General features: G+C 37.9%; 44 protein-coding genes. 24 read left to right on the top strand and 20 right to left on the bottom strand.

Going from position 1 to position 47,088, the window contains the following annotated elements:
* Positions 1-163: 163 nt before the first annotated feature.
* Both BTO22_RS18360 and BTO22_RS18355 read right to left on the bottom strand, forming a co-directional pair.
* Positions 164-526 (bottom strand): four helix bundle protein, encoded by a 363-nt coding sequence (locus BTO22_RS18360; RefSeq protein ID WP_308727222.1) that lies wholly within the window; start codon positions 524-526, stop codon positions 164-166.
* Between the two features lie 86 nt (positions 527-612).
* Positions 613-1,764 carry a polysaccharide export protein gene (locus BTO22_RS18355; RefSeq protein ID WP_105056741.1) on the bottom strand — a complete coding sequence of 384 codons (1,152 nt, stop codon included), beginning with the start codon at positions 1,762-1,764 and terminating at the stop codon, positions 613-615.
* A gap of 342 nt (positions 1,765-2,106) precedes the next feature.
* Here BTO22_RS18355 and BTO22_RS18350 point away from each other — a divergent pair, with 342 nt between their 5' ends.
* The 4 genes from BTO22_RS18350 (at position 2,107) to BTO22_RS18335 (ending at position 6,221) form a co-directional block, all read left to right on the top strand.
* Positions 2,107-2,352: a hypothetical protein gene (locus tag BTO22_RS18350; RefSeq protein WP_105056740.1), complete on the top strand. Its 246-nt coding sequence runs from the start codon at positions 2,107-2,109 to the stop codon at positions 2,350-2,352.
* A gap of 162 nt (positions 2,353-2,514) precedes the next feature.
* Positions 2,515-3,216, top strand: a complete 702-nt coding sequence (locus BTO22_RS18345; RefSeq protein ID WP_105056739.1) for a YjbF family lipoprotein — start codon at positions 2,515-2,517, stop codon at positions 3,214-3,216.
* Between the two features lie 39 nt (positions 3,217-3,255).
* On the top strand, positions 3,256-4,038 hold the full coding sequence (locus BTO22_RS18340) for a capsule biosynthesis GfcC D2 domain-containing protein (protein ID WP_105056738.1): 783 nt from the start codon (positions 3,256-3,258) through the stop codon (positions 4,036-4,038).
* Between the two features lie 2 nt (positions 4,039-4,040).
* Positions 4,041-6,221, top strand: coding sequence for a YjbH domain-containing protein (locus tag BTO22_RS18335; protein ID WP_105056737.1), 2,181 nt, complete (start codon positions 4,041-4,043; stop codon positions 6,219-6,221).
* A 172-nt stretch (positions 6,222-6,393) separates the two neighbouring features.
* Here the strand turns inward: BTO22_RS18335 and BTO22_RS18330 are convergent, their stop codons facing one another.
* The 4 genes from BTO22_RS18330 to BTO22_RS18315 all read right to left on the bottom strand — a co-directional run bounded on the left by BTO22_RS18330 (position 6,394) and on the right by BTO22_RS18315 (position 10,202).
* On the bottom strand, positions 6,394-7,509 hold the full coding sequence (locus tag BTO22_RS18330) for an LPS O-antigen chain length determinant protein WzzB (protein WP_105056736.1): 1,116 nt from the start codon (positions 7,507-7,509) through the stop codon (positions 6,394-6,396).
* 73 nt (positions 7,510-7,582) lie between these two features.
* Positions 7,583-8,230 (bottom strand): TetR/AcrR family transcriptional regulator, encoded by a 648-nt coding sequence (locus BTO22_RS18325; RefSeq protein ID WP_105056735.1) that lies wholly within the window; start codon positions 8,228-8,230, stop codon positions 7,583-7,585.
* 117 nt (positions 8,231-8,347) lie between these two features.
* A complete protein-coding gene (locus BTO22_RS18320) occupies positions 8,348-8,695 on the bottom strand; it encodes a four helix bundle protein (RefSeq protein WP_105056734.1) in 348 nt (115 codons plus the stop codon).
* A gap of 70 nt (positions 8,696-8,765) precedes the next feature.
* Positions 8,766-10,202, bottom strand: a complete 1,437-nt coding sequence (locus tag BTO22_RS18315; protein WP_105056733.1) for an MBL fold metallo-hydrolase RNA specificity domain-containing protein — start codon at positions 10,200-10,202, stop codon at positions 8,766-8,768.
* Positions 10,203-10,576: 374 nt separating this feature from the next.
* Here BTO22_RS18315 and rfaD point away from each other — a divergent pair, with 374 nt between their 5' ends.
* Genes rfaD through BTO22_RS18280 form a run of 7 tightly spaced genes read left to right on the top strand, consistent with a single transcriptional unit; the run spans position 10,577 to position 18,178 of the window.
* A complete protein-coding gene (gene rfaD / locus BTO22_RS18310) occupies positions 10,577-11,515 on the top strand; it encodes an ADP-glyceromanno-heptose 6-epimerase (protein ID WP_105056732.1) in 939 nt (312 codons plus the stop codon).
* 29 nt (positions 11,516-11,544) lie between these two features.
* The gene (locus BTO22_RS18305; protein ID WP_105056731.1) at positions 11,545-12,474 is read left to right on the top strand and encodes a Stealth CR1 domain-containing protein; all 930 of its coding nucleotides are present in this window, start codon (positions 11,545-11,547) and stop codon (positions 12,472-12,474) included.
* A complete protein-coding gene (locus BTO22_RS18300; RefSeq protein WP_105056730.1) occupies positions 12,464-13,726 on the top strand; it encodes an O-antigen ligase family protein in 1,263 nt (420 codons plus the stop codon). Before BTO22_RS18305 ends, BTO22_RS18300 begins: the two co-directional genes overlap by 11 nt.
* Entirely contained in the window at positions 13,723-14,748 is a 1,026-nt protein-coding gene (waaF, locus tag BTO22_RS18295) for a lipopolysaccharide heptosyltransferase II (protein ID WP_105056729.1), read from the top strand. The genes BTO22_RS18300 and waaF overlap by 4 nt, the downstream gene beginning before the upstream one ends.
* A 9-nt stretch (positions 14,749-14,757) precedes the next feature.
* Positions 14,758-15,924, top strand: a complete 1,167-nt coding sequence (locus tag BTO22_RS18290; protein WP_105056728.1) for a glycosyltransferase — start codon at positions 14,758-14,760, stop codon at positions 15,922-15,924.
* A 3-nt stretch (positions 15,925-15,927) separates the two neighbouring features.
* Positions 15,928-17,190: a lipid IV(A) 3-deoxy-D-manno-octulosonic acid transferase gene (waaA, locus tag BTO22_RS18285; protein WP_105056727.1), complete on the top strand. Its 1,263-nt coding sequence runs from the start codon at positions 15,928-15,930 to the stop codon at positions 17,188-17,190.
* Positions 17,191-17,194: 4 nt separating this feature from the next.
* Positions 17,195-18,178: a glycosyltransferase 52 family protein gene (locus BTO22_RS18280; protein WP_105056726.1), complete on the top strand. Its 984-nt coding sequence runs from the start codon at positions 17,195-17,197 to the stop codon at positions 18,176-18,178.
* Here the strand turns inward: BTO22_RS18280 and neuC are convergent.
* The 5 genes from neuC to BTO22_RS18255 form a co-directional block, all read right to left on the bottom strand.
* Positions 18,162-19,325 (bottom strand): UDP-N-acetylglucosamine 2-epimerase, encoded by a 1,164-nt coding sequence (gene neuC / locus BTO22_RS18275; protein ID WP_105056725.1) that lies wholly within the window; start codon positions 19,323-19,325, stop codon positions 18,162-18,164. The genes BTO22_RS18280 and neuC overlap by 17 nt on opposite strands.
* The gene (locus tag BTO22_RS18270; protein ID WP_105056724.1) at positions 19,322-20,587 is read right to left on the bottom strand and encodes a cytidylyltransferase domain-containing protein; all 1,266 of its coding nucleotides are present in this window, start codon (positions 20,585-20,587) and stop codon (positions 19,322-19,324) included. The genes neuC and BTO22_RS18270 overlap by 4 nt, the downstream gene beginning before the upstream one ends.
* Before the next feature lie 5 nt (positions 20,588-20,592).
* The gene (neuB, locus tag BTO22_RS18265) at positions 20,593-21,633 is read right to left on the bottom strand and encodes an N-acetylneuraminate synthase (protein WP_105056723.1); all 1,041 of its coding nucleotides are present in this window, start codon (positions 21,631-21,633) and stop codon (positions 20,593-20,595) included.
* Positions 21,633-22,256: a NeuD/PglB/VioB family sugar acetyltransferase gene (locus tag BTO22_RS18260; RefSeq protein ID WP_105056722.1), complete on the bottom strand. Its 624-nt coding sequence runs from the start codon at positions 22,254-22,256 to the stop codon at positions 21,633-21,635. Before BTO22_RS18260 ends, neuB begins: the two co-directional genes overlap by 1 nt.
* A 261-nt stretch (positions 22,257-22,517) precedes the next feature.
* Positions 22,518-24,368 (bottom strand): DUF3413 domain-containing protein, encoded by a 1,851-nt coding sequence (locus BTO22_RS18255; protein ID WP_105056721.1) that lies wholly within the window; start codon positions 24,366-24,368, stop codon positions 22,518-22,520.
* A 95-nt stretch (positions 24,369-24,463) separates the two neighbouring features.
* Here BTO22_RS18255 and BTO22_RS18250 point away from each other — a divergent pair, with 95 nt between their 5' ends.
* Positions 24,464-25,423 (top strand): glycosyltransferase family 9 protein, encoded by a 960-nt coding sequence (locus tag BTO22_RS18250; RefSeq protein ID WP_105056720.1) that lies wholly within the window; start codon positions 24,464-24,466, stop codon positions 25,421-25,423.
* 28 nt (positions 25,424-25,451) lie between these two features.
* Here BTO22_RS18250 and BTO22_RS18245 read toward each other — a convergent pair whose 3' ends face one another.
* Positions 25,452-26,138: a 3-deoxy-D-manno-octulosonic acid kinase gene (locus tag BTO22_RS18245; protein WP_105056719.1), complete on the bottom strand. Its 687-nt coding sequence runs from the start codon at positions 26,136-26,138 to the stop codon at positions 25,452-25,454.
* 334 nt (positions 26,139-26,472) lie between these two features.
* Here BTO22_RS18245 and BTO22_RS18240 point away from each other — a divergent pair, with 334 nt between their 5' ends.
* The 5 genes from BTO22_RS18240 to coaD all read left to right on the top strand — a co-directional run bounded on the left by BTO22_RS18240 (position 26,473) and on the right by coaD (position 30,773).
* The gene (locus BTO22_RS18240) at positions 26,473-27,543 is read left to right on the top strand and encodes a glycosyltransferase family 9 protein (protein ID WP_105056718.1); all 1,071 of its coding nucleotides are present in this window, start codon (positions 26,473-26,475) and stop codon (positions 27,541-27,543) included.
* Entirely contained in the window at positions 27,543-28,334 is a 792-nt protein-coding gene (locus BTO22_RS18235) for a glycosyltransferase family 2 protein (RefSeq protein WP_105056717.1), read from the top strand. Before BTO22_RS18240 ends, BTO22_RS18235 begins: the two co-directional genes overlap by 1 nt.
* A 116-nt stretch (positions 28,335-28,450) precedes the next feature.
* Positions 28,451-29,233, top strand: a complete 783-nt coding sequence (locus BTO22_RS18230; RefSeq protein WP_105056716.1) for a glycosyltransferase family 2 protein — start codon at positions 28,451-28,453, stop codon at positions 29,231-29,233.
* A gap of 5 nt (positions 29,234-29,238) precedes the next feature.
* Positions 29,239-30,291 carry a glycosyltransferase family 4 protein gene (locus BTO22_RS18225; RefSeq protein ID WP_105056715.1) on the top strand — a complete coding sequence of 351 codons (1,053 nt, stop codon included), beginning with the start codon at positions 29,239-29,241 and terminating at the stop codon, positions 30,289-30,291.
* Positions 30,288-30,773, top strand: a complete 486-nt coding sequence (gene coaD / locus BTO22_RS18220) for a pantetheine-phosphate adenylyltransferase (RefSeq protein WP_105056714.1) — start codon at positions 30,288-30,290, stop codon at positions 30,771-30,773. The genes BTO22_RS18225 and coaD overlap by 4 nt, the downstream gene beginning before the upstream one ends.
* Before the next feature lie 82 nt (positions 30,774-30,855).
* On the opposite strand, the gene BTO22_RS18215 is transcribed toward coaD, so the two are convergent.
* From BTO22_RS18215 to radC, 6 genes are all read right to left on the bottom strand, one after another.
* Positions 30,856-32,835 carry an LTA synthase family protein gene (locus BTO22_RS18215; RefSeq protein ID WP_105056713.1) on the bottom strand — a complete coding sequence of 660 codons (1,980 nt, stop codon included), beginning with the start codon at positions 32,833-32,835 and terminating at the stop codon, positions 30,856-30,858.
* 35 nt (positions 32,836-32,870) lie between these two features.
* Complete coding sequence (gene mutM, locus BTO22_RS18210; protein WP_105056712.1) at positions 32,871-33,689, bottom strand: bifunctional DNA-formamidopyrimidine glycosylase/DNA-(apurinic or apyrimidinic site) lyase; 819 nt, start codon at positions 33,687-33,689, stop codon at positions 32,871-32,873.
* 409 nt (positions 33,690-34,098) lie between these two features.
* Entirely contained in the window at positions 34,099-34,554 is a 456-nt protein-coding gene (locus tag BTO22_RS18205; RefSeq protein ID WP_105056711.1) for a hypothetical protein, read from the bottom strand.
* A 433-nt stretch (positions 34,555-34,987) separates the two neighbouring features.
* Positions 34,988-35,155: a 50S ribosomal protein L33 gene (gene rpmG, locus BTO22_RS18200; protein ID WP_012549068.1), complete on the bottom strand. Its 168-nt coding sequence runs from the start codon at positions 35,153-35,155 to the stop codon at positions 34,988-34,990.
* A gap of 14 nt (positions 35,156-35,169) precedes the next feature.
* Positions 35,170-35,406 carry a 50S ribosomal protein L28 gene (gene rpmB / locus BTO22_RS18195; RefSeq protein ID WP_045100943.1) on the bottom strand — a complete coding sequence of 79 codons (237 nt, stop codon included), beginning with the start codon at positions 35,404-35,406 and terminating at the stop codon, positions 35,170-35,172.
* 196 nt (positions 35,407-35,602) lie between these two features.
* Positions 35,603-36,277 carry a RadC family protein gene (gene radC, locus BTO22_RS18190; RefSeq protein WP_105056710.1) on the bottom strand — a complete coding sequence of 225 codons (675 nt, stop codon included), beginning with the start codon at positions 36,275-36,277 and terminating at the stop codon, positions 35,603-35,605.
* 225 nt (positions 36,278-36,502) lie between these two features.
* Between radC and coaBC the strand changes: the two genes are divergently transcribed.
* From coaBC to BTO22_RS18165, 5 genes are all read left to right on the top strand, one after another.
* Positions 36,503-37,732 (top strand): bifunctional phosphopantothenoylcysteine decarboxylase/phosphopantothenate--cysteine ligase CoaBC, encoded by a 1,230-nt coding sequence (coaBC, locus tag BTO22_RS18185; protein WP_105056709.1) that lies wholly within the window; start codon positions 36,503-36,505, stop codon positions 37,730-37,732.
* A 180-nt stretch (positions 37,733-37,912) separates the two neighbouring features.
* Positions 37,913-38,503 carry a nucleoid occlusion factor SlmA gene (gene slmA, locus BTO22_RS18180; protein WP_105056708.1) on the top strand — a complete coding sequence of 197 codons (591 nt, stop codon included), beginning with the start codon at positions 37,913-37,915 and terminating at the stop codon, positions 38,501-38,503.
* A 25-nt stretch (positions 38,504-38,528) separates the two neighbouring features.
* On the top strand, positions 38,529-39,467 hold the full coding sequence (gene lpxL, locus BTO22_RS18175) for an LpxL/LpxP family Kdo(2)-lipid IV(A) lauroyl/palmitoleoyl acyltransferase (protein WP_105056707.1): 939 nt from the start codon (positions 38,529-38,531) through the stop codon (positions 39,465-39,467).
* Positions 39,468-39,502: 35 nt separating this feature from the next.
* Positions 39,503-39,970 (top strand): transcription elongation factor GreB, encoded by a 468-nt coding sequence (greB, locus tag BTO22_RS18170; protein WP_105056706.1) that lies wholly within the window; start codon positions 39,503-39,505, stop codon positions 39,968-39,970.
* Between the two features lie 300 nt (positions 39,971-40,270).
* Entirely contained in the window at positions 40,271-42,556 is a 2,286-nt protein-coding gene (locus tag BTO22_RS18165; protein WP_105056705.1) for a Tex family protein, read from the top strand.
* Positions 42,557-42,637: 81 nt separating this feature from the next.
* Here BTO22_RS18165 and BTO22_RS18160 read toward each other — a convergent pair whose 3' ends face one another.
* Both BTO22_RS18160 and bioH read right to left on the bottom strand, forming a co-directional pair.
* Positions 42,638-43,117 carry an ATP-dependent Lon protease gene (locus BTO22_RS18160; protein WP_105056704.1) on the bottom strand — a complete coding sequence of 160 codons (480 nt, stop codon included), beginning with the start codon at positions 43,115-43,117 and terminating at the stop codon, positions 42,638-42,640.
* A gap of 49 nt (positions 43,118-43,166) precedes the next feature.
* The gene (bioH, locus tag BTO22_RS18155; protein WP_105056703.1) at positions 43,167-43,934 is read right to left on the bottom strand and encodes a pimeloyl-ACP methyl ester esterase BioH; all 768 of its coding nucleotides are present in this window, start codon (positions 43,932-43,934) and stop codon (positions 43,167-43,169) included.
* A 41-nt stretch (positions 43,935-43,975) separates the two neighbouring features.
* Between bioH and BTO22_RS18150 the strand changes: the two genes are divergently transcribed.
* Entirely contained in the window at positions 43,976-44,707 is a 732-nt protein-coding gene (locus BTO22_RS18150) for a ComF family protein (protein WP_258132696.1), read from the top strand.
* Positions 44,708-45,379: 672 nt separating this feature from the next.
* Positions 45,380-46,771, top strand: a complete 1,392-nt coding sequence (locus BTO22_RS18145) for a uracil-xanthine permease family protein (protein WP_105056701.1) — start codon at positions 45,380-45,382, stop codon at positions 46,769-46,771.
* Positions 46,772-47,088: the final 317 nt, after the last annotated feature.

Raw genomic sequence — 47,088 nt, 5'->3', positions numbered from 1 at the left:
GTTACTGCCTCCCCATCCTATTTAATGGGTTTATAGAATAAGAACGGAAATACGGTCCTATCAGCTAGAGCGGGAAGAGCGGTTCTATGTATTTAAAGTGATCGTAGATTAAGCTCTAAGCTCTACCTAGGACCACAGGATCGCTCTTACCTTCTTTTCCGCACTACCTTACTATTCCTTTTCTTATTTTAATTAGTTTTGCGAGCATCACTGATATGTGTTTTGCTTCACTGATGAAAACTACACTCTTTTGTTTTGATATGTAGCCTAGCTCTGTCGCTATGTATATTTGTGTAATCATTTCACCGCATGAACCTTTTGCATAATACAAAAAACGGGCAGATTCTTTAATTGTTTCTCTTTCTTCACCTTCGGCTATATTTGAAGGGATAGATAATGAACTTCGCATTAACTGATCAACAAGACCATAATTACGACAACCATCAAGCTCACGAACAACATCGACGGCCAAGCGTGAACTTTTTTTCCACACTTCTAATTTTTCAAAATCCAATGTTCTCATCATATAAAAGCCGTCCTATGTATTTAAGATTAAGCTCTAAGCTCTCCTTAGGATCACAGGACCGCTCTTACCTTATTTTCCGCTCTACCTTACGGCCAATTCTTAACTCGCAATGCGCCTTCAGTTAGCTCATTAAAGCCTGAGATGGTTGGCATTAATTGCATGATTAGACGGTTCCAACGCGTGATTGGGGCGGCGGTAACATAAACGATGTCATAAGGTTTTAAATCGAATTCTGTACCGATAATAAGCGCCGATGCATCTTTGATATTTAATTGATAAATATCAGCCATGCTGGTTTCTTTATCTTCAGGGCTTGATGAGCGAATAACAAATACGCCAGTTGCATCTGCCGATAGCTCATTAATGCCACCCACGCTGCTTAACGCTTCGGTTAGGCTCATGCCTGAGCGATCCATCTTAAGTAATTTTGGATCTTTCACTTCCCCCATCACAAACACTTTTTGAGTGTCGTTACGAGGAACATGAATAATATCGCCTGATTCTAATAATCGGTTTTGCTTTAAATCGCCACGTTGCATTAATGCGTATAACGATAATGTTTCTTCTTTGCCATTACGGGTAAGAGTGACATTACGCCAATCGGCTTCTTCTGCTAACCCACCTGCACGGTTAATCGCATCCAATAACGTTAGTGGAATGTTAGTAATAGCTTGTTGGCCTGGTTTATCAACTTCACCTGTTACGTACGCTTTTTGTGCGCGAAACGCAGCAACGTTGACATCAACTTGTGGGCTTTCAATAAACTTACTTAATTTGGTTGCAATATCAGCTCTAATTTCTCGCACTGTTTTACCAGCAACAGCAACAGTGCCAATGTAAGGGTAAAATATTGTGCCGTCTGCATGAACCCAGTTACCTGATTCACTTGAGCTACGGTACGAACCCGCAGGAATTGTTAGCTCTGGGTGATCCCAAATCGTGACATTTAAAATGTCACCAGGGCCGACGCGGTATTCATAACTTGCCACCTGCTGTTCAAGCTCTGTATTGGCTTGTGCTGATGCTTGCTTAATTTGATACTGTGCCACTTTTTGAGGCGTTAATTCATAGACATTTACATCGGTAGAATAGTTTTCTTTCGCGTCTTCGCTTTGCTCTTCTTCTACTTTATTTTTGTCTGAGGTTGACATGTGTGAACCGGGAAAAACAGTACAGCCACTTAGCAGTAACAGGAATACGCCAGCGGTTAACGATTGATGTGTTTTACTAATGAGCATGATTTCAACTTAGAGATGACAAAATTTAGAGACGCTACCGCCCAGAGGTAGTTAGGCACATTCCCTCTCAGCGCGATTATAGATATTTATAAGCGCGGCATTATACATATCTCTCACTATTTTACGAGCATAAATCAAACAAAAAAACAATAGATAACTCTATCAATAGTGGTAATTATGGTGGCATTTTTGAGAATTTGTAACATATAAAGGAATTTATTTTTGTATAAGCTATGATTTTTATATTTACCATATAGAACTTGATATGGTACTTTGCTCGAAGTTTGCTCATGAACTGAGTAAATATTCACCATGTAACATAAAATATATAAGGTTCATTCCATGAAAAAGACTGCTATCGCTCTTATGCTAGCTATGACTGCTGGTTCTGCATTTGCAGCTGGTGAAGCAACAACAACTGCTGCTTCTACTTCAGGTTCTGCTGCAGGTACTGCTGGCGCTTCTGCTGCTGCTGCTGGTGCTGCTACAACTACAGCTATCGCTGTTGGTGTTGCTGCTACTGTTGCTGTTGTTGCTGTTGCTGATTCAGGTTCTGACTCAACGACAACCTCTGTAACGACTAAATAATCCACTTATTTTGTTGTAAGTATATTAAAACCATCAACTTCGGTTGATGGTTTTTGTGTATTTATTACTGCGGTCCTATGGTCCTATGGTCCTATGGTCAACTTCAGATAAGCTTTTAATTTATCTGTTTTTTTACAGCAAATACGACAGGACCTCAGGATCATGTTTTCCGCTCTTAAGCCTCAATTTATATTCAAAACTGTTAATACGTTACTTATCACTTTTGCACTCTCTGCTTGTACTCAAAAATTTAATGATGTGAATGCCACTCTTGATGAAGCGGTTTTTGGGGCTGATGATGTGACTCTCTCTCCGCAAGAAATTTCTGAATTACCTTATGCGAGCAGTTTTGTACGCATTAATGGTGGCGCTAAACTCTTTATGGTATTGGCGTTTGCAGAGCCAAACCCTAAAACAGGGGTAATGCAATTAAAGTGGCTTTCTTCAGATAAAGCGATGGTGGTAACTGAGGACGGACGTATAGTAAAAACCCTTGGTTTAGCACAAAAAAACCTAACCGCGATAACTCCTATAACCCAGCTTTCTTTACCTTCTTTTGCTTCAATAAACCAAAAACAAACGATTTGGTCTGCCCGCTATGATTGGCAGACGGATAATCGCTATTTATTCAATTATGAAGCGACTGTTACACCTGTATTAAGAAAAACATCACAATTAAAAACGGCGGTGTGGGAGAAAGAGGTTACTGAGATTGTAGAGGTGGTATCTATCCCTTCTTTAGGCGCGTCATTCACCAATCAATATTGGATAGACAGTGATGCGAACGTGGTGAAATCTCATCAATATTTAGGCCCTGATATGGGTGATATTGAAATGACAATTTTAAAACCTTTTGCTTTATAAGCCATATAAAATCAACACGTCAGGCAGCTCGGAGTGATTATGCGTTTCCTTTCTTCTTTATTTATTCTGCTTACATTGTCGGTCTCGACCTACAGTGTTGCAAACACCTCAGAGCACGCCTCTGATGCAAAAAAACCACTCACCGTAACCTTAGTTAAACAAGGTGTAGAGCTTAATTACAGCCAGCCAGTCAGGTTGTCTCAAGTCGCTGTTGATGCAAATACTCAGGCTGACTTTTATAATTTAGGCGTGGTGTTAGGCGATAAAAATAAACAAAAAAACAGTGAAGATCTGCGAAATAACGTGATTGACTCGCTATCTTCACTTTCTCGAGAGACATCACTCTTTTCATCTAAAAATAAATATGATAAATCTGCGACGCAACTCATTTTACAATTAGAGCAAGCATCGTTTGTTAATCGTATTTTCACGTCATTTGATCTCGATTTACTGCGAATTAATGACAAAGCCAATCCTCTTTTATCTGGTCACTACCAGCTATTTTTAGGAGATCGTCCTACTAGCGTTTCTTTTTTTGGTGCCATTGATTCAGATAAAAGTATTCAATTGCCATTAATTGAACATGCCATTATTGATGATTATTTTGAAACACTGCCTCTTTCTTCGGTTGCTGACACCTCCATTATTTATGTTATTCAGCCTAATGGTGAGGTTCAACACACTGAGTTTTCGGTATGGCAAAACAATCCGGTGTATTTAGCGCCTGGGGCTATTGTGTTTATCCCTTTTGCCGACCTCCCTGCTGATTACTCTTCTTTAAATGATTCTATTGTTCAATTGCTTCGTAATAAGGCGTTTTAATTATGATGGCTCCTAAGTTTTCTCTCTCCCTTATTGCGGGGGTTATTGCCTCTTCTTTGCCTTATTCAGCTTTGGCTAATGAGTTTGAACCAGTTACGTTATCTACCTCACAAACGGATTTTGGTGGCGTGGGCTTAATGCAAATGCCATCTGGCCGTATGGCGCCTGAAGGCGAGTTCAATATTGGCGCAACACTTAATAATGAATACCACCACTACAATGTTTCTTTGCAGGTGATGCCATGGTTAGAAACCACCATTCGTTACACCTTGGTGCAAGATTTACTGTATAGCAGTGACGAAAGCTTCAGTGGCGGCACTAAATACACCGATAAAGGCATTGATTTTAAAATCCGTTTACTGGAAGAGAGCCAATGGCTGCCTGAAACATCAGTAGGGGTTCGTGATTTTGGTGGCACAGGTCTATTTGATGGCGAATTTGTGGCGGCAACCAAACGATTCGGCAACCTTGATGTGACGGTGGGCATGGGCTGGGGTTACTTAGGCCAAAGTGGCAATATTACCAACCCTTTCTGTAAAGCGTCAGATAAATTTTGTTCTCGTTCAACTGAAACAAAAGATAGAGGTGGTAGCGTTTCTTTTGAACGTTGGTTTAAAGGCCCTGCCGCTATTTATGGTGGTTTAGAATATCAAACCCCTTATCAACCACTGCGCTTAAAGGTGGAGTATGACAGTAATGATTACAGCCAAGACTTCCCTGTAACTCGCGGTAAAGTCGATATGACTCAACACACCCCTTGGAACTTTGGTGTTCTGTATGGCTTAGGTGATTGGGGCGATATTAAGGTGAGTTACGAGCGTGGAGATACGCTTACGCTTGGGGTAAACATAAGTACTAATTTTAATAGCATGAAAGCGATTTGGCGTGATGAACCTATCGAACCTTATGACGAATCAACTCATGACTCTATTGATGACGTTGATTGGAAACGCGTTAACCAAGAGTTAAATGGTAACGCTGGCTATGAAGAAAGCAAAATTTACGCGAATGAAGATTCAGTCACGATTGTCGCTGAGCAAAACAAATACCGTGATAGCGATGAAGCCCATGATCGTGCTTCTCGTATTCTAGCGAACAACGTTCCCGCGACTATTTCTACCTATCGTATTGTTGAAACCAATCAATCGATGCCAGTGTCTGAAACGGTGATTGACGCTAAACAGTATAAAAAAGTGGCGAATAACGACTATTTCGATGCCGATATTACCGATGCAAGCCAAACCGATGAAGTCATTTATTCACCTTTAGAAAGCGAACTTAAAAGCGATAACCTTGAGCGTTGGGATTACTCTATTTCGCCAACCTTAGCGCAATCTATTGGCAGTGCTGAAAACTTTTACCTTTATGCAATTGGGATTAATACAGCAGGCTCGGTATGGTTAACTGATAAGGTGCAAGCCTCTGGCAGTTTGTATTTTAATTTGGTTGATAACTATGACCAGTTTAATTACATTACGCCACCTGATGGCACTTCGGTTCCTCGTGTTCGTACTATGTTCCGTGCTTATGTTCATGAAAACCCGGTGCGTATGAATAGCCTTCAACTGACTTGGTTTGAAGAGTATGGCTCTGGTTTTTATAGCCAAGTTTACGGTGGTTATTTAGAAAGTATGTTTGGTGGTATCGGCTCTGAAGTAATGTATCGCCCATTGAATTCAAATTGGGCGTTCGGCGTTGATGCGACTTATATTAAACAACGTACTCCGGGTGAGTGGTTTGGTTTTTACGAGCAAGACCAACAAGATGGTGGAGAGTATGGCCGAGATTATACTGTTGTCTCTAGTGGCGTAACGGGGTTTGCAACCGCTTACTATGCGCCACAATGGACTTTCTTAAAGAATACATTGCTTAAAGTTGGCGTTGGTCAATTCTTGGCGGGCGATAAAGGGACGCGTGTTGATTTCTCTAAACAGTTTGATTCTGGCGTTATCGCCGGTGCGTATGCAAGCTTTACCGATTTATCTGCTGAGGAGTTTGGTGAAGGTAGTTACACCAAAGGATTCTATATTTCGATCCCATTCGACATTATGACAGTGAAACCAAGTAAGAACCGTGCGAACTTTAATTGGCAGCCACTGACACGCGATGGTGGACAGATGCTAAATAAACAGCATGAGTTGTATGAATTGACGGATGAGAGATCGCCGTGGTTTACTAGATAAAAGCGGAAGAGATGGGAAGAGCGGTCCTATGGTCCTGAAGAGCTAAGAGTAAAAAACAGAGTTCAGATCGCTTCGCTAGCAGAATTCAGAAGTGTTGACTTAAGTATGTAAGTTACAACTAATACCTCTGAACTCAGCAAGCGAGCTTGTGGCCAATCTGAATCCTAAGCTCCTAATCTTCTTTTCTAAATGCAAACCTAACTAAAACTATCACAACACCTAATATTCCGCCTAATAAGGTTCCTAATACAGCGATTAGCGCACGTTTTGGCTTATCTCGAGTGATAGGTTGTTCTACGTTTTCTAAATAACGAAAAGGTTGAAACTTAATATTTCGATCAATTTTCATCGATTTAAGCATTTCAAGTTTCGCATCAATTTGTTGTAAGCGTGGTTCAATGACACTTAAATTTGTCACTGATTTAAGGGCTTTAATCTTCGCTTTTAATGCTTGAGCACCTAAGCCAACCTCAAATAATTCATTATTTCCCATATTTTGAATCGGCTTATTCAGTTGTGCAGCTTTTGCAATTTCTGCCCCGTATTGTGAATTCTCAATTTCGACAATTAAACGGTTTTTTGCTTGCGCCTCTAAGATTGTTTTTTGTTGACGTAACTCATTACGTTTACCATTTACCACAGCTTGAAGGTTACTTAAAGCATCATTGAATACAACCAATTTTACTGAAGAAATGTATTCATTTAATAACGTATAGCTGCTTTCTTTTGTCGTTGCTTGTAAGCTAATAGTATATGGAGAAACACCTGATTTTTTATCAACAGCAGTGGCGCTTATCTTTTGAAACCACTCAAAGTATAGATTACGAGTTGCTTCAATCTTATCAGTATCAGTATCAGTATCAAGTTGAGCTTTAAATGCTTGAAATTCGACACTTCCATCTAAAAATCTGTTTTTATTATTAGAAGAGTTATACGCACTAATAAAACCTTGAAATAACACTTTATTATCAACCAATGAATCTAATTCTTGACTTACTAATACTGTTCCATCATCTTGATAAATATCAAAAATTGGTTGATATTGTTTTACTTGATCTCGATACTCAGAAAAATCATGAACTTGTGGGATCATCACTTTGGCTTTAGATGACCACAACTCTTGAGCGGTTAAAGCATAAAGCACAGCACCAATAGCGAACACTAAAGTGCATAAAATAATCGTGATTTTTCCTTTCCAAAGCGCGATAAAAAGCTCTTTAAGATCAATCTCATCGTTTTGAAATGATGATTGTGGGTAATCAGGTAATTGCGGTGATGATTGCTTCATTTGTGTTCCTGTAAAAAATGGCTTTTTATAATGCTTATTTTTATTCTAAATTGATCAATTCAGAACTGATGCTTTACTTCATCCGCTCTTTATAATGTTTTTCTAACTCTAAAATCTGCTGGCGTCCTAAATCTGTCGCTATCGGACGCACAACATTCAACATTTGAATCATACCTTGGTAAATAACGGCTTCTGTGATTTTTACGTCAGATGACATTACTGTCTGATAATTAATCCAACACGATGACACTAAATGCAACGTTTTCGTTAATGCAGCAAGCTCATCATCATCTAACTCTATTAATTTAGCATGACGAAAATTATTCATTATGCTTATAAGGTTATCGTTTAGATCTTGTTGAGCTTGAAGGTACTTTAGCTGCAAAGTTTGATCTCTGCCTAAAATATCAGGTAAATTAGCGTAAAAGAATCGATAACTCCACATTAATACAAAAATAGAATCTAAATAGTTAAGCATCACCTGAAAATTTGGTGTTTTTGCTTGCTCATCTAAGTGAATTGGCTGAAAACGAATCTTTAGCTCTTGAGCATAATTATTAAAAATAGAATGGATAATTTCTTCTTTATTGCGGAAGTGATAATAAAGATTGCCTGGGCTTATCTCAAGGTGCGCGGCGATATGGTTGGTGGTGATGTTGCGTTCGCCATTTTCATTGAAGAGGGTTAAGGCGCCGTGAATGATCCTGTCTTTTGTTTTCATTGCTCTTTCCCGTGCCAAATAAATTCAAGTATTTAAAAATTGTAACCGAAAAAGTTATATGAGACTAGAAACTATACGCTGCGCTAACTAGAGACTATAAGATCAAAAAAACACATTTCACTTTTTTCTCTTATCTTTTTGAATGATTGTTGCGATGATTTTTGCAATTTCTCGTGTTTCTTTAACTAAAATAAGCGCGGGTTCTTTTGGCACACTTGAGGTTTCAATTGCTATCAATAGCTGCGTAAGTAGTTCTCCACATGATCCTTTAGCGTAATAGTAAAATCGAATTTTCTCCTTTATTGTCTCTCGTTCTTCCCCCTCTGATATATTTGACGGCACAGATAACGAAGAACGTAGGATTTGATCTTTTAATGCATAGTTCTTATTTCCTTCAAATAATTCAATAACATCACAAGCCAATCGAGCAGAACGCTGCCATACTTTTAACTTTTCAAATAACACACTTTACTCCTTTCATATTGTGTAAGTAAATAAACACCATCCATATACATACCTGCTCTTATAGTCTCTGTTAGCGCAGCATATAGTTTCTAGTCTCCAGCACTCTCTCAAACTCCTCGCGAACGTTATCTTCACCATGCACTACAACAACCTCTTTCTTCCCCTCCTCAATTCCCTCAACAAATTTCATCAAATCTGCTTGATCGGCGTGAGCTGAATACCCAGACATGGTGTGGATTTGCGCATTAACATCAATCGGTTGATTATCTATCCAGACGGTTTCTTTTTTATTTTGAAGATCTCGCCCTAGTGTTCCGTGGGCTTGATACCCTGCAAGGATGATATCTGTACGTTTATCTGGTAATAACGCTTCTAGATAATTCATAACCCGGCCACCTGCGCACATGCCGCTGGCTGCGACGATGATGCAAGGCTCGGCGGTACTTTTTAGGCGATTGACGATTTGCATATGTTCTTTATGACTTTCTATGGTGATGCATTGTTCAAAGTTTAGTGGATGACGTTGGTTACTTAGCTTGATCTTGGCTTCTTTACTCCATAATTTTTTAAAGCGTCGGTATTGTTTGGTGACTTTGTTGGCGAGTGGTGAATCTAAGATTATTGGGATTTTTGAGTCAATGTTGTTGTGATGGATTAAGTGCTCGATATCAAACAATAGCTCTTGGGTTCTTCCGACTGAAAATGCGGGGATAATAATTGCGCCACCATCTTCTAAAGAACGCTCAATAATGTCTTGTAGACGCTTCGCTCTGGTTTCTACACTATCGTGAATTTTATTGCCGTAGGTGCTTTCTATTATTAAAAGATCTGCGCGTTTAGGTGAGATTGGATCGGGTAATAATGGGGTATTTGAGGGACCTAAGTCTCCTGAAAACACGACGATGTCATTGTTGGGGAGTTTTATTTCGACATAGGCGGAGCCGAGGATATGACCTGCGGGTTGGAAGCGGAGAAGCAAGTATGAGGAACTAGTTTTTAGGGGCGAGGAAGAGCGTAAAGAACGAGAGATAGAAGAGAGTGGGATTCGGTGCCATTGGTTGTATGGGATGGGTTTTATTTGTTTTCTTATTAGTTCTAATACTCTTGCTCTTTGGCCTTTATTTAACCCGAGTTGCAATTTTAATCCATCATCTAGCATTAATGGTACTAACTCTGCGGTGGCGGGTGTGCAGTATATAGGTTGCTTAAAGCCTTTTGCTAATAACCAAGGCAGTCGCCCGATATGATCGATATGAGTATGGGTGAGAATGAGTGCTTTTAGGTGTGAAATAGGAAATTCAATATCCAGTTTTCTTTCATTGCCGTGTTTATCTTTCGCATCTTTGCCTTGGAATAATCCGCAATCTATAAGTATTCCATGATTGTTACCGTTATTATTAATGGTAAGTTCGTGACAAGAGCCAGTAACGCCGAGTTTGCCGCCGTGGTGTTTTAGGGTGATTTCAAAATTTGTTGCTTGGGTTGAGTTTTTTGGGGGTGTTAGCATGATTACTCCATTTCAAATAAACTATACGCTTTGCTAACTGTATTCACTGCGTGACTAGAGACTATATATAAAAGCCAGTAATACTGATTAATCAAATTCATCACTAACTCATACATTCTAGCTATTAACTTTTATAGCTCAATTTTTATTCATTACGTATCCGATACTTAATTAATCTGCTTCATTCATTCAACTTACAACTTGCTTTTCGGTTCATATCTCATGAGTCACTCACAACGATATGCATTTATCGTCTCTAGTTAGCGAAGCGTATAGTTTCTAGTAACAATGGCTAACTCATAAAATTACCGCTGCCTTTTGATCCTTTCTTTGCTACAATTCAACCAATTATCTTAATAAATCGTGGTATCAAAATGATCATTGTAACTGGCGGCGCTGGCATGATTGGCAGCAACATTGTTAAGTCTTTAAATGACAAAGGCTTTAACGATATCTTAGTGGTTGATAACCTTAAAGATGGCAAGAAATTCAAGAACCTAGTTGATCTTGATATCACTGATTACATGGATAAAGAAGACTTCATTACTCAAATTATGGCGGGTGATGATTTCGGTACAATTGATGCTATTTTCCACGAAGGTGCTTGCTCTGCAACGACTGAATGGGATGGCAAATACATCATGATGAACAACTATGAATACTCTAAAGAAGTACTTCATTTTTGTATCGAACGTGAGATCCCGTTCTTATATGCATCATCTGCTGCGACTTATGGCGATACTGATACTTTCGTTGAAGAGCGTGAGTATGAAGGCGCGTTAAACGTATATGGTTATTCTAAACAACAGTTTGATAACTACGTTCGTCGCCTATGGGCTGATGCTGAAGAACATGGTGAGACTGTTTCTCAAATTACTGGTTTCCGTTACTTCAATGTGTATGGTCCTCGTGAACAACATAAAGGTTCTATGGCTTCTGTTGCTTTTCATTTAAACAACCAAATGAATGCCGGTGAAGATCCTAAATTGTTTGAAGGCAGTGACCAATTTAAGCGTGATTTCGTTTATGTTGGCGATGTTGCTGCGGTTAACCTTTGGTTCTTAGAAAACGGTGTTTCTGGTATTTATAACTGTGGTACTGGCCGAGCTGAACCATTCCGAGCTGTTGCTGATGCGGTTATCAAGCACCACGGTAAAGGCGAAGTTCAAAGCATTCCTTTCCCTGAGCATTTAAAAGGCGCATACCAAGAGTTTACTCAAGCTGATTTAACTAAGCTTCGTGCTGCTGGTTGTGATGTGGAATTTAAATCGGTAACGGAAGGCGTTGCTGAGTATATGGCGATTGTGAATTAAACTTATAATGCATTAGTTTTGGTAAAATAATGAAAATAGATCTTGTTTATTGCTGGGTCAATAATAATGATGCTTCTTGGAATAAAAAAAAGGAGCATTATTATAATTTACATAACCCATGTTGCAAAAATAATGAAAGTATTAGATATGCAGATAATAATGAATTGAAAATTTCATTACGTTCAGTAGCCAGAAATGCACCATGGATAAACCATATCTACATTATTACGGACGAGCAAATTCCTAGTTGGTTACGTTCAAATGATTTCATCACTATTATTGATCATAAAAACATTATACCTAATGAATACTTACCAACATTTAACTCTAGTGTTATTGAAGCTCATATTCATAATATCGATTCGTTATCAGAGCATTATTTATATTTAAACGATGATGTATTAATTGGAAAAGAGTGCTCCTCTTCATTATTTTTTAAACAAAGTGAACCTGTAATATTTACATCCACTTTATTTCCAAAAAAAATAAAATTAAAAAACAATTTCACTTATAATCAACAATCTATTTTTAATGCAAGAGTACTAGTTGAACAAGAAACAGGAGTGCTTGTCCGATACAATATAAAACATGGTATTAGGTGCTGTGTAAAATCACGATACAAAAAAATATATAATTTATATTTCAATAAACTAGAAAAGTCATTTCATGAAAAGTTTAGACAAACTCCAGTTTCAATTCATGCTCTTTATGCATTTCATGAAATCGCAGTTAAAAAAGCAAAGCCAATTTATCAAAAAAATATAAAATCTAGATCAATCATTAATAGCATATTTAAAAATACATTTTTAAATATAACAAATGGAAATTTAAATGAACTTTTGATTATAGAAAAAACAAAACCATTAATAATCTGTATTAATGATATATCTAATGAAGCCGAGCTTCTTTATTCTATTAAAAACACATACCTAAATTTAAAGTCTTCTTATGAAAAATAATAAACTGAATTACTTAATCCTTGTGTTAATGTTATTAACATTGATTGGTTTTTCTCTAAATACATTAGATTATAAAATAACATTAATACTAACTTCTATATTATCTCTAATTTCACTTTTCTTAATCAAAGAAAAGAAGTGTAATCATAAATTTTACTTCTTACCTTTTGCTTTTCTTTTTACTCCTGTATTTATCAGCGTAATAATGGGGGATACATCAGGTAAGTATCTAGAAAAAGATTTTTATCTTATCATTGCTACTCTCTCAATTTTTTCCTTACAACAATTAAAAATAAAGAAAACAACCTGCATCTACGTACTCGGAATATTTATAATACTTTGTTTTTCAATATTTAATTATTATTTACACCTAGGAATCACAAGACCTAAAATTGGCATTAGCTCTATAACTTACACCGGTATAATCGCAGCTATCTCCGCTATATTTGCATCATTTTATTTATTCGAGAAAAATAAAAAAATGGCTTTATTTATAGCAATAATTATTCTAATGTCTTATCAAGTCGTATTGTTTGGTCAGTCAAGAGGCTCATTTTTATCATTTGTACCTACATTACTTTTAATTATTGCTGCTTTATTCTATAACAAGAATAAATTATTAACGATATCAACAATATCATTAATGGTAATAATTACATTAAACTCACCAATTACAGATAGGTTTAACGTAGCTAAAAATGAAGTATCTAAATCCATTTCAGTCGTTGAAAGTGTCAATATAATAAAAAAAGAACCAACTGTTACTATAAAGAAAACAATTAAAGAAGACTCTAGCATAACTAATGAAAAAACAGCGCATCAATTACAAAATAATGGTTCTATTGGTACTAGATTTGGTTTATGGGTAACAGCATTCGAAATGGGATCTTCTTCTCCAATCTTTGGAATTGGCTATTCTAATTACCAACAATATCTGTTACATAACCCTTTATCCAAATGGATAAATAGCTACAATCATTTCCATAATGAATATTTACAAATGTATGCATATTATGGACTATGTGGCGTTCTATTCCTTACCCTGTTCTATTTTTATTTTACTAAAGCTTTCTATCACATCAGGAAAGAGAATCTATCTATAGCCTTTGCTGGCACCTCTCTTATCACAAGCTATTTTATTAGCGGATTAACTGATGTTCCATTAACCACCTTTGGTGCAAAAACAATCCTTGTTATTTGTTATATACTATTAATGTCAATAGATAATAAATCAGTAGAACAGAATTCATGAAAATACTAATCATTGGCCCATCTTGGGTAGGTGATATGGTGATGTCTCAATCACTATATATCACATTAAAACAACTACACTCTAAAGCCATTATCGATGTTATGGCTCCTGTATGGTGTAAACCTATTTTGGAACGTATGCCAGAAGTGAATCAAGCAATTGAAATGCCACTTGGTCATGGTGATATTGATTTATTTGAACGCCGCCGTTTAGGTAAACAGCTTAAAGCCAATAACTATACTCATGCTTATATTTGCCCTAACTCTGCTAAATCAGCTTTGATCCCTTGGTTTGCTGATATTCCAAAACGTATTGGTTGGAAAGGCGAAATGCGTTACGGCTTACTTAATGATTTACGTCCAAATAAAAAAGCCTTCCAGTATATGGTTGAACGCTATGTGGCACTAGCACACCCTAAATCTGAAATGATTAATTCAAATTCATTAGGTGGATTAAATAATTTACCTCGGCCTAAGCTTTCTATTGATACAAATACTCAACAAGCAACGCTTGCTAAGTTTGCTCTATCTATGGAAAAACCTGTACTTGGTTTATGCCCGGGCGCTGAATTTGGCCCTGCAAAACAGTGGCCTGTTGAGCATTATGCAGCAGTGGCTAACGAAATGATTAACCAAGGCCACCAAGTATGGCTATTTGGCTCTGCGAAAGATAAAGAGACAACTGAAACCATTAAATCTTTGGTCGATTTAGATAACCAAGCTAAAGTATTTAATCTAGCTGGCAATACAAGCTTAATTGAAGCCGTTGATCTACTTGCCGCTTGTAAAACGGTTGTGAGTAATGATTCAGGTTTAATGCACGTTGCTGCGGCGGTAGGTTGTCATGTGGTTGGTGTATATGGTTCAACATCACCAAAGTATACTCCGCCATTAGCTGAGAAAGTGGATATAGTAAGTACAGATATTAAATGTCGCCCTTGTTTTAAACGTGAATGCCCACTTGGACATTTGAAGTGTTTAAAAGATCTTCCTCCTCAAAAGGTAATCTCTCGATTATTATAAGGATATGATATGAAAATAGCTGTAGTCGTGAACTGTTTAAAGATGGGTGGTATGGAGCGCGTCGCTGTTAATTTAGCCGATGCATTTCATGAAGCTGGACATACTACAGATCTGATTTATCTAAAAAACAGAAAGAAAGAAATAGAGCCAAGAAATAGTGCAATACCACTACGACTTTTTAATCTTAAGAAAATGGTATTATCAAGTGGTATTGGCGTTATTTGGTTTATCATCTGCCAATTTTTAAATGTTATTTTTAGAAAAACACTTCCAATTTGGTTTGCGTACGCAGAAGCGATTGCATTTAAAAGACAGTTAAAAAATCTAGAAAAACACAATGGCAAATTTGATTTAATTATTTTTCGAGGCCAAGGTACTTTTGAACACATCTGGCCAATACAAGATAAACGTTTTGTTTATGTTTGTGAAAATGTTCAAAAAAAGCATATGTATGGCCAGTTATCGAAATGGATTTTTACAAAATTATTTAAAGAAAGAAATGTCGTTTGTGTTTCAAATGGTGCACTGGACAGTTTTAATGATATGTGTGCAACTCATGATATTTCACCACAAAAAGCAATAACACTTAATAACCCTAATGATTTTAATAAAATCAAAGAAGATGCCGAATCGGGAAACGAGCCTCTGCATCCTAATCCATATATATTAGGATTAGGTCGCCTTGTCCCTCAAAAAAACTTTACTCTTCTTGTTAGCGCTTACCATCATGCAATATCTAATTATAAGATTGAGCAAGACCTTGTTATTGTTGGTGCAGGTAAAGACTTATCTAATATAAAGGCTACAGTTGAAGAGCTTGGCTTATCTGATCGAGTATACTTTAAAGGGCAACAAAATAACCCCTTTCCTTGGTATCAACAGGCTGACTTATTTGTTTTAAGTTCAAAATTCGAAGGCCTAGGTATGGTACTCATTGAATCTCTAGCGTGTGGGACAAGAGTTGTCTCAACTGATAGCCAAGGCGGTGTAAAACAAATAATGAACGGGCAGCTGGAAGCTTTCTTAGCAAGAGAAACCCCCGAAGCTCTTGCTGAAAAAATACATCACGCTTTATCTCTAGAGTGGAACGACAACTTTGCTGTTTTTGTTCAAGAGACATTAAATAAATTTGATGGGAAAATCATCATAAATCAATATATTCAGGAATTTAATTAATCCATGCTTCGCTTTATCTATACATTACTTTTAAGCATTGTATCTCCTTTTCTTTTTCTTTCTCTTTATAAGAAAAAGGAGGGAAAGCCGCCTTTTGGATCTCGCTGGAAAGAACACTTTGGTTTTACACCACCTCTCAAAACAACGAAGCGCCCTATTTGGGTTCATGCGGTTTCTGTTGGTGAAGCTATCGCTGCAACTCCAATAATTAAGGCATTAAAAAAACAGAATCCAGAGCAACCAATTCTTGTTACTACGACAACAAGTACAGGAGCAGAGCAAATCAACAAACTAGGTGATTTAGTTGAGCATAGGTATATGCCGGTTGATTTTAGTTTTGCTGTACGTGGTTTTTTAAAAGCCACTAACCCTAAAAAAATGCTAATTATGGAAACAGAACTGTGGCCAAATACACTGTATACCGTTGCCAAATTTGGTATCCCTATTTCAGTGTTAAATGCTCGCCTTTCTGAAAAGTCTTATTTAGGTTATAAGAAAGTTCAACCGATATTTAATTTATTGGGTAAGCACTTAACTCACGTTTGTTGTCAATATCAAGATGATGCAGACCGTTTTATAGCTTTAGGTATTGATGAAAAAAGAGTGCATGTTACTGGCTCGGTAAAATTTGATATTGAAATTACAGATGATGTTATTGAATCAGGAAAACAACTTCGTCATGAATTAGGTTCTGAACGCTCGGTTTGGATTGCTGCTAGTACTCATAAAGGTGAAGATGAGCAGGTGTTAGCAGCACATCAAGAATTACTAAAAACCATTCCTAATGCTCTACTCATTTTAGTGCCCCGACATCCAGAGCGTTTTAACTCTGTATTTGAATTATGTCTACAATCAGGGTTTACTTGTGTTAAACGAACTTCAAACCAAGTGATTAGCTCCGATACTCAAGTGTATCTTGGTGATACTATGGGTGAAATGTTAACGTTGATTGGTGCATCAGATGTCTGCTTTATGGGTGGAAGCTTGTTGGGAGATAAAGTTGGCGGGCATAATGTCCTTGAACCAGCAGCTCTAGGTATCCCAGTTATTACTGGTCCTAGTTACTTTAATTTTGAAGAAATAGTCGATTTATTATCAAATAATTCAGCATTAGAAATAGTAGCATCACCAGAACAATTGCCATCAAACCTTTCAACTTTGTTTTGCAACAATGAAAGATGCAATTCAATGATAAAAAATGCAGCACGTATTGTTAAACTCAATCAAGGTGCTTTATTAAATACAGTTAATTATATAAAACTATAATATTATGAATTTATTTTTAGTCACATCACCTTTACAATATATTTGTGTATTAGAAGCAAAGCATTATTTTAATTGCGAAAATAATATCCTATTACTAGTAAATCAAAAAAGTGCTTCAGGATTAAAGCAGCAGCACAATTTAATTAACCAGAATGATTGGAATCATATAATATCGATAAACAGAGGTAATAGAAGTTTATCTATCCCAAAGGCAATCAAAGAAATAAAAAAACTGATTGGTTCTCAAGATATTGAGCGTTTCTTTTATGCAGAATATAATGGCTGGAGAACTAAATTACTCATCAGAAACTTACCTATAAATACAGAAGTATATTTTGATGATGGTACTTTAACGCTTCTTGAATATCCTACCTATATTATTCCTAAAATACCATTCAATCGCCCCAGATTCCTTCAAGACTTAATCATAAGATTCAATGGATGTCAGCCTATTGGCTTACTACCTCAATCGAAGAAGCTAGAAATATTCAGTATATTTAAATTAGATAACGCAGGATTTAAAGTTCATAAAAATAGTTTAGAACAGCTAAAAAACCGTTATGGAAACCCTAAATTATATAATGAAAATGCACCTATTGGTTTTATAGGACAAGGCGCGATTGGAGATAAAAATCAAAAAACAATCGACGAATATCTACAGATTTTAGATAATATTGTTAGTAAGTTTGATAAGGAAATAATTTATTTTCCTCATCGAACTGAAAAAGAAGAAGTTTGTAATCTGTTGAAACAAAATAAAAAAATAATTTACCATGACAGCGAATACCCGTTAGAAATTGAATTGATTGATAAAAAAATACAATTATCAGCATTAATCGGGAATTATTCTACTGTTATGTTTACATGTAAATTACTGTATCCAGACATGCCTATTTATGCGTTCTTCAGCACACATCCGAATACAAACTTTCAAAATACATTGCAGAAACAACTAAAAGAGATCGATGTTATTAATTACAGTGATTAATATCATAAAAGTCTTTATATTCAAGTGATGGCGTGTGCATAAATACCTTAATATGCATTAACGCCGTTTCTAATACTCGTTGTTGATAATATGGATTTACTGCCTTCTTTACTTGTTCTTTAAACTCATTGCTTTGGCTCAAAACAATCGATTCAACTATTCTTTCTTCAATACAAAGACAATCAATTACGGTTTGTCCCCTAACTCGACCTTTTTGGCGGTCTCCAATATTAATCGTTGCTACTTGTAAGGATGGAATTTCAATTAACCCCGATGACGAGTTACCAATTAAACCAAGAGAATGTTTATTTAAGGCTAAGTATTCTTCTGGTTTTACTGATGTCATATAACGAGATTGAGTTAAATTACAAAATTCTTTAATTTTTATCGTAATTTCATCTGAGCCAGTATCTGAGTTTGACCCAATAAATACAAAATCATATTCATCACTCACTTTACTCAATGCATTTAATAACTCGCAGACTTGCTCCACAACGGAAACTACCGTTAATGTTTCAGGGTGAAAAGCAATCATAAAATAGGGCTTATCTAAGCGCCCAAAACGTTGAGATAATTCAGTTTTCGATGGGAGAACCATCAATAAACTATTTTCAGCCCCTAATGCGCCAATATTAAAAACAGTCTCAGGATATTCACCCATTTGGATTATACGTTGACGATATTCTTCTGTTGATGCTAGATGTAATTTACTCATTTTCGTGATCGCGTGACGAATAAACTCATCATAGTTACCCAATGTCTTTTCACCACCGTGTAAGTGAATAATTGGTAAATTATGCATTGCTGCAGCTATCGCAACCGAAAAAATCTCATAACGATCACCCAGAATCATCACAGCATCAAATTTTTCATTCTGAAAATATTTCCCAAATTCACTTTGACAAATCGACATTGAATGTAAAATCTTAGCGTTATTAGAAGTATCTATATCAATATCAATCAACTTATCAATACTAAAGCCATCACTTTCAATCACCTTATAAGTTAATCCATACTTAGGATCACAATGCATCCCTGTAGCGACGATCGTTAATTCAAGATCCGCATCATTTTTAAGAGAAAGTAATAATCTCTTCATTATCCCGTATTCAGCACGAGACCCTGTTACATAAAGGATTTTTTTCATTTTAATACTTCCGTGATTTCTCGTTCTAATTGTTGATATGCTAACTCAGAAAAATGCAAACCATCATGGGTAAATGCAGCAGATAAATTACCAAATTCATCATAAAATGATGAGCTTAATTCAACCCAAACAAGATTATCAAGATTATCAAAATGTCTTTTTAAACATGAATTTAACTCTTTAATGACATTATTACAGCGATCAATACGCCCTCTAACTGGTGGTACTGAAAGTAAATAAATCTGAACGAATGGATTAATTTCCATTAATTTAGTAATCGTTTGTGTTATCCAATCTATCGTTTTATCTTGTGCCCACCCATCAATAACAATATCGTTTGTTCCTGCAAACAAAATAACCTTATCACCCACTGTCGTAATTAATTTTTCATCTAAAATAAAATTTAAATACTCTTGGCTGTTAATTCCTGAAATTCCTAAATTATTTACAGTTTGATCATTTAATGTATCTACATTCCAATAATCAAAAATAGAATGTCCAATCAAAGTAATCGGCAAGCCACGGTGCATCATTGATTTCTTTTCAAAAATTCGCTTATGAATGGCATCAAGTAATATTTTTTTCTTGTTCTTATTCGTTTGAATACTAATTGCTAACTCAAAATCTAACCTATCATCAATATCAACAGAATCTGTTTTATTCATTACATAGGCTAAACTATCAGAACCAAAGAAATGCTTTCTTTGTAAATACGCATCATTTTTAGCAATAAATATAGCACCATTTGGGCTATATTCTTTGTTATTTTGACGACGATAATTACTAAAATCTAAATCGAAATGCTTTAAACTTAAATCACTGTCAATCGGTTTAATTAGATCCGCACCTTTATTACTTTCTGACATTGATACTACAAAATTAGTATCTACAGACTTCTCAAATAAGTCGACCGCCTGTTGAATATGCTTAGCATTACGAAATGGTGATGTTGGTTGTAATAAAACAAAATAATCAAAATCACACGTTTTCTGTAGAATATCTTCAATAACCATAAACGATGTAGCAGTATCAGAAGCAAGCTCCGCCGTTCGCATAATGACCTCAGCTCCATACTGCTCTGAAATTTGTTTGTATTCTAATGAGTCAGTTGAAACAATGACTCTCGAGAATAAGTCAGAATTAATTGCAGCTTCAATGGTGTAAGCGATTAAAGGTTTATCTAACAACATTAAAATATTTTTATTCGGTAAACCTTTTGATCCCGAACGTGCTGGAATAATTGCTATTTTCTTGAGAGTCATGATGCTTATGCCTCTTGTGCAATAAATTCAGAATGTTCAATAAGCTGATCTTCTGTAAAATCTTGCTCTGCTTTTTTACCTAATACCTCATACCATGACATAGGGCTAATGCCATTTCCTGGGCGTTTGGTCGTGATATTTTCCAACGTAAAAATATCTCCTTTTTTAATATCAGACTTAGCAACTATCGATTTACGAGCAACAATTTTATTCTTACGCTCAGAGTTTGTAACTAGCTTTTCATAACTGCCAAGCGCTTGCTCGACTGAACGAATACCTTGACATAATAAAGTTAACTCTTCAGGGGTAACCGATGCTTTGTGATCTGGTCCATCAAAGTTTTTATCTAGCGTAAAGTGCTTTTCGATAAAAGTAATACCGTAAGGTACAGAAGCTATACCAGCAAAATAGCCAGGAGAGTGATCGGAAAAACCTATTTTATATTCTGAAAATGTGTTTTTAAACCCTGCAATTGAATTAAGGTTTACATCTTCAAATGGTGTTGGATACTCTGTATTACAATGTAAAATCGTAATATTTTCAGATTCAATCCCATTCTCTTTTAATACATTAAGAGCTAGCTTAATTTCATCAACTGTCGCCATTCCAGTTGATATTACAATTTCTTTATTTTCTATCGGTAAACGAGCTATCTTTTCTAGATAAGGTAAATTGAGTAACTCTCCCGATGGAATTTTCCACATTTTTTGATTTCGACTTGCTAAAAAATCAATAGAATCAAAATCGAATGGCGTTGAAAACACATCTAAGCCTAGCTCTTTTGCATATATTTCAAGCTTAATAAACTCATCATAAGGCAACTCTAACTTACGAGTCATGTCTAATTGAGACTCTTCATTACCAGTTACTTTGATTTGATATTCAGCTTTTGGTGCAATTTTAGATATCAATTGGTCTGCTTTAAACGTTTGAAATTTAACAGCGTCAACTCCTGCAAGTTTAGCTTCATCAACCATTCTTTTAGCTAGTTTAAAGTCACCATTGTGATTACAACCAATTTCAGCAACAATATAAATCTTATTCATTATTTTAGCTCTCTAATTAAACGAGTTGGAGATCCTGCAACAACTACATTATTTGGTATGTTTTTTATTATAACTGAACCTGATCCAATAGTACTATTTGAACCAATATTTATCTGTCCGTTAGAGACTGTACAGCTTCCAATAAACGTTTTTTCTCCAACTCTTACATCGCCATTCAAAACAACATTTGTTGATATATTACTGCAAGACCCAATTATATTTCCGTGCTCAATTAATGCTCGAGTGTTAATAACAACACCATCTCGCAACGTTGTATCACTATTGACAATACACATTTTTCCAATATAAATACCATCTCCTAATTCAAGATTACGAGATAAAATTGCTGTTTTATCGATTATATTAATAATTGGTAGTTTTTTTTCTTTTAATAAAGATAAAAAATCATAACGAATATTAGGATCTCCAACCCCTATAAAATAGACATAATCTTGAGGGCGATTAATATCATTGAGATCATTACCTATAATAGGATAACCTTGATGATTGCCACTTTTATAAGTATCAATAAAACCAATAAGATCTATAATGTCATGATCAATACTATCAATTATGGCTTTAGAAAAGCCACCAGCACCTATAATAATTAACTTGTCTTTCATAGACTATTTAATACCTTATCGCTGTAAAATTCATGGGAACATTATAGTTAAAAAATAATAAGACGAAAAACATTAGTTAACCATTAGAATTTATATATTTATTATTCCCAACAACAAAACTATTTCCATATATATTTTTTGTAATTATAGCATTAGCTCCAATAAAACAGTTTTCATCAATTGTAATATCCCCAATCAACTTAGCTTCAGAGCCAATTATTCATACAGCAAGCTTATTTTATGCCATTGCATTCAAAGTAATTATTTACTAAATCGACTGATCTGCTCTAACGCTTCTTGAAGATGCTGATAATTTAGTTTCGCATCTTTTAATGGACGGTTCTTTTTATCAAGCAGTTGATACTGACCAGTCGCCCCAACTTCTAAAATAGACTCTTTATCAATAATTGCATAGCCACTATAATTAGAAGACATAATCCAATTTCTATCTACATGCTTACCTAGTAAATCTTCACCAACTGAGTAATCTTTAATATTATTAGTAATACCCAGATAGTGCTTCATTAATGTTGGCACTACATCTTGATGGCTGGTTAAATCATCCGCACTCCAATCTAATGTTTTACCATTTACCCCAGGGGCAAGGATCACAAAGGGTACGTTTACTTGAGCATTAGTAAAGTTACTGTTATGTCCCCAGAAATTCATGCGATTATCATTCATTTCTTGTCCGTGATCCCCTGTAATGATCACAATCGTATTCTCTAAATCACCTGTTTCTTTTAATTTATCTAATACGTGTTTTGCTACACTATCAACAAAATGGACACTGGTTTTATAGCGATTAAAGAAAGGTGTTGGATCACTATCGTTATTCAATTCTAAATAGTTAATATTATCTAACATTGGTTCATAACGATGTTCGTAGTCTTTAGGAAAATCATAACCATGTGGTGCATCGTAAAATAAAAATGAAAATGCAGGCTTGGAAGTATCACGTTTGCTGTACCACTCTAACCAATCTTTAGTTAAATCTTTATCTAACTCTGATGGTGAGTTCCCTTCTGATTTAATACGTAAATTAGGGATATTTTTAAATACAGTCTGATTAAATTCAGGCTTCTCAAGCTGAGCAGCTGTGAATATTCCCATTTCATAATTTAATTCTTGAAGGCGGTCAATCAACACTGGTGACTTTTGATTCGCTAAGAAGCCATGCCAATACGTTCCTGGAATACCATAAAATAGACCAAAGATACCGGTACGTGTCGCATTACCTGTTGCTATATGATTATTAAAAATCATCCCATCTTGTGCGTATTGCCACATGTTTGGGGTATTTTCAGCATTGAATGTATCTGCACGCCATGAATCAACAGCAAGGATCATTATGTTAATTGGCTTCTCAACCGCTTCTTTTTGTAATGGTGCCAATGGATAATTCAAATCACTCTTACGATTAAGTTTCATGGCTTTTTGTTGAGCAATAGCTTCCTCGTTTACCCAACCATATTTTTTCATCATACTTGTTGATGTCGCAGGATAAAACACGGGTAAATAACGCTTAACGGTAGTCACTGGTTGATAAGCATTCGCTGCTGCCCAAATATGAATACCATGTGTTGCTAATAATGCGAAGAATGTAATAAGAGCAAATTTACGGCCTAACTTATGTTGTGTTATCGCTGCTGGTTTTTCTAGCCATGAAATCAATAAATATTGACCTACAACAAGGGCAATCACCCCACCAATAACTGTTATCCATGTAATAAATGGAAAACTCACTACTTGTCCAGATAGTACTAACTCAAGCACAACCGCATTAATGTGGAACCGATATTGTGCAAACACTAACGTATCGATAAATAAGACAGCAATACCAAGCGAAGCTATAAGTGCTTGCAATCCATTTCTAATTTTATTGTTTGAAATAAAGAGTGTAGGAAGTGCAACTAAGCCTATTACCCCAGCAAGTAATACCATTTGGCTAAAAGTGCCTGAGACCAGAAAACTTAGCCCCAATACGTCAGTTGGGATCTCTGGCAAAAAAGCGAAGTAACGAGTCGCAATTACCATTGCAACTAAGCTATTGATTAAAATGAACCAGCCATAGCTATGAAGTTTTTGCTTAAAGTTAGATGCTATCAACATAATTAACCTGATGTATTCCTTAGTTTCTGTACTGAAAAAATTTAAACGTTATATAATAACTTTCATACGATTGTAGAAACAAAAGGAAAGTCACAATGAAAATAGCGGTCTTTGTCCCAAGTAGACCACACTTTGGGAATATTCTAACTCAACTGCCTTTTTTATGTGCATTAAAAGAAGAGTATCCTAATGCAATAATAGATATATGGTCAAAATTCGAACAAAGCAAGCTGTTACTTACCGTGAATGCTGCAGACTCTCTCATAAATTATAAAAAATTCAGCTTTATTAAATTAATTAATGAACTTAACGCTCAGCAATATGATGTCGCTTATAACTTATATTCCGGTTCCGACAAAGTGCATATGGCTATTGGGTTAAGTAAGATAAAAGAAACCTTTGGCCACAGTGATAGTAAATTACACAAATGCTGCTACCAAAAACACCTAAAAGTTCATAAGGGATTTCAATATATTGCGAACAGCCATCTAGCTCTACTCAATACTATTAGAAGCAGACATTACACTCCTAATATTATCAAATCGCTAGTAGATACTAACATCTCAAAAGAAAGTATGGGATTAACTTTACTCCCAGGTGGTGGTGCCGGTGATTATAAACGATGGAATCTAAAGCATTATCTAGCAGCTGTAGATAAAATTGCGACACAATATCCTAAGTTAACTGTGATTAACTGGGTTCTTGGGCCAGACGAAAAGCATTACGAAGAAAGTATTCCAAACAAGATTGCAAATATTCCAACCAAAATTCATCATAGCCCTACAGTGCCTAATTTGATTGAATTAGCTCTATCCTCAAAGCTATCTATTGCTAATGATTGTGGACCAACTCATATTTTCCAAATGTTAACCGTCCCATTAATTACTTTATGGGGATGGAAAAATTCAAAGGCCTCACCATACAATACGATGAGTGAATGGTTTTATTCACATGAGCACTCTTGGGCCATTACTCCAAATGAAGAGGATAAATGCATTAACGCAATAACGACTAATAAAGTCGTTTCACTAGCTTTAGCTCAACTTAATAGATAATAAAGAACGGCCTTACCTTTCCATAACCTTAAAGAAGGTAAGCCCATTCTTCTTCCTTCCAATAGATGCCTCTTTTATTAACCTCTTTAATAAACGAGCGCTTTAATCTATCCCAGTTATTTTCCTTCCACTCATCGCCTTTCTGTTGGTAGCACTTATCAAAGTCAATAATCCAAACTTTGTCGTTATCATCAATTAAAATGTTGTGGATATTTAAATCTGTATGGTTCACTTGAACTGCGTGCATTTTACGAATTTCATTACCAATCTTTTGGTAGATCTCTTTTGATAATGGCTTTTCTTGCAAAATAGCCACAAGATCACGAGCATTTGGGATCTTTTGGCTTAGTAAGTCCGCTTGATAACAAAAAGTTCTTTTTACACTTCTCGCTGCAATTGGCTTTGGTACATTAACACCTGCTTCTATTAAGGTGTTAAGAAGCTGAAACTCTTTATAGCTTCGTGTTTGTTCCCAACCAGTAAAAATGTAGTGGTCTTTAATTAGCTTTCCAAACAACCCACCACGGCGATAATGACGCAGCGCAGCGTCCATATTATCTAATGCTACAAACCATGTTGTACCACGCCCTTGAGCTGAGCCAATTACCTTATCTTGTTGCTGCCAAAATTCGGGATCACAGCACTGTTCTGGTGGGGCTGCTAAGATTGAGTCGTCATACCAAATGGTTTGTTTTTTTGTTTGGATTTTTTGCATGTTACAGACACTCCAATATTAAATAATTAGAGACTATACGCTGCGCTAACTAGACCGCTTCGCTTCTAGAAACTATAAGATCAAAAGCTAGGTATTTTTATAACTTCTAGTCATTCACTAGCAACCCCTCCCAACCTCCCCTTATATCAACATTTATAGCCAAGTAGCTATATCGATAAAGAGGAGGAGCTAAAAGCAAGCTCCTCTGAACCCTGCTCTTATAGTCTCTAGTTAGCGTAGCGTATAGTTCCTAGTCTCTTTCTCGCTCTGCCATTTTACATTTATGACCGTTAATAGCATAATTCTAACTCATTCTTCTTGGGTTAACATCTCTATGGCTTTATTCACTTCTGCCCCTAACTCTCTCTGCATCCTACGCTTATCTGCAATTGGGGATGTTTGCCATGCTATAGCGGCAGTTCAAGCAATTCAAAAAGAATGGCCAAGTACTAAAATAACGTGGATTGTTGGTAAAGTAGAAGCGCAATTAATTCATGATTTACCCAATATTACTGTCATCCCTTTTGATAAAAAATTGGGATTTAAAGGCATGAAAGCAATTTGGGCACAATTAAAAAATCAACATTTTGATGCTTTAGTCCATATGCAATTGGCACTACGAGCGAGCGTATTAACCCTCGGTATTAAAGCCAAATATAAAGTGGGCTTTAACCGTAAGCGCGCGAAAGAAGGCCAATGGCTATTCACTAATCGTAAAATTGAAGATACTGCATCGGCACATGTTCTCGACAGTTTTTACTCTTTTGTTGAATATTTAGGTGTACCAAAGAGTAAGCCAACTTGGAATATTCCATTATCCAGTGCAGATTTATCTTTTGTTGATGAACATATCCCAACAAATAAGCCTTATGTTGTTATTTCCCCTGCTGCAAGTAAAGATGAACGTAACTGGCTCCCTGAGCGCTATGCTCAATTGGCTGATTGGTTAACTGAGCATGGCTATCAAGTGATATTATGTGGAGCGCCAAGTGAGAGGGAGAAACAACTTGGTAAAAATATTGAATCTTTAACACTGCTACCTATTATTAATTTAATAGGTCAAACCTCGTTAAAGCAATTAACTGCGGTATTAAATAAAGCACAGGTTGTAATTGCTCCTGATTCAGGACCCGCTCATATTGCTACCACACAAGACACCCCTGTTGTTGGGCTATATGGCCACAGTAATCCCAAACGAACAGGCCCTTATAACAGCTTACCTTATGTCGTTAGTGTGTATGAACAACACGTAACGACACAACACAATAAATCGATTGATGAGTTAAAATGGAGTACTCGCGTTAAAGGCGACCATATCATGCAAGATATTAGTCTTGATATGATCACAACTGTGTTTGAACATTTAACCACTAATCTCAATAACACCGCCAAAGAGGGCATATAATGACAGTACCAACAACGCCTCCAACCTTAGCGGTTGCTCTTATTGTTAAAAATGAAGAAATACATTTAAAAGCCTGTCTTGAGACCGTTGCAGACTGGGTCGATGAGATAGTTATTATGGACTCAGGCAGTACCGATTCAACAGAAGCAATTGCTCGAAGCTTTACTGATAAGTTCATAGTAAATGAAGAGTGGCCTGGTTTTGGTAAACAACGTCAATTAGCACAACAACATATCACTTCTGATTATGTATTATGGTTAGATGCTGATGAACGTGTGACACCAGAGCTAAAACAAGACGTGCTTAATGCAGTAAAAGCCAATAAGTCCAATACCGTTCATAAAGTGAATCGCTTAAGTACCGCTTTCGGAAAAAAAATTAAGCATTCAGGCTGGTCTCCTGATTGGGTTTTACGCTTATATAAAACCAACAAAACACAATATAACGATGCATTAGTTCATGAGAGTGTGATAGTTCCCACGAGTCTAAAAATAGAATTCTTAAATGGTAGGCTATTACATTACACTTACGATGAATTACACCAATATACAAAAAAAACAAGTCATTACATGAAAGCATGGGCAGATCAACGTGAAGGAAAAAAGAAAACAAGTTTGAGTAGTGCAATTTCTCATGCTTTTTTTCGCTTCTTTAAGATGTATATCCTAAAACGTGGTTTTTTAGATGGTCGCCATGGTTTGATATTAGCTATTCTTAGTGCCAATACTGTTTTTACTCGTTATATTGATCTATGGCTAAGGGAATATGTAAAAAAACAAAAAAAACATTAACATATTTGCACTTAACTCTCTGTATTTAATAGTATATCAAATAAAATCAAAACATCTTATTTTACGCAGAGCTAACTCATAGAACCATATTAATATTTTTAAAGGTGTACTCTTTTATGATTACTGGCATTGTTATAACTCTTAACGAGTCTAAAAATATTGTAGATTGCATTCAATCTCTACAAAAAGTCTGTTCTGAAATTATCATTGTCGATTCAAATAGTTCTGATAATACCGTAGAGCTTGCAGAGCAACTTGGTGCTAAAATTATCACCCAAAATTACCTTGGAGATGGCATCCAGAAAAACGTTGGTCTTGATTATGCGGCTAATGATTGGGTATTAAGCTTAGATGCAGATGAGCGTTTAACTGATGAAATGATCGATGCAATCAGAGCATTAGATTTAACTTCGACAAAGCATGATGCCTTTGCTTTCCGCCGTCGTAATTACATTGGCAGTCGTTGGGTTAAGCAATGCGGTTGGTATCCTGATTTCTGTATTCGTCTTTATGACCGTACAAAAACACGCTTTGCTGATGTAAAACAGCATGCATCAGTTCAAGCTAAAAATCCAGATCGCATCAATGCTGATATTATTCATTATTCTTTTGAAAATTTAGGTCAATTATTTGCAAAGCCGGGTCGTAACTTCAGTGGCCGAGCGGCAAAAATCATGTATAAAAAAGGGAAACGTGCAAATAGCTTGTCTCCTTTTGCTCATGGTTTAAATGCATTCATTCGCAAATATATTCTTCAAAGAGGTTTTTTAGGGGGTGTTGACGGTATGACTGTTGCGTTAAGTTCTGCAATTAATAGCTACTTAAAATATGCTAAATTACTTGAATATCAACGCGATCCTAAAGTTCTTGAAAACGAAGACTTTAATAAGGTTTGGTAAAGACTATGCATATTTGTCATGTAAATTTAGCTTCTGGTTTTAGTGGCGGTGAACGCCAAACCTTACAACTGATCACTCGTCAGCTAAAAGAAGGTTATCAACTTACTGTTGTCGCAAACCCTAAAAGTCCTTTTGTTGATGAAATCAAAAAGCTGAATTGTAAGTTAATACTTGCTAGCCACTTTTCAAAACAGCATAAGAAATCAATTACTGCAGATTGTGATGTTATTCATGTACATGAAGGCCGTGCAATTTATTGGGCTCTGATTCAATCTAAGCGCTTTGGCGTACCTTACATTGTGACTCGCCGAATTGATAATCCAATGAAAAGCAAATGGTTATCAAACCTTGCATATTCAAGCGCAACAGCCTTAGTCGGTTTAAGCAATGAAATTATCTCTAAAATTAAAGAGCTTCATCCTGAGCAGCTAGTTTATAAAATTCCAAGCTCTCCCGTAAGTTACTCGGTAGAACAAGATAATGTAGACACTATTTGGCGACGTTTTTCAAACCAATTTTTAGTTATTCAAGCTGCTAATTTACTGCATCATAAAGGTCATGAAACCACTATTGAAGCTGCTAAATTATTGCAAGAAATGGATTCTAATATCCATATCGCTCTACTTGGTGATGGTACTGAACGTGAGAAACTAGAAGGCTTAGTAAAAGAGTACGATTTACATAATCTGCATTTTTTAGGTAAACAAAATCGCATGGGTGATTGGTTTGCAGCTGCGGATCTATTAATTCACCCTTCTTATAGCGAGGGTTTAGGTTCGGTTATTTTAGAAGCGATGGGAGCTAAGCTTCCTGTTATTGGCAGTAATGCCGGTGGTATACCTGATATTATTGACGATCAAGAATCAGGCCTATTGGTTGAAGCAAAAGATGCACAAGCACTTGCTGATGCAATTTACCAAGTAGCGACAGACAAGCCTTTACGCAATAAGTTAATTGTAGGCGGTCAAGAAAAGCTTGCGATGTTTGATATCAAATATACCTGCTCACTTTATCGTGATGTTTACCAAACGATTATTGATGCAAGGAAAGCTTCATGACAACACGAGTAATCTATCCAGGAACTTTTGATCCAATCACAAATGGGCACTTTGACATAATTAAACGTTCAGCAGCTATGTTTGATGAGATAATTGTCGCTGTGGCTGCAAGCCCAAGTAAAAAAACCTTATTTACTCTTGAAGAAAGAGTGGCGTTAGTTCGAGACTCTATTCAATCTCTACCTAACGTCTCTGTTGAAGGATTTACCGGGTTAATGGTAGATTTTGCAAAAGCAAAACAGGCTAATTTACTAGTTCGTGGATTACGAACAACGATGGATTTCGAATATGAATTCGGTTTAACTAATATGTACCGAAAACTCATGCCTGAATTAGAAAGTGTATTTTTAACGCCTTCTGAAGAGTATGCATTCTTATCATCAACGATAGTAAGAGAAGTAGCTCTCCATGGAGGAAGTGTTGAAAGTTTTGTCCCAACAACTGTCCATAATGCACTACAGAGTAAGATACATCCTAAATAGCATACTTAACCAAAAATCTATTTAAATAAATTAAGACCACCTCTTTTTAACCATATAAAGAGTGCGGTCTATTTTCATTGTTTTACTTTGTACCTTTTATCTGCCCATTAATATACAACGTCTGTAATTGATGGTACTCCGGTCCAATATGTATTTTCTCATTAGATGTAAAAGTCTTATCCACCTCAAGCTCAGATGTCCAAGAATATAATTTTTCAGGATATGCATTTAAATACACACCTTTATCGGTATATGTCATTTCTGGGTGGTAGCCAAAACGTGGTGTTGAATCCATTCCTAGTAAATTAGCACCGCCTAAACTGTAATAATTAGCATCAGATAAACTAAAAGCATATAAAGTTGGAAAGATATCTTTATGAGAGCCAACGCGTTCTTTGTTGTATTGATACTCTACTTTTTCTTTAATTTCTTTAGGCACATAAAGATAGAATGGTACCGAGTTAGTCACTGCAAGATCCTCAGGGTACTTCATCGTAAACCCTCTCAACTTATGATCCCCTGTAGCTGCTATTAATGTTGAGTTACCTAATGGAGATGCTTTTATATCTGCCACAAACTGACCTAATGCATTATTTGCATATTGATAAGTTTCATACAATCGAGTGGCCTCTTCCTCGCCCTTTTTCATTCGATTAAGTAAGCGTTCGCTGACTTTTAATGGCTTAACATCATAATTTTCAGGTGCTTGATAAGGCGTGTGATTCGTAATAGTGAGAATATAAATCATCAGTGGTTGTTTCGCTTCTTTCAATACTTTCTCAGCTAACTTAAAAGTATATTCATCAGATAACCCCCACTCTCCTCGAAACTCCTCAGCTTCTGGAAATGCTTTTAATATCGCATTTTCATCAAGGATTTCATCAAACCCTTGAGATGGTAAATAATTCGCAACATTCCGCCACATTCCATTAGTTGCCGTAATAAAAATGGTTTTATAACCCGCCTCTTTATAAGGTCGAGCTGCTGCTGCTGCAACTTGTACTTTTTGTGCAGAAGAATGACTGATTGTAGGAACGTTACTTTGGCCTAGCATATTTACTAAGGAGTTAATGGTTGCGGTTGTTTCTGCTAAAAATCGAGTAAACACAAAATCAGACTCAAAAGCAGGTCGTAATGCACCTAAAAGATCATTCTCTGGATAATCATCTTCAACCAATACGTTCATTCCCATACCTTCCATTAGAGTCATTACAACATGAGGCTTATTCTCTGCTAAATAGGCATTATAGGGTGTTCTAAATTGACCGGTTGTATTACCGACAACTTTTTTAAATTGTTCTTCAAGTTGGGCTTTACTGACCGAGTGAAATTTATTTTGCTCTTTATAATCACTTTTCGCCCACTCAAGAGCAACTAAGCCGTTAGGTGTAATGCTATTTAAAATTTTAGAATCAGATACTTGAGCGTGGTAACGTTTTAATGGATGAGAACCTAATGTACCTCTAGCAAAAAAGAATACGGTTAAAATCATCGCAATAACAGAGATGCCAGTAAGTCCTTTATGCTGTGGTTTCCACGACCATAACGCCATTTTCTTTATCGCGAAACGAACAAGAATCGCGGAAAGAAAAGCCACAATGACACTACTCATAAAAGATAAGAAAATAGGATAATCAGCCCATGCATTCGCCAATACTGCTTTGGTGTCATCATCAGCTAAACCAAAGATAAAGACATCAATATGATTACCATAAGTAAGATAATAGTAATAATTACCAATTGAAAAACCGGTAACTAAAAAGAAAATAAGCCCTGCATACCAAGGGAAAATTTTTGCCAATATTCGATAGAGTCTTGGAAAAGCGGCAACAATTAAACCAATAAGTAATAACGGTGCAAAACCGATAACTACAACTTTCAAATCAAAACGAAGGCCTATAAACAAAGCACGCCACAGATCTGTACTTCGCTGAGCAAGCTCCGCACTATCTGCAATATTAAATAAGAAGATCAACCGCCCAACACAAAGTATCGTCACAGCAATAAAAACAGATAACCAAATGACTCGACTCAGTTGTTTATAATTTTCTTGAAAATTCATCTAACTCTCTATGTTATTTGTATTTTGATAATAATTTACAGGTCAAACGGTTGGCAGTTTTCACACCAAAATGTATTTCTCTGTCCAATTTTTTCTTCTTGAATAAGTAAGTGACAAATTAAGCACTCTTTTCCAGCACGTCCATACACATGCAATTCTTGTGCAAAGTATCCTGGCTTTCCATCAACTTGATTAAAATCCTTTAAGGTAGTGCCGCCTTGCTTAATTGCCGTTTCTAATACTTTTTTAATTTCAGATACTAATCGTTCAATTTGGGCTAACGTCAATGTGCCTACTGGTGTTTTAGGGTGTATTTTTGCCATAAAAAGAGATTCACTGGCGTAGATGTTACCAACTCCCACCACAACGACGTTATTCATAATAAACTGCTTTACGACAGCTTTTTTATTCTTTGCTTTTTCTGCTAGATATTTAGTATTAAATACATCAGTAAGTGGCTCTGGACCAAGCTTAGTAAGCACATCGTGTGATACGCCTACTTCAGAATATAGCCAAGCACCAAACTTACGAGGATCGTTATAACGAAGAAGCTTACCGCTATCTAAAACAAGGTCCACATGATCGTGTTTCGCTGGTGGGATCGCCTCATCAAGTATCCGTAAACTACCCGACATACCAAGATGAATGATGGCTGTGCCTTCTGGAGTGTCTATCATTAAGTATTTAGCGCGACGGCGAATGGATTGAATTCTTTGCCCTACGAGTTTTTGTAGCTCTTGTGGGATCGGCCAGCGCAGTTTTTCTGTTCTGATTGTGATCGCTTTGATGGTTTGGCCTTGTAGATGCGGTGTTATTCCTAAGCGACTGGTTTCTACTTCTGGTAGTTCTGGCATTTTTGATCCTTTTTAAAAATAAGAACTTAGGGTTCAGATCGGTCGCAAGCTCCCTTGCAGGTTTCAGAGGTGATCGCTGAGAGACTAGAAACTATACGCGAAGCTAACTAGACCGCTTCGCTCCTATAAGATAAAAAGCGAATGCACATGAAACCAATTATCCTACCACTTCAACCATACATGCTCTTATAGTTTCTAGTTAGCTCGGCGTATCGTTTCTAGTTACTTACTAGCAAGCCCTCCCAACCTCCCCCTTATATTTACATTATCAGCCAAGTAACTATGCCGGCAAAGGGGAGGAGCTAGAAGTAAGTGCCTCTGAAATCTGCAAGCGCAGCGATCTGAATCCTGCTCTTTCGCTCTTCCTCGTCCCTCGAGCGAAGCGTCCTCGACTCTCACACCTACTCTTCTATCTAAACAAATACCCTTCTTCTGCACTCACGGCTATCCATTCACCTTGCCAATTCTGCATCATCCAAAAATTCGGAGCTTGGTAGATTGTCACTCGCTGTGGCTCTTCTTGGTTTTCAAACCATACCTCTACAGAGCTTGGCGCGGGCAATTTAGTTTTAAGTACTTTGACAGATTCATCAGTAAGTAATGTTCCCTCAAGAGTAAACCAACGCTCGATCAATTGGTTATCTGCTTCTGACGTATCGGAAGCAAGATCATAATCTGCAAAGTGCATTTTCTTAATCGGCTTAACGCGCTCAAATAAAGGCTGTACGCCAGTGTTAACTGTAACTGCTTGTTCTGGTTCTAATAGATACGTTTTAATTAACTGAGGGGCTTGTAGGACGCCAATAAAAACTAAAACGGCAATCATGAGGATATTGTTGTATTTACGACGTGATGGTCTTTTCATTTTAAATCCTTTTTTAAGTGCAGGGACGAGCGCTTTTTGCTCCTCCCCCTTAATAAGGGGAGAGAACTGTTTTGTATACGCTGTTATCAAGCGCAATAAATCTAAATTTTTGCTCTACTGCTTTTGATTTTATAGGAGCCAAGCGGTCTAGTTAGCGCAGCGTATAGTTTCTAGTTCCTTACTAGCAACCCCTCCCAGCCTCCCCTTATATTTACTTTATCAGCCAAGTAACTATACCGATAAAGGGGAGGAGCTAGAAGCAAGTGCCTCTGAACCCTAGCACTTCTTAAGCGTAGTGTCTCAAGGACGAAGCCCGTCTCTCGCGAAGCGACCTCAAGCAACTTGCTGCGTCTTTCGCTTTCTTTAATCCAAAAAAAAACCCAGCAACAGGGCTGGGTTTTCAATATTATCAAAGTTGCAATCAGTAATCGAATTACTTGATTTTAGCTTCTTTGTAAAGAACGTGCTGACGTACAACAGGATCAAATTTTTTGATCTCCATTTTGCCAGGCATGTTACGTTTGTTCTTATCAGTTGTGTAGAAGTGACCAGTGTTAGCAGTTGATACTAACTTGATTTTCTCACGTGCGCCTTTAGCCATTTTTCAGATTCCTCTTAAACGTTCTCGCCACGAGCACGCATGTCAGAAAGAACGGCATCGATGCCTTTCTTATCAATGATACGCATACCTTTAGCGGTAAGACGAAGTTTAACGAAGCGTTTTTCGCTTTCTACCCAGAAACGATGAGTTTGTAGGTTCGGCAGAAAACGACGCTTGGTGGCATTTTTTGCGTGTGAGCGGTTGTTACCAACTGCAGGACGCTTACCAGTTACTTGGCATACTCGGGACATTGCTGTCTTCTCCAAATCGTTTCAGCTCGATATCACCTTGGTGGCAAAAAACCACTAGAGCATTTCATGTGAAAGTTCTAATTCAAGGCTATCAAAGGTCGCGCATTATACTAACTGAATGCGCATTGCTCAAGACCCTAAGGGGTCATTTTTACTGTTTTTTGTGTTTTTTTTATTCAATTGCTTAAAAAAACACTCAAATCCATCCTCTTTCGGCAAAAGAGACTATTTCTCCATCACCAATCACAAAATGATCGAGGACTCGGATATCCACCAATTCTACTGCATCTGAGATACGTTTTGTTATCCTTCTGTCAGCTTGACTTGGCTCTGCGACACCAGATGGGTGATTATGCGCTAAAATGATGGCGGCTGCATTATAATCTATCGATCTTTTTACAACTTCTCTCGGATAAACTGCTGCTGCATCGATTGTTCCTTCAAATAATACCTCTCCTTTAAGCACTCGATGCTGATTATCAAGAAAAAGAACATAAAAGGCCTCTCTGTGTCGATCTCTCAATACTCGAGTTAAATAACGCTTAGTATGCTCTGGACTTGTCAAAGCATCTTCTTTTTCAATTTTTTCAAATAAATAGCGCTCCGTCATTTCTACTACCGCTTGTAGCTGTGCAAATTTTGCAGAACCTAATCCTTTATGGCTGCAAAATTCACTTTCATTCGATCCTAATAACTTTCTTAAGGATCCAAACTCTTTTAATAACTTATCAGCCAATTCGATCGCGTTCATCCCCTTAATACCGGTGCGAAGAAAAATAGCTAACAATTCAGCGTCGGTTAATGATTTTGGCCCTAATGCGAGTAGCTTTTCTCTGGGGCGAGATTCTTCTGGTAAGTTCATTAAAGACATAAATGCCCCATACGGTGAATGATATTTATACAGGTTACGATCAATCTGTATTGGCTGCCTTCTCCATTTGCTCCCCTTCGGCTTAGTTCAAACCTTGATTGCAATTATGTTTTCCGTCATTTACTTGCTTTGTCATGTGAATTCCCGATTGAAGTGCATCCCTACAAAAAAGATTTATGATATGGTTAGCGCATTACGATGAATCACTTAAAGGTTATTAGTGTCATGGCATCTCTCTCAGGGAAACGAATCCTTCTTGGTATTAGTGGCGGCATTGCTGCATATAAATGTGCAGAGCTAACTCGTCGACTTATTGAACGTGGGGCAGAAGTTCGCGTTGTGATGACTACCGCAGCAAAAGAGTTCATCACCCCTTTAACGATGCAAGCCGTTTCTGGCCACCCTGTTGCTGACAGTTTATTAGATCCTGCTGCAGAAGCTTCAATGGGGCATATCGAATTAGCGAAGTGGGCTGATATTGTACTAATCGCACCTGCCACTGCCGATTTAATTGCTCGTATGGCTGCTGGAATGGGCAATGATTTGTTATCAACACTAGTGCTTGCGACTGATTCTCCGATTGCGGTTTCTCCTGCGATGAATCAACAAATGTATTCGAATATTGCAACACAAGAGAACATTGCGACTCTTTCTCGTCGTGGTATGAATATCTGGGGACCTGCAGCTGGCCAACAAGCGTGTGGCGATGTCGGTATGGGCAGAATGCTTGAGCCAATGGATTTAGTACATTTATGTGAGGATTTCTTTCACACAAATGATGAGAAGCTACTTCAAGGCTTTTCTTTACTCATTACTGCCGGACCAACTAGAGAAGCACTTGATCCCGTTCGCTACATCTCAAACCATAGCTCTGGAAAAATGGGGTTTTCGATTGCCGATGCCGCCGCAAAGTTAGGTGCAAAGGTCACTCTTGTTAGCGGTCCTGTGAATTTAGTAACACCTGATAATGTTGAACGCATTGATGTAGAAAGTGCTGAACAAATGCATAACGCAGTAATGGATAATGCGGGAACACACTCTATATTTATTGCATGCGCTGCTGTCGCTGATTTTAAAGCAAGCTTAATTTCAGAACAAAAACTAAAGAAAAATGCTGATGAAGATGGCATGACGATTCATATGGTGAAAAACCCTGACATTGTCGCTTCTGTTGCTGCTATGACAGAAAAACGTCCATTTACCGTGGGTTTTGCTGCTGAAACTCAAGATGTTGAAAAGTATTCACGCAGTAAATTAGAACGTAAAAAACTCGATATGATCTGCGCTAATGATGTCTCAATTAAGGGACAAGGTTTTAATAGCGATAATAATGCCCTCCACCTATATTGGAAAAATGGAGATAAAGCATTACCGTTAACGACGAAATCTGAGTTGAGTAAGGCGATTATGTTGGAAGTAGTTGAAAGACTAGAGACTATACGCTGCGCTAACTAGAAACTATAAAAGCAGAAATAGCTGTTGAAGTTACAGCACCAGAGATGGTTTTCCCCCTTTATCGTTATTGCTATGAGATCGATGTAGTCTATACAAGGGGAGGAATTGTTTTATATTCGCTGATATTTCAATACTCACTTTGAACTCTGCACTTAAAAATAAAAAGACAAAGGAACAACAATGACGACCCCAAGAAAAACAAATCGTCGTGATGAAATATTACAAGCTTTAGCCGAAATGCTAGAGTCAAATGAAGGCGCTTCTCGTATTACCACTGCCAAGCTTGCGAAACAAGTGGGAGTTTCTGAAGCGGCGTTATATCGCCATTTTCCAAGTAAAGCGAAAATGTTTGAAGGCTTGATTGAGTTTATTGAAGAATCTCTTTTCTCGCGCATAAATCGCATTATCGAGGAAGAAAAAGATACCTTAAAACGTATTGAGCTATTATTAAAATTGCTTTTAGCATTTGCTGAACGCAATCCAGGCCTTACTCGTATTATGACGGGTCATGCCCTAATGTTTGAAAACGAGCGCCTACGTAACCGTATTAATCAAATTTTTGAACGTATTGAACTTCAGTTTAAGCAGATCCTACGCGAACGTATGTTGCGCGAAGGAAAATCGTTTCCCGTTGATGAAGCGATTCTATCTGCACAGCTTATTAGCCAAGTAGAAGGTTGTTTCTGTCGCTTTGTGCGTTCTGATTTTAAATATCAACCAACAGCAAATTTCAACGAACATTGGGCGCTCCTTAGTGCTCAGATCCAATAAATCCATTTAATTAAATAGGTTTACGATGTCAAAATACCAAGCCCCTCAGTTCTCTATCGCTCTTCTACATCCTAAATATTGGGGGGTATGGTTTGGCTTTGGGCTTTTGTTCGCTACTGTCACTTTATTGCCTTACAAAATGACATATAAGCTCGGAAGAGGGCTTGGTCTACTGGGTTTAAAAATGGGAAAATCTCGCTCTCATGTTGCTCGTCGTAACTTGGAATTGGCGTTTCCTAAAATGGAAGCAAAAGAGCGCGAAGCCATCATCGTTGAGAATTTCAAAAACTCTGGCTTAGCTATCTTTGAAACAGCAATGGCATGGGTATGGCCAAACTGGCGTATCGAAAAGCATTTTAGCTTTGAAAACAAACAACACATGTTAGATCTTGAAAAAGAAGGCCGTGGTGTTCTTGTTGTTTGTGTGCATGCGCTTAATCTGGAATTAACAGCTCGTGCATTTACCTTCTTCTCTCCTGGTTATGGGGTGTATCGACCACATAACAACCCTGCTTATGATTTCATCCAATATTGGGGTCGTACCAATAATGGAAATCAAATGATTGATCGTAAAGACATTAAAGGCATGCTCCGAGTACTACGTAAAGGTGGACGTCTTTGGTACATGCCGGACCATGACTATAACCGTAATAAATCGGTTTTTGTGCCTTTCTTTGCCGTTCCTGATGCTTGTACTACCGTCGGATCTGATATTTTAATCAGTGCAAGTAAATGTGCTGTTGTCACTGCTTCTGGCTTTAGGACTTATAATAATTATCACCTACAAATTGATAATGATATTAGTGACCAATTCCCGCAGAAAGACCCTGTTGGTTCTGCAACTGTCATGAACCAAGCGGTTGAACGTATTATTCTTCGCTGTATTCCTCAATGGATGTGGCTACATAAACGTTTTAAAACCATGGAAGATCCAAACATTAAAAAAGGCATTCGCTATGATTAGTAGCGTATCGTCATTCGGAGTTTAATTCAGCAATAATGAAAACCAATTTAATCACACGTGAAGGCTTCAATAAGCTGCAAGATGAACTCACGTTTCTATGGAAAGAAGAACGCCCTGAAGTCACAAAAAAAGTGACTTGGGCGGCAAGCTTAGGTGATCGCAGTGAAAATGCAGATTATCAATACAACAAAAAGCGTCTTCGTGAAATCGACCGCCGTGTACGCTACCTTCGTAAGCGTTTAGACCAAGTAAAAGTGGTCGATTATTCCCCTCAACAAGATGGCAAAATCTTTTTCGGTGCGTTCGTTGAAATTGAAAACGAACAAGGCGACACCCTCTCTTTTCGCATTGTTGGTCCAGATGAAATTTTTGGCCGCCATGATTACATCTCCATAGATTCTCCAATGGCTCGCGCACTCATCAAAAAAGAGGTGGATGAAGAAGCTATTGTGAAAACACCGGAAGGAGATAAAGAGTGGTTTGTGAATTCGATTAGGTACTAGGAGCAGGACGCAACAAGTTGCTGAAGGGCGGACTTCGTCCTTAAGAATTCAGGAAGAGCGAAATAGTGATCGTTGAAATTACAGCGTTCAATATACAGTACCCTCCCCTTAATAAGGGGAGGGTTAGGGAGGGGTTATTGCGATGAAAGCAAATAAGAGTACATAGTTCACTAAATCATACACTGCTAGCTCTTGACCCCCTCCCAGCCTCCCCCTTAGTAAGGGGGAGGAGCTAAACGAAGCGCTCTCAAGACGAAGTCGTCTTCTTTTAAAATTTCTAACAAATAAAAAGAATCAAAAATGATAATAAATATAATTGCTAAAGAACTTAACGTTCGCCCTCAACAAGTTGCCGCTGCTGTTCAATTGATTGACGAAGGCAGCACTATTCCATTTATTGCTCGTTACCGTAAAGAAGTAACAGAAGGTTTGGACGATACTCAACTTCGTACGCTGGATACACGTTTAACTTACTTACGTGAATTAGATGACCGTCGTAAAACGATTCTAAAATCGATTAAAGAACAAGAAAAACTGACGCCTGAGTTAGAGCGTGAGATTTTAGGTGCAGATAGCAAAACTCGTCTTGAGGATTTGTACTTACCGTTCAAGCGTAAACGTCGTACTAAAGGTCAGATTGCCATTGAAGCAGGTATTGAACCACTGGCTGATTTACTGTGGACACAACCTGAAAATACCCCTGAAGATGTCGCTCAATCGTATGTTGACGCTGATAACGGATTTGCAGATACCAAAGCTGTACTTGATGGTGCTCGTGCCATTCTGATGGAGCGTATGGCTGAAGACGCGAACTTATTAGAGAAAGTGCGTAACTACTTAACTACGAATGCAGAACTAAGCTCTAAAATGGTCGATGGCCAAGAACACGCAGGCGAGAAATTTAAAGATTACTTTGAACATAATGAAAAACTAACGCGCGTTCCTTCTCACCGTGCTCTTGCTATGCTTCGTGGCCGTAATGAAGGTTTTTTACAGCTTTCTCTTAATGCCGATCCAAATCAAGAAGAAGGCGTTCGTGGCTCTTACTGTGAAATCATCATCGCTAATCATTACGGTATCACTCTAGGGTCTCAACCTGCGGATTTATGGCGTAAACAAGTGATCAGCTGGGCATGGCGCATTAAAATTTTAATGCACATGGAAACGGAGTTAATGGGGGCATTAAAAGAGCGTTCTGAAAACGAAGCGATTGATGTTTTTGCCACTAACCTTAAAGACTTATTAATGGCTGCACCTGCTGGTCTTAAAACGACATTAGGTTTAGATCCAGGCTTACGTACTGGTACTAAAGTGGCGGTGGTTGATGCGACAGGTAAAGTGCTGGCAACAGATACTATTTACCCTAACCAACCTCACAACCAAATTGCTAAATCTGCACACACAATTGAAACGTTAATGAAAAAACACAACGTGGATTTGATTGCGATTGGTAATGGCACGGCTTCACGCGAAACCGATGCATTTGTTGGTGATTTACTAAAGCAATCAGGCTTATCGGCAACGAAAATTATCGTAAGTGAAGCAGGAGCTTCTGTCTATTCAGCATCTGAATTAGCCGCAAAAGAGTTCCCCGATTTAGATGTATCAATCCGTGGTGCGGTTTCTATCGCTCGTCGCTTGCAAGATCCATTGGCAGAGCTAGTGAAAATTGACCCGAAAGCGATTGGTGTAGGGCAATATCAACACGATGTTAGTCAAAGCCAATTAGCGAAAAAATTAGATGCGGTAATTGAAGACTGTGTAAATGCCGTTGGTGTTGATGTAAATACGGCCTCTTCTGCATTATTAACACGAGTTGCTGGTTTATCGACGACGATCGCACAAAATATCGTTGATTATCGCGATGAAAATGGACGTTTTGAAAACCGTACTACCTTAAAGAAAGTCGCTCGTTTAGGACCTAAAGCGTTTGAACAATGTGCTGGTTTCTTACGTGTGATGAATGGTAAAAACCCTCTGGATGCATCGGCGGTTCACCCTGAAGCCTACCCCGTGGTTAAAGCGATGGCAGAGAAAAACAATAAAGCCATTGATGCTATTATTGGTAACACTGAGTTCTTACGCTCGGTTGCTGCTAACGATTACATCAGTGCTGATTTTGGTTTACCAACGGTAACGGACATTATCTCTGAGCTTGATAAGCCGGGCCGAGATCCTCGTCCTGAGTTTAAAACGGCAACCTTTGCAGATGGCGTAAACACGGTGTCGGATCTTGAACTGGGTATGGTTCTAGAAGGCGTGGTATCTAATGTAGCTAACTTTGGTGCGTTTGTTGATATCGGTGTTCACCAAGATGGTTTGGTTCATATCTCTGCTTTGAGCGATACGTTTGTTTCTGACCCTCGTGAAGTAGTTAAAGCTGGTGATATCGTAAAAGTGAAGGTGATGGAAGTGGATGCACAACGTAAGCGTATCGCGCTTTCTATGCGTTTGAATGATCAGCCTGGGGAAGATAACCGCCCTCAACGTCAATCAAATAAACCACAGCAACGTTCAAATAACGATGCTGGCAATGCGGCAATGGGTGGCGCGTTTGCAGCGGCGTTTGCGAAGGCGAAGAAGTAACTAGAACGGAAAACATGGTCCTATGGTCCTTGGGCTTTCCTCATAGGATCATAGGAACGCTCTTAACCCGCACTTCCCGTTTTACAACACAGCCAATATATCTGACGGATTATTCGGCACTACCGCTTTATCATAATGAAAACTAATCACACTTCTACGACGAACCATTCTTCCCATCTCTGCCAATTTTTCTAATAACTCTTTTGGCAAATTAAAACGCATGGTGTAGCCCATCCCCTCACCCTGAGCGTAAGTATCTAACGACAACAATCTGGCTAACTTTGCCAAGTCATCATCAATATCATACAAGGTTCCAAAACGAGGCTTGGACTCTTCTTTCTCTTCCATCACATCATAACCGGGATGATCTGATGGTTCCCACGAATCACGTTTATGCTGTTTATCATCGCCTTTAATTGCTTTTTCAGACGTGGTTTCGCTCATCTTTGTCGTTGGCACAACAGGCTTTTTAACACGATTTTCACGTGCTACTTGTTCTGTTGGCAAATTAACAGAGGGTGCAATAAGTGGCACGCTGACACTGTTAGGTGAAAAGATCATAAAACGTTTCCTTATCGAAAAACTAAGCGAGTTAAATTAAAAGTTAATCTTATCGAGCTAAAAAACGATGTAATTCCGTAATAAATTCATCGCTATGTGAAATAAATGGAGCGTGAGAGGCTTGATCAAAAATAACTTTAACTGAATGTGGAATCAATTCATCCATATCATGAGCAACTTTAATTGGCACTAATCCATCTAAACGACCATACATTCGGCACACCGGCATGGGTAATTGAGATAAATGCTCTCGTAAATCTATATCGGCCAGAATAGTTAAACCTGTAGCTAAAGCGTCTTGATTTGGTGCAGGTCTTGAAAAAACAGCCTGCTTTACTTGCTTGATATCCTGCTTCGCATTTGGACTCCCAATTGCTTGTAGGGTCATAAAGCGCTCAACCGTTAATTTAAAATCATCTTTTAATTGCTCAGTAAACAAAGAGAGAACAACAGGCTTAATTCCTCGCCACCCTTTCTCAGCAGAAAAGCGGGGGGAACTTGCCACAGTGATTAACTGGCTCACTCGCTCAGGTGAAAGTAACGCTGCTTGAGTCGCAATTAATCCGCCCAAAGACCAACCTAACCACGCCGCTTTCTCTGGTGCTTGAGCTAATACTTGCTGCACCATTTTATTAAAATCAGCACTGCCGAGTTCTGCACTGTGCCCATGGCCGGAGAGATCTACGGTATGGACTCGGTATTGAGAACGTAATTGCTCGACAATTGGCTGCCACACAGCTCCGTTCATTCCCCACCCGTGAATGAGAACCAGATCGGAACCTTTACCTTCTGTTTGCCAATAAAGAGGAGCTGTCATCTACACTACCTATTCGTATTTAATTAATCATAGGAGGTTAAGTGTTCATCAGGTTACTTCGAAGGTCAATGCAAAGTTTAGGTATGAGCCATTGTGATTACTGTGGTTTAGCGATGCCTCCATCCGATACCATTTGGTGTCAGCCGTGTTTGGATTTAATCCTAAAGGTTCCTCGCTGCAAAAAGTGTGGCTTACAAACCGAGCATGAAACTGATGTATGCGGTGATTGCTTAATTCACCCACCACAATGGGACCGCTTATTTTGTATCAGTGATTATTCTGAACCATTAAGGGAGTACGTCGGCAAACTTAAATACGCTCAACAATTTTGGTTGGCTCAAGATTTAGGAGTATTACTCAGTAATTACATTCCAGATCCCGCCCCTCTCATTCTTCCAGTTCCTTTACATTGGAAACGCTTTTGGTGGCGTTCTTACAACCAAAGCGATCACTTAGGATGGACATTAGAAAGAGAATTTAATCATAGAAAACACGCTGTTCGATGTGAGACTAAAATCTTAAAACGCATTAAAGCGACTCGCCCTCAACAAGGACTATCTCGTTCTTTCCGCCAATCTAACCTTGTTGGTGCATTTAAAGTCATGAAACCAATTACAGATAAACACGTAGCCATTGTGGATGATGTGGTGACTACCGGCGCAACGATTAATCTGCTGTGCATTGAGCTGAGGAAGGCAGGGGTTGAGCGAATTGATATTTATGCGATTTGTAGGACAGGGAAAAGTAAAGAGCAGGACGCAACAAGTTGCTGAAGATGGACTCCGTCCTTGAGACGCTTCGCTTGAGTAGAGCAAAAGCAGAGTTCAGATCGCTTCGCTGGCAGAATTCAGAGATGACAATGAAATCACAACGACAAAGAATAGTTCTCCCCCTTTATCGCTATAACCATGAGATCGATATAGTGAACACAAGGGGGAGTTAGAGGGGGTTGGTTATGCTGTCTTTACTTTTATTCAGATAAACTAAACTTCATCATTTACAACCCCTCCTAGCCTCCCCTTATATTAACAATTACTGCCAAGTAACATTCTCGAACAAGGGGAGGAACTGTATTGTGATCGTTGATATCACAACAATCACCCCTGAACCCTGCAATGGAGCCCTCGACCGATCTGAACCCTACTCTTGCCCTTCCTGAAACCTGAGACCTGAATCCTCATTTTTTGCTCTTCCTCGCCCCTCGAGCGAAGCGTCCTCGATTCTCGCCTCTTTTTTCACCCTGCTCTTAAAAATTTTAGCAAACGATTGCTTTTCATTTGTTTATCTATAGAATACCGTCCCAATTGATTAATAATTCATTTTAATCAACCAATCCCAATAGAGATAGGTTCTGATTAACAGCAATCACAGATTGACACCTACTCACTTCAAACTCCCATTCAGCGAGCTTTGAAGACAACGTTATACTATTAGGAATATCGGCCATGACCGTTAAAAATAACACCACAAAACCATCTGAACTGATTTATCAATTAGATGAGCGTCCACCGCTACCGCAAACTTTATTTGCTGCACTTCAGCATTTATTGGCGATGTTTGTCGCGATTATTACTCCCTCTCTGATCATTTGTCAGACACTTGGTGTTCCAGCAGCAGAAACTAATACCATCATTAGTATGTCTCTGTTCGCTTCTGGTATTTCTTCTTTTATTCAAATCAAAACCTTTGGTCCAATTGGTTCAGGTCTTCTTTCTGTTCAAGGCACAAGCTTTAACTTCTTAGGCCCAATCATTGGTGCAGGTTTAGCGCTTAAAGCTGGCGGTGCTGATGTTCCAACAATGATGGCTGCCATTTTCGGTACTATCTTGGTTGCTTCGACTGCTGAAATCTTCTTATCTCGCGCCCTTGAATACGCACAAAAAATCATTACTCCATTAGTGTCTGGCATTGTCGTTACCTTAATAGGTTTAACGCTTATTCAAGTAGGCTTAGTTTCTATGGGGGGAGGTTATTCTGCTATGGGTGAAGGCACATTTGGTAGCTTAGATAAACTGGCGCTTGCTGGTACTGTTTTATTAATTATTGTTGTGCTTAACCGCGCAACTAATCCCTACCTACGTATGGCATCTATCGTAATAGCAATGGCTGTTGGTACTTTAGCTGCATGGGCAATGGGAATGCTTAATACCAATATGGATCACGATGCTGAACTTATCGCGCTGCCAATTCCAATGCAATATGGCCTAAGCTTTGATTGGTCTCTGTTTATTCCTTTGGTTCTAATTTTCTTAATTACCGCGCTAGAAGCGATTGGCGATATCACTGCAACGTCTGAAGTGTCAGGGCAACCAGTAAAAGGACCGGTATACATCAAGCGTATTAAGGGTGGCGTATTAGCCGATGGCATAAACTCAGCCATTGCAGCCGCATTTAACAGCTTCCCTAATTCAACGTTTAGCCAAAACAACGGCGTAATTTTGCTAACTGGTGTTGCTAGCCGTTATGTTGGTTACTTTATTGCGGGTATGCTAGTTATTCTTGGTTTATTCCCTGGAGTGGCAAGCATGGTGCAAATTATTCCAGAACCTGTTCTTGGCGGGGCAACGATTGTGATGTTCGGTACGATTGCGGCGGCAGGCGTGCGTATTATCTCTCGTGTTGAGCTAGATCGTCGTGCAATCCTAATCATGGCAATGTCTTTCTCTATGGGACTTGGCTTGGCACAAAAACCTGAAATCCTTCAGTTCATGCCTGAGATGATTAAAAATATCTTCTCATCAGGGGTAACTGCAGGTGGTGTGACAGCGATTCTTCTGAATATTATTCTTCCAAGCAATGAAGTGTTTGAAGACGAGAAAGAAGAAGCGAAGATCTAAGAACAGGGGCGAGAAAAAGTACGCTTCGCTCGAGGGACAAGTAAAAACAAAAAAGACCGCAGATGATTATCGTCTGCGGTCTTTTTTATGTTTGGGAAGAAAGAACTAGAGACTATACGCTGCGCTAATTAGAAACTATAAGAGCGAGTATGGCTGATGTGATGAGTTTTTAGGTTTCAGGTGTACTCGCTTTTGATTTTAGCTCCTCCCCCTTACTAAGGGGGAGGCTGGGAGGGGGTCAAGAACTAACAGCGTATAAATTAAGTTAGCGATGAATTCAATTCCACCTTCATCGCAATGACCCCTCCCTAACCCTT

It is taken from the genome of Aliivibrio sifiae, from assembly GCF_002954705.1.
Classification (GTDB): Bacteria; Pseudomonadota; Gammaproteobacteria; order Enterobacterales; family Vibrionaceae; genus Aliivibrio; species Aliivibrio sifiae_A.
This window is presented reverse-complemented; position numbering and strand designations above follow the sequence as displayed.

Coding starts and splice junctions, on each gene's coding strand:
- BTO22_RS18360 (WP_308727222.1), bottom strand. CDS start 526: ATGATGAGAACATTGGATTTTGAAAAATTAGAAGTGTGGAAAAAAAGT.
- BTO22_RS18355 (WP_105056741.1), bottom strand. CDS start 1,764: ATGCTCATTAGTAAAACACATCAATCGTTAACCGCTGGCGTATTCCTG.
- BTO22_RS18350 (WP_105056740.1), top strand. CDS start 2,107: ATGAAAAAGACTGCTATCGCTCTTATGCTAGCTATGACTGCTGGTTCT.
- BTO22_RS18345 (WP_105056739.1), top strand. CDS start 2,515: ATGTTTTCCGCTCTTAAGCCTCAATTTATATTCAAAACTGTTAATACG.
- BTO22_RS18340 (WP_105056738.1), top strand. CDS start 3,256: ATGCGTTTCCTTTCTTCTTTATTTATTCTGCTTACATTGTCGGTCTCG.
- BTO22_RS18335 (WP_105056737.1), top strand. CDS start 4,041: ATGATGGCTCCTAAGTTTTCTCTCTCCCTTATTGCGGGGGTTATTGCC.
- BTO22_RS18330 (WP_105056736.1), bottom strand. CDS start 7,509: ATGAAGCAATCATCACCGCAATTACCTGATTACCCACAATCATCATTT.
- BTO22_RS18325 (WP_105056735.1), bottom strand. CDS start 8,230: ATGAAAACAAAAGACAGGATCATTCACGGCGCCTTAACCCTCTTCAAT.
- BTO22_RS18315 (WP_105056733.1), bottom strand. CDS start 10,202: ATGCTAACACCCCCAAAAAACTCAACCCAAGCAACAAATTTTGAAATC.
- rfaD (WP_105056732.1), top strand. CDS start 10,577: ATGATCATTGTAACTGGCGGCGCTGGCATGATTGGCAGCAACATTGTT.
- BTO22_RS18305 (WP_105056731.1), top strand. CDS start 11,545: ATGAAAATAGATCTTGTTTATTGCTGGGTCAATAATAATGATGCTTCT.
- BTO22_RS18300 (WP_105056730.1), top strand. CDS start 12,464: ATGAAAAATAATAAACTGAATTACTTAATCCTTGTGTTAATGTTATTA.
- waaF (WP_105056729.1), top strand. CDS start 13,723: ATGAAAATACTAATCATTGGCCCATCTTGGGTAGGTGATATGGTGATG.
- BTO22_RS18290 (WP_105056728.1), top strand. CDS start 14,758: ATGAAAATAGCTGTAGTCGTGAACTGTTTAAAGATGGGTGGTATGGAG.
- waaA (WP_105056727.1), top strand. CDS start 15,928: ATGCTTCGCTTTATCTATACATTACTTTTAAGCATTGTATCTCCTTTT.
- BTO22_RS18280 (WP_105056726.1), top strand. CDS start 17,195: ATGAATTTATTTTTAGTCACATCACCTTTACAATATATTTGTGTATTA.
- neuC (WP_105056725.1), bottom strand. CDS start 19,325: ATGAAAAAAATCCTTTATGTAACAGGGTCTCGTGCTGAATACGGGATA.
- BTO22_RS18270 (WP_105056724.1), bottom strand. CDS start 20,587: ATGACTCTCAAGAAAATAGCAATTATTCCAGCACGTTCGGGATCAAAA.
- neuB (WP_105056723.1), bottom strand. CDS start 21,633: ATGAATAAGATTTATATTGTTGCTGAAATTGGTTGTAATCACAATGGT.
- BTO22_RS18260 (WP_105056722.1), bottom strand. CDS start 22,256: ATGAAAGACAAGTTAATTATTATAGGTGCTGGTGGCTTTTCTAAAGCC.
- BTO22_RS18255 (WP_105056721.1), bottom strand. CDS start 24,368: ATGTTGATAGCATCTAACTTTAAGCAAAAACTTCATAGCTATGGCTGG.
- BTO22_RS18250 (WP_105056720.1), top strand. CDS start 24,464: ATGAAAATAGCGGTCTTTGTCCCAAGTAGACCACACTTTGGGAATATT.
- BTO22_RS18245 (WP_105056719.1), bottom strand. CDS start 26,138: ATGCAAAAAATCCAAACAAAAAAACAAACCATTTGGTATGACGACTCA.
- BTO22_RS18240 (WP_105056718.1), top strand. CDS start 26,473: ATGGCTTTATTCACTTCTGCCCCTAACTCTCTCTGCATCCTACGCTTA.
- BTO22_RS18235 (WP_105056717.1), top strand. CDS start 27,543: ATGACAGTACCAACAACGCCTCCAACCTTAGCGGTTGCTCTTATTGTT.
- BTO22_RS18230 (WP_105056716.1), top strand. CDS start 28,451: ATGATTACTGGCATTGTTATAACTCTTAACGAGTCTAAAAATATTGTA.
- BTO22_RS18225 (WP_105056715.1), top strand. CDS start 29,239: ATGCATATTTGTCATGTAAATTTAGCTTCTGGTTTTAGTGGCGGTGAA.
- coaD (WP_105056714.1), top strand. CDS start 30,288: ATGACAACACGAGTAATCTATCCAGGAACTTTTGATCCAATCACAAAT.
- BTO22_RS18215 (WP_105056713.1), bottom strand. CDS start 32,835: ATGAATTTTCAAGAAAATTATAAACAACTGAGTCGAGTCATTTGGTTA.
- mutM (WP_105056712.1), bottom strand. CDS start 33,689: ATGCCAGAACTACCAGAAGTAGAAACCAGTCGCTTAGGAATAACACCG.
- BTO22_RS18205 (WP_105056711.1), bottom strand. CDS start 34,554: ATGAAAAGACCATCACGTCGTAAATACAACAATATCCTCATGATTGCC.
- rpmG (WP_012549068.1), bottom strand. CDS start 35,155: ATGGCTAAAGGCGCACGTGAGAAAATCAAGTTAGTATCAACTGCTAAC.
- rpmB (WP_045100943.1), bottom strand. CDS start 35,406: ATGTCCCGAGTATGCCAAGTAACTGGTAAGCGTCCTGCAGTTGGTAAC.
- radC (WP_105056710.1), bottom strand. CDS start 36,277: ATGTCTTTAATGAACTTACCAGAAGAATCTCGCCCCAGAGAAAAGCTA.
- coaBC (WP_105056709.1), top strand. CDS start 36,503: ATGGCATCTCTCTCAGGGAAACGAATCCTTCTTGGTATTAGTGGCGGC.
- slmA (WP_105056708.1), top strand. CDS start 37,913: ATGACGACCCCAAGAAAAACAAATCGTCGTGATGAAATATTACAAGCT.
- lpxL (WP_105056707.1), top strand. CDS start 38,529: ATGTCAAAATACCAAGCCCCTCAGTTCTCTATCGCTCTTCTACATCCT.
- greB (WP_105056706.1), top strand. CDS start 39,503: ATGAAAACCAATTTAATCACACGTGAAGGCTTCAATAAGCTGCAAGAT.
- BTO22_RS18165 (WP_105056705.1), top strand. CDS start 40,271: ATGATAATAAATATAATTGCTAAAGAACTTAACGTTCGCCCTCAACAA.
- BTO22_RS18160 (WP_105056704.1), bottom strand. CDS start 43,117: ATGATCTTTTCACCTAACAGTGTCAGCGTGCCACTTATTGCACCCTCT.
- bioH (WP_105056703.1), bottom strand. CDS start 43,934: ATGACAGCTCCTCTTTATTGGCAAACAGAAGGTAAAGGTTCCGATCTG.
- BTO22_RS18145 (WP_105056701.1), top strand. CDS start 45,380: ATGACCGTTAAAAATAACACCACAAAACCATCTGAACTGATTTATCAA.